The organism is Dactylosporangium sp. NPDC049140, from assembly GCF_040648435.1.
This window is the reverse complement of sequence record NZ_JBEZDS010000034.1, coordinates 75,677-131,570: the sequence shown is the minus strand read 5'-3', so window position 1 is coordinate 131,570 and position 55,894 is coordinate 75,677. Positions and strand designations below refer to the sequence as shown.

Here is a 55,894-nt window from a genome sequence, read left to right as displayed (position 1 = left end):
GGGACGGCCCGGGTCCGGTCGTTCCAACGAGTCGGACAAGAACCAGGCACCGGCCGCTGCGGGCGACCGCGACGCCGGACTCGTCAGCGTCACCGGCCCGCCGGTCGATACGCCGGTGGGCTGGTCCGCGCGGTGGTCGGCCATTCCCGTTGCTCGCTCCCTCAAACCGCTGAGATTACCGGGGGCGACGAACCGGCTGCGACCCGGTTGCGCCGGAACGGCGGATGGCCGGCGATCTCGTTCCGATACGTGAATCCGGGCCGCTCCCCGGCGAAGGTGGCGGCAAGATCGAACTTGGCCAGGAGCGGCGCGCCCAGCGGTCCGGCCGCCTCATGGTGCACACGGTCCCCATCGACCGGGACGACCCCAGCTTGAGCAGAAAGTCCGATTTGTCAGCAAAAGAGGTCGGCTAACGAGGTCGGCTAACGGGAGAGATCCCGGGTCAGCTCCTCGAGCTCGGCGAGCCGCCCCGCCGGCCCGAGCCGGTTGGCCACCGTCACCAGGATGAGCTCGGTGACCGCGACCTCGAGCGTCATCGGGTCGATCGGGCCGGACGCCTCCCGCGGCAGCCGTACGAGCACGTCGGCCAGCGGGGCCAGCGGCGACTCCCAGGCGTCGGTGACGAGGACGAGGCGGGCCCCGCGGCCGGCGGCCGCGCGCACGAAGCGGGCATTGTCCGGGGAGTACCGCCGGAAGTCGTACGCCACCAGCAGATCCGCCGGGCCGAGGTCGAGCAGCACCCGGGCGCGCTCGGGCGCGGGGCCGGGCACGTGGCGCACGCCGGGGCGGAGGCTGGCGAGCTGCCGGACGAGGTACTCCGCGGCCAGCTCGCTGAGCCGCCCGCCGAGCGCCCACACGGCGCCGGCCCCGGCCAGCCGTTCGGCGACGGTCTCCAGCAGCGGCTCCGGTACCGCGGCGAGGCAGCCGTCGAGGCCGGCGCGCAGGGTGCGGGCGGCCGCGTCGAGGTCGGCGGGCTCGGTGACGAACGTGCGCAGCCGGGACCGGTCGGCGCCGCGCACGGCCTCCTGGAAGTCCGCGTACGTCGGGAAGCCGATCCGCCCGACGAGCCGGGAGACGGTCGGCGGGCTGACCCCGGCCCGCTGGGCGAGCGCGCGCAGGGAGCCGAGCGCGGCGTACGGGTAGTCGTCGAGGATGGCGCGCGCGATGGCCCGCTCGCCCGGGGGCAGGTCGGCGTAGACGGCTCCGAGCCGCGCCTCGAGATCCACGGTACAAATGTAACGCCCATAATCTGATTCCAGCAACGGCGTGACGAATGTTATGGTCGCCGCCATGGCTCCCTGGCGCGGACTGATCGACAGCGACTACCGGCCCCGGCTGCCGGTGCACCCCGGCACCCCGGCCGTCTCCCTGCACGAGGGCAACACCCCGCTGCTGTACTCCCGGCACCTCTCCGGCCGCACCGGCTGCGAGGTATGGCTCAAGGTCGAGGGCGCGAACCCCACCGGATCGTTCAAGGACCGCGGCATGACGGTGGCGGTCAGCCGCGCCGTGGAGGCGGGCGCCGAGGTCGTCCTGTGCGCGTCGACGGGCAACACGAGCGCGTCGGCGGCCGCCTACGCGGCGCGGGGCGGGATCGCCTCGGCCGTGCTGGTGCCGGCCTCCGGGGTCGCGCGCGGGAAGCTCGCGCAGGCGGCGCGGTACGGCGCCCGGATCGTCGAGATCGGCGGCACCTTCGACGACTGCCTGCGCATCGCCCGCGCCCTGGCCACGTCGCCCGGCGTGGCGCTGGTCAACTCGGTCGGCAACGAGCTGCGCCTGGCCGGGCAGCGCACCGTCGCCTACGAGATCGTGGACGCTCTCGGCGCCGCCCCCGACATCCACTGCCTGCCGGTCGGCAACGGCGGCAACATCACCGCGACGTGGCAGGGGTACGTCGCCTACGACCGCGGCCGCCCCCGCATCTGGGGCTTCCAGGCCGCGGGCGCCGCGCCGCTCGTGCACGGCGCCCCGGTGCCCGCCCCGCGCACCGACGCCACGGCGATCCGCGTCGGTTCCCCCGCCACCTGGGCGCCCGCGATCGCGGCCCGCGACGAGTCGGGCGGCCTGATCGCGGCGGTCCCCGATGCCGAGATCTTCGCGGCGTACCGCGAGCTGGGCTCCCACGACGGCGTCTTCGCGGAGCCGTCGTCCGCGGCCGCGGTGGCGGGCCTGCTGGCCCAGCACCGCGCGGGCCGCCTGTCCCCCGGCTCCCGCGTCGTGGTCACCCTGACGGGCAACGGCCTCAAGGACCCCGACGCGGCCCTGCGCGCCGACTACTCGACGACGTCCGCGGACCCGACCGTGCCCGACGTGGCACGCTCCCTGGGCCTGGCCGCCTGACCCAGCACCTCAGCGAGCGGCCGGCAGCCGCCCGACGCAGCGCCCCGGCCGGCCGCCGGAAGCCGCCCGACGCAGCACCTCAGCGAGCGGCCGAGAGCCGCCCGACGCAGCGCCCCGGCGAGCGGCCGAGAGGCGCCCGACGCAGCGCCCCGGCCAACCGCCCGGACGCGGCACCGCGCACCGCGCTACCCGACGGCGTCCGCGGACCCGGCCGTGCCCGACGTGGCGCGCTCACCGGGCCTGGCCGCCTGACGCAGCGCCTCGGCCAGCCGCCCGGTCGCGTCCGAGGGCCGGCCGGGGCGGCGGGCCAGGAGCAGCCGGCGCAGCTCGAGGGGGCCGCCGCGCACCTCCAGGAGCCGCACCCCGGCCGGCATCGCGTCGGCCATCGACGGCGGCACGGTCGTGACCCCCAGCCCGGCCGCGACGAGCCGCAGCTTCGCGAGCCAGTCCCGGGCGGTGTGCGCGATCACCGGCCGCCCGCCGAGCCCCGGCCACACCCCCATGAGCCGCTCCCCGGCCGCCGACTGCCCCGCGATCCACCGCAGCCCGCGCAGCTCCTCCACGTCGACGTGGCCGGCCGCGGCGAGCGGATGCCCCGCCGGCACCGCCACCCGCAGCGGCCGCTCCGAGAGGACCTCGAGCACGAGCGGCGGGTCCTCGGCGTCGGGCGCCCGGAACGGCGGCCCGGCCGCGAGCAGCGCGAGGTCGATCGTCCCGGCACGCAGCCCCCGCACGAGCACCGGCGTGCTCCCCTCCCGGCTGACCACGGTGACGCCGGGATCGCTCGCGCGCAGGATTCGCAGGGCCTCCGGCACCAGCACCGCCCCGGCGCTGGCGAACCACCCGAGCCGCACGGTCCCCCCGGTCGCGGCGAGCCCGGCGAGCTCCCGCCCGACGGCGTCGGCCTCGTCGAGCATGACCACGGCCCGGCGCAGGACCACCCGCCCGGCCGCGGTGAGCCGGACGCCGTCGGGCCGCCGCTCGAGCAGCCTGGCCCCGACCGCGCGCTCGAGGGCCGCGATCTGCCGGGAAACGCCGGACTGGGTGTACCCGAGCGCGCCGGCCGCCGCCGAGAGCGACCCGCGCGCGGCGACCTCCCGGAACACGCGGATCCCGGTGAGCGATGCATCCCCGATGCCCATGACGGATACGCATACCAGACGCGCGTATCTCGCGTTGGCCGCATACCCCGGCGCCTTCTAGCGTCGAGGCATGACCATCGCTCTCGTGACCGGCGCGACCCAGGGCCTCGGCCTGGCCCTCGCCGCCGGCCTGGCCCGCCGCCTGACCCCCGCCGACGTCGTCTACCTGACCGGCCGCGACGAGGCCCGGATCGAGGCCGCGGCCGCCGCCTGCGCCGAGGAGGGCGGCGCCCGGGTGGTCGGCCGCCGGCTCGACGTCGCCGACCCGTCCGCCGCCGAGGAGGTGGCCGCGGAGATCGGCGGCATCGACATCGTCTTCGGCAACGCGGTGATGCGGGTCGGCCCGGACGACGACCCGAGGGCGATCGTCGGCACCTACACGCAGGTCAACAACTTCGGCACGACGCGCCTGCTGCGCGCCTTCGCCCCGCGGCTGCGCGACGGCGGCCGCCTGCTGATCGTGGCGAGCTCCCTCGGGACGCTGCACCACCTGGCCCCGTCCCTGCACCGCCGCTTCGACGGCCTGACCACCCTCGACGAGGTGGACGAGGCGACGGCGGCCTGGCGCGACGAGGTGGCGGACGGCCGGGCCCGGGCGATGGCGTGGCCGGGGTTCGTGAACATCCCGTCCAAGATCGCCCAGGTGTCCGCGGTACGCGCCCTGGCCTCCGAGCGCCGCCAGGCCGACGCGGCGCGGGACATCCTGGTCGCCGCGGTCTGCCCCGGCATGATCAACACCCCGACGTCGGGCCTGTGGTGGGACGTGAGCGCCGCCCCGGCCCCGGCCGAGGCCGCGGTCGCCCTGCTGGACCTGGCGCTGGGCCAGGTCCAGCCGGGCCACTACGGCGAGCTGGTCCGCTTCGGCCGGCCGCTGCCCTGGAAGCCGTGAGCTACACCGGCCGGTACGAGCACTGCCGCCCCGTGTGCACCGTCTCCCGCAGGTGGCGGCCCAGGGCCGCGTCCGACTCCTCCACGCGCGCGATCGCCCGCCGGATGGCCTTGCCCACCGCGACCCGCGCCCGCTCCGCGTTGTCGACGAAGCGCCGGCTGCGGCCGCCGATCCCCACGCTGCCCGCGAGCTCGGCCATCAGCGCCTCGCTCTCGCGCCGGGCCGCCTCCGCGCGACGGGCGTCCGATGTGGACTCCATCTCCGCGCGGAGGTCGGCGACGCGCAGGCGGTACCGCCGCATCGCCTCCTGGTCGAGCACCGCCTGCGGTGACGTGCGCGCCCCCGCGGCCTGGGCGAGACCGTTGACGCCCATCGCGAGCTCGACCGCCGGGATCTCGGTGCCCGCGTTGGCCAGCAGGACCGCCAGGTGCAGCAGGCCGACGCTGTTCTCCACGAGCACCGACCGCGAGCCCCAGGCCAGCCGCCAGTGCTGCCGCTCCCGCACGCACGACGCGCGCGACGGCTGGGCCGGCCCGAGGCGCTCCAGGGCGCGCCGGGACTCCTCGGCGGCCGGCCAGTGCCCGAGCGCCCGGTTGTGCGCGACCGCGCGGGTCAGGTGCTCCAGCGCGAGGTCGCGGCGGCCGAAGACGGAGGCGGCGATGCCCAGCGCGTGGTGTACCGAACCGAAGCACGCGACCCCGAGACTCACCATCGCCGGGAGCTCGGCGTGCGGAAGGAGCAGCTCGTAGACCTCCTCGGCCAGGTCGGGGTCGTCGATGAGCCAGGCTGCCTCGGCGATGCCGTGCATGGTGACCAGCCAGCTGCCCGAGCGCGGCAGCTCCTTGAGCGACGGGCCGCGCAGCCGGGCCACGGCGTGCGCGGCGGTGCGCAGGTCGCCGTCCTCGGCCGCGGCGACCGCGTGCACCGCGTAGTACGCGTTGTCCACGGCGGACAACGTCGGCGAGTGCACCATCCGGTCGAGCATCGGGCGCAGCTCCCGCAGCCGGCCCTGGTACCAGCGGATGGCGACGAGGTGCGCGCCGTACCAGCCCGCCGCGTCGGCGTCGCCGGCCCGGTCGCCCCGCTCGTAGCAGGCGTGGGCCGCGCGTTCGGCCTCGGCGAAGCGCCCGGCGCGGATCTCGCGCATGACGTCGATCGCGTCGGCGACGTAGCCCACCGCGAGGTGCGGGCGCTCGTCGAGCAGGGCCCGCAGCTCGCCGAGGCGGCGCTCGGCGTGCCGGTCGCCGTCGAGGAACAGGTCGGCGGTGCACCACAGCAGGCCCATGAGCAGGTCGCCGCGGCGGCCGGTGCGAGGGCTGACCGCCAGCAGCTCGACGGCGATCTCCCGGCGGAGCTGGGCCTGCTCGGGGCCGAGCAGGCAATGGTGCGCGAGGCTCAGCGCCTCGGCGTGCGCGACGGGGTCGCCGCACGCGCGGGCGTCCTCGAGCGCGGCGAGGACGGCGTCGCTGCGGCCCTCGCGGTAGTCGCGCTCGGCGGCCAGGCGGGCCCGGAGGCGTACCGCCAGAACCCCCTCCGGGTCGACCAGCCCGAGCAGCAGGCTCAGCCGCTGCTCCAGCACGGCCGCCCCCGCGCCCACGCGGTGCTCGTGCACCCACACGCCCGCCGATCCGAGCACGGCCTCGGCCATGCCGGGCACGTCCCCGGCCGCCTCGGCGCGCGCGTACGCGATCTCGAAGCAGCGTCGTGCGGTCTGGAGGTCCCCGTCGGCGTGCAGCGCGTGCAGCCCCCCGGCGACCGTTTCGGATGCGATGTCAGCCTCGACGCAGCACTGCGCGCCGGAACCCGACGTCATTGCGGTTCTCCAACCTCTGCCCGCGCCCATCATCGTCCAGCGGAGGGGCCGGACGCCCGCCCGCGACGGGTTCTCGACACAATGCAACCGGTACGCTGCTGGCCGTGGAGACGCCGGAGGTGGTGCTGCGGCCGGTGACGGCGGCCGACCTGTGGCTGCTGGAGCGGCAGGCCGACGACCCCGAGGCGGGCGGGGCGTTCAACTGGTCGGGGTACCGCGACATCGTCGCCACCCGGCGCCGCTTCGAGGAGAACCGGCTCATCGGCCCCGACGGCGGCAGCCTCATCGTGCAGCTCGACGGCTCGGTCGCGGGCAACGTCGTCTGGATGCGCCACGCCTACGGCACGCCGATCTGGAGCTGCTGGACCATCGGCATCTCGCTGCTGCCGGAGTTCCGGGGCCGGGGCGCGGGCACGGTGGCGCAGCGGATGCTGGCGGCGTACCTGTTCGCCACGACGCCGCAGGAACGCGTGGAGGCGTACACGGACGTGGAGAACGTCGCCGAGCAGCGGGCGCTGACGAAGGCCGGGTTCACCCGCGAGGGCGAGATCCGCTCGGCGCAGTTCCGCGAGGGCCGGTGGCGAAGCCTTTACCTGTACTCGCTGCTGCGCGACGACCCCACGAGCACGCCCCCGACGTAGACGGCCCGGATGCCGTGCAGGGCCGCCGGGTCGCGCGTCAACCAGCCGACCACCACCGCCGTGTTCAGGGTCGATCCGGCCGGGACTGGGCGTCGACCAGCCGGCCCATGAGGGTGACCAGCGTGCGCACGTCCCCGTCGGGCCAGCCCGCGGTCAGGTCGCGCAGCACCCCGTCCTGCCAGGCGTGCGCGTCGGCGAGGAGGTCCTCGCCGGCCGGGGTGGCGGTGACGGCGGTCGCGGCGCCGACCTCGCGCGGGGCCCGGCGGCGCAGCAGCCCCAGCCGCTCGGCCCGGGTGACGAGCCGGCTCGCCCCGGACTGGTCGAGGCCGAGCTCGCGGGCCACGTCGTTTACCGAGGGCGGGCCGCCACCGCGCCCGGTCAGCGCGGTGACCGCCTCGAGCACCATGACGTCCCGGCCGCGGTCGGGGTCGGCACCGGTCCAGCGGCGCGACCAGAACCGCACGAACGCGAACAACACCCGCCCGCCGCCCGGCTCCACGGACCCCACCCCCTTGTCGCTCCGCATGCAAAACGCATACGGTAGGCCTCATGGTAGAGGACGCGATAAACGCCTGGCACGACGCCGTCAACCGGCGCGACCCGGACGCGGCCCGGGCCGCGGTCACCGACCCCGTCGACGTGTCCGGGCCGCGCGGGTCGGGGCCGGTCCCGGCGGGCGACTTCGCGGCGTGGATCACCCGGTCGGGCATCGCGCTGCGGCCGGTGTCGTGGCACCCGGCCGGGCCGGACGGCCTGGTGGTCGAGCAGGAGGCGACCTGGGACGGCGGCGCGCCCGCGCGGGTCGCGACGCTGTTCCGGGTGCGCGACGGCCGGGTGGCCCTCGCGCACCGCTTCGACTCGCTGTACGAAGCCCTGGCCGCGGTCTAGCCCAGCCGCGCCGCCAGAGCCGCCGACACCTCGTCGATGCGCGCCTGGGCGATCCTCAGCTCCGGGGCCGGGTGCAGGCCCGCGACAGCCGCACCTGCCACACGCCGGGACCGGCGGTCTCGGCATCGGTCAGCTCGGCGATCGTGAGCACGTGCCGGCGCGGGACGAGGACCAGCCAGCCCTCGACGCCGGTGTCGAAGGCGTGCGCGACCCCGCCAGTGCTCGTCGACGCCGATCCGCTCGCGCAACGGAAGATCGGAGCGGGCGTTCCGGGTACAACTGAAGCAACTCAATCGAAGTCCCACCGCTCGAGCTCGCGCAGCCACGCGTTGGCGTTGCCGTCGGAAGGGGCCCGCCAATCGCCGCGCGGGGACAGGGAGCCGCCGGCCGAGACCTTCGGGCCGTTCGGCAGCGCTGAGCGCTTGAACTGGGCGAAGCCGAAGAACCGCTTGCAGAACACGTCCAGCCAGTGGCGGATCGCCGGCAGGTCGTAGGCGGCGCGGCGGTGCTCCGGGAAGTGCACCGGCCACGCGCCGGCGCCGGCGTCGCGCCACGCGTGCCAGGCCAGGAAGGCGATCTTGGAGGGCCGCATGCCGTACCGCAGCACGTGGAACAGCGTGAAGTCCTGCAGCGCGTACGGGCCGACCTTCGACTCCGAGGACTGCAGCTCCTCCCCCGGCACCAGCTCCGGGCTGATCTCCTGCTCGACGATCACGTCCAGGATCTTGCCGACCTCGGCGTCGAACTGGCCGCTGTTGCTCACCCAGCGGATGAGGTGCTGGATGAGGGTCTTGGGCACGCCGCCGTTGACGTTGTAGTGGCTCATGTGGTCGCCGACGCCGTACGTCGACCAGCCCAGCGCCAGCTCCGAGAGGTCCCCGGTGCCCAGCACGATGCCGCCGCGGTGGTTGGCGATGCGGAACAGGTAGTCGTACCGCAGCCCGGCCTGCACGTTCTCGAACGTCACGTCGTAGACCGGTTCGCCCGCCGCGAACGGGTGGCCGAGCTCCTGCAGCATCAGCCGCGCGGTCGGGGTGATGTCGAGCTCGTGCACGCTCACGCCGAGGGCGCGCATCAAGGCAAAGGCATTGTCCTTGGTACCGCCGGAAGTGGCGAAGCCCGGCATGGTGTACGCGAGGATGTCCGTGCGCGGGCGCCCGGCGCGGTCCATCGCACGGGCGGCCACGATGAGCGCGTGGGTCGAGTCCAGCCCGCCCGACACGCCGATGACGATCTTCGGCTCGCCGATCGCGGCAAGGCGCTGGCGCAGGCCCGCGACCTGGATGTTGTACGCCTCGTAGCAGTCCAGCGCCAGCCGCTCGACGTCGGCGGGCACGAACGGGAAGCGCTCGATCACACGCCGCAGCCCGAGGTCGGTGGCCGGCGGGTCGATCGTGAACGCGATGCGCCGGAACGTGCTCGTCCGGGCGTCGTGGGTACGCCGGTTGTCGTCGAACGTGCCCATCCGCTGCCGCTCCTGGCGCAGCAGGTCGAGGTCGACGTCGGCGACCGAGTGCCGCTCGCCGTCGGGGAAGCGCTCGGTCTCGGCGAGCAGCGCCCCGTTCTCGTAGATCATCGTCTGGCCGTCCCACGACAGGTCGGTCGAGGACTCGCCGAGGCCGGCGGCGGCGTACACGTACGCGGCCAGGCAGCGCGACGACGCCGAGCGGCACAACAGGCGGCGGTCCTCGGCCCGGCCGACGGTGATCGGGCTGCCGGACAGGTTCGCGAGCACCGTCGCCCCGGCCAGCGCGGCCTCGGCGCTGGGCGGCACCGGCACCCACATGTCCTCGCAGACCTCCACGTGCAGCACGAAGCCGGGCACGTCGTCGGCGGCGAAGAGCAGGTCGGGCCCGAACGGCACGTCGGCGCCGCCGATCCGGATCGTCGAGCCGCGCTCGGCGTCGCCCGGGGTGAGCTGGCGGGCCTCGTAGAACTCGCGGTAGTTCGGCAGGTACGACTTGGGCGCCACGCCGAGGATGCGGCCGCGGTGCACGACGACCGCGCAGTTGTAGACGCGCCCGCGGTGGCGCAGCGGCGCCCCGACGACGAGCACCGGCAGCAGCTCGGCGGACCCTTTCCGGACCTCGTCGAGCGCGCCCTCGACCCCGTCGAGCACGGCGTCCTGCAAGAGAAGATCTTCGATGCTGTACCCGCTGAGCCCCAACTCCGGGAAGACCGCGAGGACGACACCGTCGTCGGAGCACTCCCTCGCCTGCCGCAGGATGGCGTCGGCGTTGGCGGGCGGGTCGGCGATGGCGGTCCGCCCCGTGCAGGCGGCCACCCGGGCGAAGCCGTGGGCGTAGAGCGAGCGGAAGTTCACGTTCCCATCATGGTCCAACCGGCCCCGCGGCGGCGCGGGTCCCCGCCCGCGCCGCCCGAGCCCTGGATTCAGTGCTTGACCGCGCCCCGCTCGATGGCGCACGTCAGGTGGCCCCCGTACGCCCGGAACTCGGCGGTCGGCGAGACCACGTTGCCGTCGGCGTCGATCGCCTGCCGCAGGATCGACAGGCCGGAGGTGCCCGCGGGGATCTCCACGCCCCAGCGCTGCCCCGAGCGCAGCAGCAGCTGCCCGTTCTTGGTGCCCGGGAACGGCGCGTAGTCCTCGTTGCCCGGGGTGAACCACACGCGCAGCCCGTAGTCCTGGCCCGTGTCGTTGCAGAAGTTCAGCCAGGCCGGCCGCGGGTCGGCGATACCGCCCTGCACCGGCGGGATGGTCAGCGAGGTAACGCCCTCACGCTCGATGTTGATCGGTCCGAACGAAGCGCCCATGTCGTCGTCATCCTCCTCGGCGGGATTCGCGCCGATCGTCTGCCAGGGTTGGGTACCGTCCGCCCGCGCGTCACCGACGACGGACAGATGGCCGTGCGTGAAGTGCCGATCGCCGTTCTTGGGGTTGTACGGCCGCCACGTCCAGGCCCCGTACCCGCTGACGGCGTAGCTGGAGAACATCTGCCCGTTCGAGATGCCGTACTTGACCCGCGCGTCACGCGACCGCCGGATGTCGTCGAGCACCTGATGAGCATCGAGCCCCAGATCGGGCCGGTTGGGAAAGTCCGCCGCGGTGACGATCTGACTCCCCCACCCGGGAAAGTCGTGCGGCGTGTGATCGGACGTCGGATCATGCGCCGCGTCCCCGATCAGCCCCCACTCATCGGCCCCGGTCCCGGGCGGCTTGGCGCGCGGCGCGCCCGCTTGCAATTGTCGGTGGAGGACCAGCAACGAGTTTGCGGCTCTCCAGGCCATCGCTTCCTCCCGTTGTAGGTATCGACGCCGACGCTAGCCGCAACCCGGGAGATCGACGACAGCAATCACTCATCCGGTCGTCCACACTCACGCACCGCTCGAACGAGGCCGAGCGCCAGCCACGCGACCGCCGTCAGCACCGCGAGCGTGACAACGGCGGGGCCGGCCTTGCTCTGGCTGTCGGGCGCCCAGTGATCCGGTTCCATCCGCTCACTCTGATCCATCCGGGTGACAGCCCCAGTCGGGATGCCGACACACCCATCAGCGGCGCGGATCGGTGGCAGCGGCGATAGACGCCCGCTCCTCGTCACTGAGACGCTCGTACCACGGAGGCGGCCACGAGGTGGTAAGCACCTCGCCGCCGACACCGAGATCATTCCTCGCGGCCCGGTAGAACCCTTCGCGCATCCGCTCGAAGTCATCGAGCGCGTCGGCCCATCCGTCCTGATCCCGCAGCAGCCCCCGCGCGTAGAACTCCAGCCGCCACACCGCCTGATGCCACGCACGCCCGGCCGCGATGGTGTCAGGACGGCCGAGCAGCAGAACCGACTCCCACCGCGCCGTCCGCTCGGCGGTCGCCGCCGCAAGTTCGAGTTGCCCCTGCTCCAGCGGCACCGGCTCCGACGAGTGCGGCAGCCCGCGCGCAGCCGCCAGGCAGGTGGCGACGTGCACGACGCGCTTCACGGCGTTGCCGTAGCCGACATACGCCTCGAGCCGCGCCGTATCCCACCGCACATCCTGACTCCGCCGCCATCGTGCGCGCTCCCCGATACTGGTCAGGGCGAAGGTCGTCACCACGCCGATCACAACGCCGAGCAGCGCTGGAAGCTGTTGCAGGGTTTCGTGCAAGGCGGTCACCTCGCCACATAGGCCGTTTGACCCATTGAAGCGCGGACCGCCAAACGCGCCATGCGCGATCGCGACGCGCTGGCTCAGGCCGGAGGACCAGTGGACCGACGGCTTCGTCTGGGCGCCGCGGGACGCGTGAGCCGCGGTTGGTTCTGGTTGTGTCGCGGCGGATCGATGGCCATTCGGCCCTTCGGCCTACAAACGTTGCGTGCGGTACCGGGGACTGGCCGAGCTCCTGCGCGAGCGGATCGCTGCCGGGGAGTACGGCGAAGGGCGGCCCCTCCCGTCCGAGGCTCAGCTCGCGCAGGAGTTCGCGGTCAGCCTGATGACCGTGCGGCGGGCGCTCGCCGTGCTGCGTGAGGAAGGCCTCGTCGCCACGCAGCGCGGGCGGGTCGCGCGGGTGCGGGCCAGGCCGCGGCGGCGGGCCGTGGGGCTCGGGGCCGGAGACACGCTCGTGTCGCGGATGCCCAGCGCCGAGGAGCGCGCGCGGCTCGGGATCGAGCGTGGTGTGCCGCTCCTGGAGATCCGGCGCGCCGGCGGGGGCGTGGAGCTGGTGAACGCGGAGACCGTTGCGGTGGTCGTCGAAGGGTAGGCGGTACTGTCCGCGGGGTGTTCATCCTGCTACCGCCCTCCGAGGGCAAGGCCGACGCGCCGCGGCGGGGGCGTGCGCTCGATCTGGCGTCGCTGTCCGTGCCCGAGCTCGGTGAGGCCCGGCGGGCCGTGCTCGACGATCTCGTCAAGCTCGCGGCCGACCCGGAGACGGCGCTCGGCACGCTCGGGCTCGGGGCCGGGCAGGCGGGGGAGGTCGAGCGCAACGCGCGGCTGGAGAGTGCGGCCGCCGTCGCCGCCGGGAAGGTGTACACCGGCGTCCTCTACGACGCGCTCGAGTTGGCGAGCCTCGATGCGGCCGCGAAACGGCGGGCCGCGAAGCAGCTGCTGATCTTCTCGGGGCTGTGGGGCGTGGTCGGGGTCGGGGACCGGATCCCGCCGTACCGGTGCTCGATCGGGGTACGGCTGCCCGGCGTCGGCCCGCTCGCCGCGCACTGGAAGCGGGCGCTCAAGGGGCCGCTCGACGCCGTGGCCGGGGACGATCTGGTGCTCGATCTGCGCTCGTCGGCGTACGCCGGGATGTGGACGCCCCCGAACGCCGTCACGGTGCGGGTCCTGCACGGCGGCAAGGTCGTCAGCCACTTCAACAAGGCCACCAAGGGCCGGATCGTGCGCGCGCTGCTGGTCGCCGGGGCCCGGCCGCGCAATGCGGTGAAACTGACGGAAACGCTGCGGGGACTCGGGTACCGCGTCGAAGAGCCCCGATCGGGTCAGCTCGACATCCATGTGGAGCAGCTTTAGCCATTCTCCTGTGCCGCCCGGCGGTGATCCGGGAACGTCAGGGAATGTGGACCACACGCTGACCCGACGTACCGTATCGACCGCCGGCGCCGCGCTCGCCGCCGCCGCGATGCCGCCCTCGGCGCAGCCGACCCGGGACCGGGGTGTGGCGCTGCCGGCCGGCGGGAATGTGCGGCCGGTCAGCATGGCGATGCACATTCACGGTCCGTTCAGCGAGGGCCTCGCGAGCTTCTCCGCGCTGGCCAAGGGCGCCGCGTGGTTCACGGACCTGGCGCGGTACCGGGGCAGCCTGGATCTGCGCATCGCTGCCGAGCGGGGCCAAGGCGGAGGTGGTTGTCGGCGTGGCCGATGAGGCGGCGGCGGTACCGTCGACAAAGGCCGAAAAATCGAAGACCGTCACGGTGCCGCCGGGCCATTACGTCCGGGTTCAGGTGCGTCTCGCCGGCGGCGACGTGGTGGGCGTGTCCAATCCGCTGGGGTGCTGGACAAGGCGCCGAAGCGGCCGATTCCGCCGGTACGACTCCGGGTAAGGAATAAAAAAAAAAAAGAGCGGACGACGGGATTCGAACCCGCGACCCTCACCTTGGCAAGGTGATGCGCTACCAGCTGCGCTACGTCCGCACTCAGAAAGCACTCTAGCGCATTCGCGCACGGGACTGCCGCCGGGGCCCGTCACCCGTTAGCGTGACGCCCGTGAAGGTGCGCGTGCTCGCCCTGACGCTGCTGCTCGCGGGCTGCAGCGATCCCGCCCCGGCGGTGAAGTCCGCGCCGGCCTCGGCCGCGGGCTCCCCGTCGGCGTCCGCTTCCCCCGCTGCCGCCACCACCGACCTGCGCCTCGCCTTCGCCGGCGACGTGCACTTCATGGAGCGCACCGAGAAGCTGCTGTCGAACCCGGCGACGGCGTTCGGCCCGATCGCGTCCACGCTCGCCGACGCCGACCTCACGGTGGTGAACCTCGAGACCGCGATCACGTCACGGGGGACGCCGGAGCCCAAGACGTACCATTTCCGCACCGAACCCAAGGCGATCGACGCCCTGAAGGCCGCCGGGATCGACGCGGTGACCATCGCGAACAACCACATCCTCGACTACGGCCGGGTGGGCCTGCTCGACACCCTCGACGCGCTGCACGCCGCGGACTACCCGTACTTCGGCGCCGGGAAGAACACCGAGGACGCCTACGCCCCGCGGTACACCACCGTGAAGGGCGTGAACGTAGCGCTGCTCGGCTTCAGCCAGGTGCACGAGCTGGCATCGACGTGGGGCCCCGGCCCGGACAAGCCGGGCGTAGCCTTGGCCTTCGACACCGAGCGCGCCGTGGCCGCCGTGACCGCCGCCCGCGCCCGAGCCGACCTCGTGATCGTCTTCAACCACTGGGGCGAAGAGGCGAACAGCTGCGCCAACGCGGAGCAGAAGTCCTTCGCGTCCCGCCTGTCGAAGGCGGGCGCCGACATCATCATCGGCGCGCACGCCCACACGCTGCAGGGCTCGGGCTGGCTGGGCCGCACGTTCGTCGCCTACGGGATGGGAAACTTCCTGTGGTACGGCACCTCGAAGAGCACCGAGACGGGCGTCCTGCGCCTGACCGTACGAGCCCGAGCCGTGACCAAAGCCGAATTTCTCCCCGCCGTGGTCTCCGACACCGGCCAGCCCGTCCTGCTGACCGGCGCAAAGGCGGAAAAGCTCAGCCAGCGGTACGCCGGGCTGCGCACCTGCGCCGCCCTGTCCCCGACCGCGTCGTGAAAAACCCCAGCTCAGCCCCCTTCGACGCGCCGAGGCGGGATACCGGTTTGGCATGGGGGATGACGGTCGGCTAAAGTTTGCATCCGTCGCCAGGGAACGAAGCTGGCGGTGCGGACGTAGCGCAGCTGGTAGCGCATCACCTTGCCAAGGTGAGGGTCGCGGGTTCGAATCCCGTCGTCCGCTCGGGATAGTCACCACGGTGGGGTGGCCGAGAGGCGAGGCAACGGCCTGCAAAGCCGTGTACACGGGTTCAAATCCCGTTCCCACCTCGGAGCCGCCGCATATCGTTGTGGCACCGCTAGGGCGATTGGCGCAGTGGGAGCGCGCTTCCTTGACACGGAAGAGGTCACTGGTTCAAACCCAGTATCGCCCACCACAGCTCAAGGGCCGTTTCCGCCAGCCGGAAACGGCCCTTGATCCGTTCGGGGGGTCTACCAGGGGGTCTAGACCCCTGCGGGGGCGCTGAACAACCGGTTCATGACCTCCGCCCCACTCACCAACACGGGCACGAGCTGCTGGCGGTAGACCGCCTCAGTCACGCGCGTCCCCGCGTGCCCCACGAGGTCGGCGATCTGCTCCAGGGTCAGCCCAAGCGCCGAGGCGATCGACACGAAGCTGTGTCGCAGTTCGCGCGGCGTCCACCGCTTCGGATCGAGCCCGGCCGCCTTCGCCGCCCGCCGCAGCGCGCGCCGGACGTTGGCGGCGTCAAGCTCCGTTCCGACCTCCGACGTGAAGACCAGCCCGAGATCCTTCCACGTCGAGCCCGCGCGCTGCCGCGCCTCGTTCTGCCACTCCTTGTGCAGCTTGAGCGCGTGGACGCAAAGCGCCGGCAGAGCGAGCGTGCGCCGCGACTTCTTCGTCTTGGTGTCGCCGTGCTCGCGGACCGACCGCAGCACAGACACCGACGGCGGTACCGGCGGGTCGGCGTCCGGCCGCCCCTCCAGGTCGACCTCATCCCACCGCAACGCGCGCACTTCCTCCGTGCGTAGTCCGGTGAGCAGTGACAGCACGAGGTAGGCGGAGAACGGCGTGCCCTCAGCCGCCCGCAGCAATGCGGCGGCCTCCTCCATCGTCAGCGACTTCGAGGGCCGCCCCGGCCGCCCGGCCGGGAGGTCGCACAGCTCCACGACGTTGCGCGCGACCATGCCGCGCGCCATCGCCCGGCGCACCGACCGCCGGAGGCAGGAGTACGTCTGCCCGAGGCTCGCCGTGCTCAGGACCTTCGCGCGACCCGCAAGCCAGCGATCGACGTCGGTGGCGGTCAGCTCCTTGAGCTTGCGGGCGCCGAGGTGCGGCAGGATGTGCGTCCGGCACAGATGGCCGCTCTTGGCGATCGTGTTGGCGGCCTTGCCGTTGAGGCCGTAGGTGAGCCAGTCCTCCACCGCCTCGGCCACGGTGATGTGCGCAGCCTCGGCCGGCATTCCGGCCTCGTAGGCGTCGGTCTTCTCCTTCAGGCTGGCCTTGGCCTCGGTCTTGGTCTTGCCGACACCGCGGAGGCGGATGCGCTTGCCGTTGGCGGCGTAGCCCATGACCGCCTCGGCGACCCACCGCTGCCGCGCCTCGTCCCAGTACAGCGCTCCCTCGCCGCGCTCGCGGCGCTTGCCGGCCATCAGGCGGCCTCGTCCATGAGCAGGGCCACGTAGGCGTCGACGGCGGCGGCGGGGACGAGGCGGGAGCGGCCCTCGCGGACGGTGCGCAACCGGCCGGTGCGGATGAGCGCGTAGATCGTGGTGCGGCTCAGGTTGAGCAGTTCCATGGCCTCGGGGACGGTGTACAACACCCTGACGTGCAACGTGGGCGCCTTTCGCGTCTGGGACGGGATCGGATGACGGTCGGCTGATGGCTCCGCCTCGGGGATCCTGGCGGCCCGCTGTACGGGCCGCTGAGCCAAGATCTCGGGCTTCTCGGTGTTCGGCATACCGGCCGATGCCTGTCGGCGATTCAGGGCGGTCACTGGTTCGGTCCCCCGTTCGGCTCCCACAGGGACAGCGGGTCACCGCCGTGTCCCTGGATCTCGGTGACGTTCGCGCTGCTGGCGGGCACTTCGGGGACAGCGGGGACAGGAGGGACGCTCCGGGACGGGCTGTCCCCGGCGGCGCCGGGCAGGCGGTAGGCGCCGCGCGCGTCGGCGGCGACCTGGCCGTCGGCGAGCATGCGCTGCAGCGTCTTCTTGACCAGCTCGTAGTCGGTGCCGGTGACCTCGGCGACGACCTTCGGCCGGCTGCCGGAGTTGTCGCGCAGCCAGCGCAGAATCTTGGCGCGGGTGTCCCCCACGGCGTGGTCGCTGGCCGGGCCGTCGAGCATGTACCAGGCGCCCGAGGCGGGCTGGAACCCCAGCGCGTACTCGGCCTCGTCCACGTCGCGGCCGGTCACGTGCAGCACCCCATCGGCCTGCCCGCGGGGGCGCTTGAGCACGAGCGTGGCGTCGGCGGCGCCGGCGATGCCGTTGGTGCCGGACACCTCGGACAGGAAGTCCTCCGACGCGGCTTTCCGCACGTGGTGGACCATGAGCACGGCCACGCCGTAGTGGTCGGCGACCTTCTTGACCCGGCCCACGGCGGCGTAGTCGGCGTCGTAGGCACTCGCGCCGGGCGCGGAGGCGCCGCGGAGCTTGGCGAACACGTCGATGATCACCATCCGCGCGTCGCGGTTGCGGTCCAGCCAGTTGGCGATTGCCTCGTCGCCTCCTTGTGGCAGGGGCGGGCATGCGGTGGCGAGGGTGAGCGCGACTGGGGCGGGCTGGCCGCCGAGGACGGTCGCGATGCGCGACTGCAGCCGGCGGGGGGTGTCCTCCAGGGCGAGGTACAGCACCGGGCCGCCCTCCACCGGGATGGAGTCGAACGCCCGCCCGCCAGCGGCGACGGCGAGGCCGAGGGCGAGCGACATCCAGCTTTTGCCGACTTTCGGCGGGCCGCACAGCAGGGACACGCCTTCGCAGATGATGCCGGGGACGGCCCAGCGGGGCGGGTCGAATGTCATGGCCATGAGGTCGGCGGCCGACCAGGAGGTTTTGATCCGGCAGGGCTTGCGGCGGGCGCCGAGCACGTCGGCGTCGGTGGCGTCGACGACGCGCAGGTGCGGTGCGGCCGGTGGCCTGTTGTCGTCGGCCTGGTCGGCGTCGTACGTGGTCGCCTCCTCGACGTTGGTCATGGGGTCACCTCCGGTCGTCGGTGATGAGCCGGCCGACGTATTCGGCAACGGCGGGGACGAGGGCGTTGCCGAGGGCTGCAAGTCGGTCCATCCGGGCGGGAATCCCATCAGCCACTCGACCCACGCGGGGTTCGGTCGGCCACCGATGACGTCGGGGAGGTTCAGGCCGTTCTTGCGCTGTTGACGTTTGCGGGCGATGGTTTCGGGGCGCAAGGCACCGCGGCGGGCGTCCGCGTTCTTGGGCGTGGGCCAGGACGAACAGGCGGGGTCGTGGGTGTGGGGCGCCCACCTCGCAAGCTCGGACAATGCCGGCACGGGCGGTGTAGTTGAGTCGTCGTAGGTCGCGGAGGACGGTGCCGAGGCCGCGGGTGCGGTGGCCCAGGACGTTCTCGCCGATGACGTATCGCGGTCGTAGATCGGCGATGACGTCGGCCATCGGCTTCCAGAGCCATCGCGGGTCGTCGTCTCCTCGGCGGTGGCCGAGCAGCGACTCTCCTTGGCAGGGGTAGCCGCCGGCGACGACATCGACCCGGGGCCGCGTCGCGGAGTGCCACCAGTTGACGGCAGTGCGGACGTCGTCATGACTCGGCACCTCCGGCCAGTGCTTGTGCAGAACAGCGCGGCAGAACGGGTCGATCTCGACGTGACCGACGATGCGCATCCCGGCCCGCTGCAGGCCGAGGGACAGTCCGCCAATCCCGGCGAAGAGTTCGAGCACATTCATGATCGGCAACCTTCGGCTCGGGCCGGCTGGACCGTCATGGTGGAGAATTCACCGGACCGTGCGCCCCGTTCCGGCCGAGCATGGTCGATACTTGCATCGACTGCTGGTGGACTAATCGGTCGTCGAAAGCAGGTGGTGCGCATGATTCCGGTGGTGGATTTCGATCCCAATCCAGAGCTTCCGCGGGAAGCGACGTTCTGGATGCCGAGTGAGCAAGACAGGGCTCTCGGGTACTTCCACGACATGTGGGAGATCGGCGACGTGTCGCGTGAGGACGCGATGTCAGCGGTCGACACGGAACGAAGCGCAATCACTGCGCTGGACCTGCTCGCACCCGATGCTGAGACCTTCGAGGTCATGGCCCGGGTGTTGGAGGCGTACGGAACAGAACTCCCACCGGAGGACGATCCCGCGGACCTGGAGATGTTCGATCTGCTCGCTGCCCACACGAGCATTGGAATGGGGGAGTTGGAAGGGCTGGAGATCGGCGTCGCAGGACTCTCGCTGGCCCTGTCGGCGATTGGTTGCGTCCCGGCCGCGAGCTGCAGGTCACACACAGGAGAGCATTCCTGGTCGTACGCGCCCGTTGTCATCTTCGCGACGAGTAGGTCGCGAGCGGAATGGTTACAACCTCTGGCCGCGAGGTGTGACTGCGGATTTGAGGTCGACGCCGCCCGCCCGAAACTGCTTGCGGTTGTAGCGCGGTCCGTTACAGACATGAACCGTCTGGCTGCCACAATGCTGGCGCCCGAGGTAGCCGGGCAATTACCCCTTTTCGCGTGACCGCGGTACCCGTGCCGGCGGCTCACGCGGCCACGCTCCGAGGCCGGCGGGCGCCGGCGCGGAGGCCGCTGGCGATGGTGCGCGGGACCTGCCCGGGCGGCGGGTCGAGATGCAGGCCGCACGCCTCGGCCGCGCGGGTGAGTTCCTGCTCCACGTAGACCGCGGGCAGCTGGCCACCGGCGACCAGCTGGCCCAGCGCGGCGGCGGCGGCGTACAACTCCCGGTTGCGCGCCGTGCCGGCGGCGGCCACACGCTCGCACTCCCGGGCAACGGCCGCAGCAAGGTACCGGCCGCGCCGATCCGGCGCGAGCTCCACCACGACCGGCCGCCGCTCCGGCAACGGCTCGGGCCGCATCCGCCCGGCCAGCCACTCCGGCAACGGCGCCGGGGACACCTCGAGCACCGTCGCGTACGGCCGCCCGGCGACGACCGACCCCGCGCCGAGGACGTACCCACCGTGGGCGCGAGTGTCGATGAGCCAGCCCAGTTTGCCGGCCGAATTGCGGAGCGAAGGGCCGTCGGTGGGTTGAGTGAAGTACAGGTGCTGGCCACCGCGCCCCGTGGCGACCGTGTGGGTGCCGTCCGGGTACGGCTCCCCTGCCTCGGCGGCGAGGCGGCGCAGCACGGCAGCGCCGTGGCCGTAGCGGGCAAACGCGGCCGGGGGGTGCTGGTCGGGCTTGGGCACGTCCAGGTCGACCACCGCGAGGCCGGACGGGCCGCACGCGATGCCGACGTTGTACGGCGCGGCGCCCCAGCACCGGGCAATGCGCTGCAGGTCGCAGGTGGCGCGCCGCTCCCACCCAATGTGGCCATCGGCGCAGGGACCGACGCGCTTGCAGGTGCGCTCGGCGTGCAGCGCGGGATGCTTAGCGTTGACGGCGACCGGGAAGACGTGCCAGCCACGTTCGGCGGCCGCCAATGCGTTGCGCAGCAACGCCTCAAGGTCAGGGCAAAGCTCCATATTGGACACTCCAAGAGGTAGCGAGTTGGTCGGTGCCTCGGGCCGTCCTGCGAGGGCTGCCGGGGTGTGGGCCGGACAGCGGGGGCCGGGTAGGAAGTGGCGTACGCCTTCGGTGGCGCCGCAGTGCCGGTGCTGGACGGCGTGGTAGAAGCCGCAGGTGGGTGTCATCAGGCGATCCGGTGCACGTTGGCGGCACGGCTGATGACGGTCTTGAGGTCGCCCACGATGCCGGCCAGCTGGACGCGGGCGGTCAGGTCGTCGTCGGCCAGGGCGACGGTGAGGCGCACTTCGGCGTGCTCCCGACCGTCGACTTCGACGCGGGTGAGGGTGGCGCTGCCGAGGCCGGGAACGGCGATGGTGAACGGCTCGGCACGGTGTTCGCCGAGGCCGCATCGGTGGCCCTGTGCGCACCACTCGGGGTGCGCGCTCCGGCGGCCCAGGGCGCTCGTGATCCGGCTCAGGGCGGTCATCGGGTGCCGCCGGTGCGGTTGCTGCGGTCGTTGGCCTTGATGGTGCGCAGGTGGTTGATGACGCGGCGGCCGGGGCGCAGCTGGCGGCCGGTGCCATCGCAGCGGCGGCAGATGCCGAACGCGCGGCCGCCGAACAGGGCGCGGCGCTTGCCGTCGCCCTTGCAGCGGCGGCACGGCACGAACGGCCAGAGCCAGCACGCCAACGCGTAACCGAACGTCACGATCAGGGCGGCGAGGACGAGGAAGCCGGCGGCGGCCGGGTGGCCGGTAGCGGTAGCGGCGTACGTGGGCATGGAAGTGCCTCCACGGGCTGTTTTTGGGCGTGGGGGGCCGCTGGCGCTACCCGCTACCTCGTTGGGTAGGGGCTGGCCAGGGCGGTAGCGGAGTGGGTAGCGGCGGCGCTACCGGTAGCAGTGCCGCCGCTACCGTTCAGGCGCTCTTGCGGCGGTTGATCGCGGCGTCGACGTCGGTGAACCGGGCGCCGCGCAGCACCTCACCGCGGACCTTGACGTTCACGCTCGGTACACGGTCGCGGAGCTGTGCCGAGATCGCGTCGGCGGTGATGTCCGCGTAGTGCTCGGGCAGGTTGGCGGCGAGGCGGGCGGCGATGACCGGCCAGTGCAGGCCCTTCTCCCCGCCGAGGAACACCGCGCGGACGTCGGCGAGGGTGTCGCGCATGTCGCGGGTGCTGGTCTCGCCGATCGCCGCGCCGGACAGCGTTCCCGCGGCCTCGCGGTGCTTGCGGGCGGCGGTGAGGATGCGCTCGGCGTCGCCGTGGTCGGCGAGGTACGTGCGCACGGTCGGGGTGTCGTCGGTGGCGCCGTAGAGGTAGCCGACGCCCCGGTACTGCGGGCCGTTGGGCAGCGCCGAGGCGTCGTAGCCCTCCGAGTACGCCTCCCCGCCCAGGATCGCCTCCGACACGAGGCGGTTGCCGCACTTGAGGGCGAACCGCACGGCGTGGTTGTCGCGGTACCGGTTGAACAGCCGGCCGACGTCCCCGGCGCCCACCCCAGACGGCTTCTGGCTGGAGGACAGCAGGATCACGCCAGCGGACGGGCCGACCGCCATGATGAAGCTGAGCAGCGCGGCGATCTCCTTGTTGGTCTCCTGGCTGTCCAGCTCGTAGAAGACCTGGAACTCCTCCATCACCAGCAGCCACACGCGCAGCTGCGGGTACTTCCGCGACAGCTCCCGCGTGATCTTGCCTTCCGGGCATTCGGAGGTCGGCAGCGAGGCGAGGAAGTCGTTGACCTCCTGGATGTGCGCCTTCACCTCGCGCAGCACCTCCAGCAGGTGCTCCACCGGGTCGTTGTCGCGGCTGTTGGGCACGGTCCCGAACACCATCCGGTGCGCGACCAGCCGGAACTTGTCCCAGTCCGGCGACATCTTCCCGTCCACCACGATGATCCGAACGTACGGGTCCAGCGCCGCATAGAGCGCGAGGAGCCGGGCGGCGAACGTCTTGCCCTTGCGGGGCTGCGCACCAACCAGCACCGAAATCCACATCAGCAGCAACTCGACCTTGCGGCCACGCTCGTCCAGGCCGAGCGGCACCGGCGCCCAGATGTCACGGACCTTGCCGTCCAACAGCGGCGTGCGCCCAGCGGGGATGGCGAGGGGATCGCGGTCGGCGACGAACAGCATGTGCCGCCGGTGCGACGACGGGTCGCGGGTGAGGAACACCTGGTTCACCGACACGTCCAGGCCCGAGGCTATGCCGCCCTTCGCCTTGAGCACGTCCTCCCACGTCTTGCCGTACGGCAGATCGATGAGCACCTGCGAGCCGCTGCCGGTCGCGTCGCGGGACATCGTGGACCCGAACGTGACCTGCTGGGTGGGCTTGTCCGGGTGCCCGAGCCCGGCAGCGTAGTAGGCGCGCAGGATGATGTCCGGGTTGACCCGCCGGTACCGCCCGGCCACCACGGCCGGGCGCAGGATCGGCTTGTCTTCCGGCCGGCCGAGACGCGCCAGGCCGCACACCGCGCCAGCGGCGGCCAGGCCGACCACCCACCACGGGGCCATCGCGTAGGCGATCGGCCCACCGATGCCCGCGGCGAGCAGCTCTCCCGCGAGGACGACCCCGCGCCAGGTGCGGGTGGCCTTGACCTCCCGGTGCAGCTTGTACCAGGTGGCCGCGTCGTTGTCGTCGGCGGCGTACTGGCGCAGCCCGTGCTGCTCGGACACCCACCACCAGCGCAGCTGGCGCCCGATCAGCTTGAACGCGCCCACGCTGGCCCAGAACGCCGCCTGTGCGGCGTACCAGGGAGCGCGCACCGCGTGGTAGCCGGTGCGGTGCAACACGTCCTCGGCGATGTCGCGGACGGTCGCCTTGAAGTTCTGCCAGCCCAGCAATCGGGCTGGGATGATCGGGCGGCGGCCCTTGCGGTCGGCCGGCGGCGCGTCGACCAGCACGCCGCCGGGCTCCGGCTCGTCGTCCAGGCCGATGTCGAAGTGCCCCGCCGCGCCGTCGCGGCGGGCGCGCGCCTTGCCGAGGTCGACCACGTCGGCCACGCCGGCAACCTCGTGCTCGTACTGGTCCCAGTCGAACCCGTTCGGCTGCTCCCGGTCCGGCTCGTTCGTCGTCATGCTGAAGGTCTCCTGACTCCTTCTGGAGGAATGGGGACCGGTGCGCGGCCGCGGTTTCCTAGGCCTTGAGGCCGCGCATCGGGCGGAGCTACTCGTGGTCGGCGTGGATCAGGTGCGCCAGCGCGGCGCCCATGCCCAGCACCGCGACCGGCAGGCAGGCGACCACGGTGGTGATCTGCCACGGGGCGTGCGTGATCCCGGCGGCGGTCAGCAGGTGGTAGGCGACCTGACCAAGACCGCCGAAGATGAGCGAGCCGATCGCGGACCAGCGCGCGAACGACCGAGCGGCGGCCGGGGCGGTCCCGTTCAGCCACACCGCGAGGGCGTACGCGGCGTAGGTCTCCACACCGATCGGCAGCGTGATCGCGGTGTTCAGCGTGAAACCGTCCCAGATGCCGGGGAACGGGTGGACCACACCGAACCCGGTCTGCTCGCCGAGGCCGACCCAACCGGACCAGATCGCCACGAACGCGGGCAGCGCCAGCAGCACGACCGGCCACGAGCGCGGCTTGCGCACCTTGCGCGGCGCCGCGACCGGCGGGATGCGCTCCGGCTCGGCGGTGATGTTGGCGCCCGGGTGTCCGTCACCCGTGGCCAGCGGCTCCGGCTCGGGCACCTCAGCGGGCGCGGGCGGCTCGACCGCGGCGGGAGTCTCGATGGGCTCGGCGTCCGGCGCGGTGTCCGGCTCCAGGTCCGGCACGAGGTGCAGCGGGCGCGGCGCGGGCGGCTCCGGCTCGGCCGGCGGAACGGTGGCCTCCTCGGCGGCGAGGGCCTCCAGGACGGCCGTGGCCTTGGGTGCGCCGATTTTGAACGTCTTCATGAGCGTGTTGCGGGAGGGCGTGCGGCCGATCTGCTCGGCGAGCGTGCGGGCCTGCGGCAGCAACTCGGCGATCGGCGGCGGGTACGCGCTCGGGGCGGTCATGGTCAGGCTCCGTTCGGGTAGAGGTGCTGGAAGTGCGCGAGCGTGCGGCGGGTGGCCGTCGGGGCGTCGAGAGGCGGCGTGCACTCGTCCTCGGCGCAGATGCGGCAGAAGGTCAGGCACAGTGGGCCGATGAGCGTGTCGACCTCGTAGACACCGAGATCGGCGGTGGCGCCGCAGGACTCGCATCGCTCGGCGATCGGGCATCGCGACCAGGGCGTGCGCATCGGCTCAGGCCGCGCGGCGCGGCGCGTTGTACTGGCGCATGTACCAGCGCAGCGCCTCGGCGACCACGGCGTCACGGGACCGGCGCAGCCGCTGCGCGGTCACCTCGTCCACCGGACCGTGCGCCGACATGATCCTGATCTGCACATCGAGAAGCTCGATCTCCGCCTCAATCAGGGGCATCTCGCTCTCGATCGCCTCAAGCTGCGCCTGTGTCGGTCCAGGCGAACCATTGGGGTCATTCACCGGAAGCTCCTTCACACTTGCCGCACTTGGTTAGTCAAGTGCGCTGAGATGAAGGTAGATGCGCCTGGCTAGTCAGGTCAATATCTCTGACGCAAGTTTTCTAGTCTGGCTAGTCAGGCCGTACGATGACCTGCGTGTCTGATGAGGAACTGAGCTACCTCGGCGAGCTAGATCCCGACGACTCCACCGGCGCCGCGCAGCAGATCGCGCGGCAACTCCGCGCGGCGATCCTGACCGGGCGCCTCAAGCCGGCCGAGAAACTGCCGTCTCAGCCGGAGCTCGCGGCGCACTACGGCGTGGCCCGGGAGACGGTGAAGCGCGCGCTCGACGCGCTGCGTGCGGAGCGGCTCATCGTGTCGCGGCAGGGCAGCGGCGTCTTCGTACGCGCCCAGACACAGCGGCCGGTCGAGCTGCGGCCGCACCTCGAGGCCGCGTTCGAACGCGAGGAAGTGACCATCGACTTCGCCGGGTTCCTCGGCGAAACCCTCCAGGGCGCCCTGGCCGAGGTGCTCGACCGCGTGCGCGCCGGCCAGCTGGCGCCCAAGCGCATCGCGATCCGGGTCATGGTGTCCGACATGGGCGTGCCCATGGCTCTCCCGGCGCGGGCCGACACCGGCGCCGACGACCCGACCGTGCGCGAACGCATGGAGCGCATCTCGCACCGCTCGCTCGACGCCATCGTCGACCAGGTGCACGAGCTCGGCGACCTCGGCCTAGTCGAGTCGGCCACCGTCGCCGTACGGCTGCACTCCGCATCACCGCTGTTCAAGCTCTACATCATCAACAACAGCGAAGTGTTCTTCGGCTTCTACCCGGTCACGGAACGGACCACGGCCCACAAGGGCGAGCCCTTGGCCATCTTCGACCTACTCGGCAAGGACGTGCCGCTGTTCAACTACCAGGTCAGCGAAGAGGACACCTCGCACGGCACACAGTTTGTGGCGGCGTCGAAGCAGTGGTTCGACTCAGTGTGGGACAGCGTGGCGAGGGAGTACCAGGGATGACCGACGACCTGCGCGCACTCCTCGCCCGCAGCAGGGCGATCCTGCTCGACTTCGACGGACCGGTGTGCTCCATCTTCGGCGGCTATCCGGCGTCGCAGGTCGCCGCCGAGCTGCTCGGCCTGCTCGAAGCACGCGGCGTCGACCTCGGCGACGACATCCGCTCGGAGACCGACCCGATGGAGGTGCTTCGGTGGTCGGCGACGCTCGGCAAGCCCGAGCTGCTCCGCGAGGTCGAAGACGGACTGTGCCGCGCCGAACTGCTCGCCGCGGAGTCCGCCATCCCCGAGCCGCACGGCCAGGCCGTCATCGACGCCGCCCACGAGTCGGGGCGGCAAGTGGCCATTGTGAGCAACAACTCCGCCGGCGCAATTGAGGCGTACCTAGAAGCACACCAGCTCACGGACCACATCGCGTTCATATCCGGCCGCTCCTATGCGCAGCCCGAGCGGATGAAGCCCAACCCAGAGCCGTTGTGGCGAGCAGCGGAAGCGCTCGCGGCAGAGCCAACAGCTTGCGTCTTGATTGGCGACTCACTATTCGACATCGATGCGGCGCACGCCGCCGGAATGCCGGTGATCGCGTTCGCTAACAAGCGGTGGAAGATCTCACGCTTCACTGAAGCCGCCGCTGACATAGTCCTCACGGGCATGAGCATCGTCGCTTCGACAATACATGCCATCAACAATGACGAAGAAAACGACTAAGACCTGACACCGCCCCTATAGTGCACTCGCCGAGGTTTCGGACTATCTCGATCAGGTGATCCAGCATCGGCTCAAGGCGCAGGCCCCCCGACGGCTGCTAGAGCAGACCTCTGGCAGGGTACTAGAATTTCAGGATCTTCGTTACGGGCGGCAGAACTGGTAACCTTTTGCCAGTTGCCCTCGGTTCGTCGACATCACTCAACGCGGGAGAGAGAATGCCAGATCCGACGGCCAACGTTGATCTCATTCCCATCGAGAGCCAAACTAGAACCGTACAGACCTGCTTTCAGCAGTGCCTCTACGAAGTTCCAAATTTTCAGCGACCCTACAGTTGGTCCGTAGACGAGCTGGAAGACTATTGGCGGGATGTCGTCTTGGCGAAAGGGGATTTCTTCTTTGGGTCAACCGTAACATGGGTGAGCGCGAAGAGAGAACTCTTCAATGACACCTATTCGATTATCGACGGACAGCAGCGCCTCACAACAAGCGCGATTATTCTCTCGGTAGTTCGAGATGCACTTTTCGATGTCAGCAGAACAACCGAGGAGATACCAGACATCTCGATCATCGCAAAAAGGCAAGCCGAGGCCACGCAAAAATATCTCATTGCCGTCGACGATGACGGTAACGAATATCCAGTCCTGGTTCGCCCGGAAGAAATGTTCTACGAAAAAATCCAGAATCCGAGCGCGATTCCCTCAGGTGTAAAGTGGAACGGCAGCGCAGAGCGCATTGGTGATGCACGGAAGTTCTTCGAAAGACAGACCCTCGAAGAACTGAAAGATCTTTCGCCCAGCGATCGCATCGAACGGCTCAAGTCAATCAGGTCGAACGTCCTGAAAGCGCGAATTATTCAGGTTGAGTTAACGTCAGAAGAAGACGGATTCCTTATTTTCGAAACTCTCAATACCCGGGGAACTGATCTTCTTCTCGCCGACCTGGTGAAGAACTTGTTGATTAGGGGAGGCGCGCAAAGTCGCCCCGACCGCCAGGCTATCGCTACGCGGTGGGAACGCATCGTTAACAACGTACAAAATGATCGCACCAGTCAGGATCTAGTCGATCGATTCATCTGGCAGTCATGGAACTCTCGCCGCGAGGCGGCTACCGAACCGGAATTGTTCAAGAAAGTTAGCGGCTTAGTAAAATCAGATCCCGCGAAACACCTATCGTATCTGCAGGAACTTGAAGCAGATTCCCTTACGTATAGGTGGCTAGAAGCGGAGAACGTCCAAGTTGAGCGCGCGAAGCAGGGCGAACGCAACGCTCTTGCTGTACCCGAGTTCGTTGATAGCGTACGCGCGCTCGCGATCTTTAAGGTTTCGGTAGTGAACTCGGCTATCCTTGCCACCGCAAGGAAATACCAGGAAACGAAGCTCCTAAGCAGAGGTCAACTTATCGAGGTCATGCGCCTCCTGGAAAGTTTTCATTTCCAATTTACCGCCCTCACGAACAGCGGATCTACCGGTGGCACGCGGCGTCGTTATAACAAATTCGCCATTACGCTTGAGAAGGCTCAAAGTAGACACGAAGTTGCGACTGCAATCCAAGAGTTTAAGGAAAAACTTCGATCAGGACTCCCTCCTCGCGAATCGGCCATTAGTGCATTCCGAGGAATTTTCTATGCGCCCTCCCTGCGTCTAAGTGAGGCGCAAAAGCTACGGGCACGGAAGATGTTTGTAGCGTACGTTCTTATGACGTTCGCGAAGTCACACAAGTTGTTGCCGGCCGGGCAGGACCTTGAGTCATGGTCTATCGAGCACATTAAACCGCAGTCGTTGGGCTCGGCAAAGTGGCACGACCCCGTCTACTCAATCGGAAATCTCACGCTGCTAACCAAACCACTGAACAGTGAGCTAGGAAACGCCAAGTTGCCCGATAAGTTGGCCGCCCTCCAAAGGGGTAGTGCCTATTTCGATTCGGAACTCGAATCGTGGTCAAATAACGTTTCGGAGTTTCCTGACGACGCGCAGATAGCGGCCCGTGGCGACCGCTTGGCCGAGGAAGCGTTGAACAAGGTATGGAGCCTGTAGATCGGCGATCGATAGTCCACGGCCTACCACTCCTACATTCATAGAACTGTTGAGCACAGTGGTCCGCTTCGACGTTGGTCGTGGATGGTCTGCTCTGGTCTTGGGGTGCGGGACCACGGATGGTCTCGGGTGACGGCTGCGGTGAATCCGTTGACAGTGAGCCCCCGCCCGGACTGACCAACCGTCAAGTAATCGCTAAGGAACACTCACGCTATGGATTCCGGTTGTTGTCAACGAGGCATGCGAGCTGTTCAACCGTCAGCCAGTCGCGTGTGCGATGGATCATCCGGTGACAATTCGAGCAGATCAAGGCGAGGTCGGCCAGGCGCGTTCGGGTCCTCCCCGTTACGCCAAGAGGTGTCCGATGGTGGCATTCGATGTAGTCCTTGCCGCGGGGACCGTAAGTCCGATGGAAGTCAAACCCGCATGCCTCGCAGGCCAGTACGATGCCGCGCCGGCGTGCGTCTTCGAGCTTCTTCGCCTTCAGTCCAGGGTCGCGCTCCCTACGTAGATGCTCCCTCAGCAGTACGCCGCCTTCGTCCGCGGCGGTATCGTCAACGTCCAGTTCGGAGATGACCGGTGCGTCCTCGTCCCAATCGCGAAGCGTCGCTCGGATCGACTCGGCCAGAGTCCTCATCTCGACCGGGCTGGTCAGGAAGTCCCGGACCACCTCCGCGTCGAGGCGGTCGCCGTTCGTCGGACGTCCACGGAAGTCCGGGTGGCGCGACACGAGGTCGCCGGACTTACGCTCGACGCTGGCGGGGTTTCGGAAATCAGACCGCCTCCCGTGAGCCGGGTGGATCGCCGCGGCCTGCAGGAGCCCGGATATCCCGATGGCAACAGGGTTCTCCTGGGCGACCGTCCTCCAGCCGTTGGCTTCCACCGCGGCGCATACCAGGATGATCTCGTCGCGGGTCCAGTCGGGGTTTCGGAGAAAGTCGACTGCAAAGCCGAGGACGCGGAGGCGCTCGGCCACCGTCTTGTCGCCACCAGTGAAGTCCTCCGACCGCCACGGTCGATCACCGCTGATCCCGTGCGCAACGCCGAAGATCGCCTTCGAGTCGTACAACCGGTCGTTGTAGTTCAGGAAGTACGCCTTCGCTGGCCCGAACCCGTGCACTCGAAGGAACTCATCACTTCCGCGCTGGCCAAAGTCGGCCACCGCCTCAAGCACGGCTGCCCTCGTGACATCCGCAAAGGTCATGGCGCCGAGCGTAGCGGTCACTCCCACTGTTGCTAAACGTCCACAGACAGGTTGTCTCTGCAGTCCCTGGTGTCCCTCCCTCTAGCCTGAGCAGCAGATATGCCGGGGACGCCTTGATCACAAACGTCCCTGGCGACGCATGCTGGGAGGGCTGGAACAGAGGGGTGGCCTGCCCCTCTGTTCCAGCCATCATTAAGCGCGGAGGGGGCGATCAGGGGGCGGGGGAACCGGTGCGAACAGTCACGTGCGGCAGCGGCCATGATGAGACGGAAGCCCTTATGCCGCAACGCTTTTCCGGACGTCACGCTCCGGGATCATCGGATTGACACGGAAGAGGTCACTGGTTTAAACCCAGTATCGCCTACGAGCAGGTCAGAGGCCGTTCCGGATCCACCGGAAACGGCCTTTGTTTCGTCCAGGCGGTCTACGTCGCTACGCGGCCTCTCCCGGCACCCCGAACATGCCCGTTCATGACCTCCGCTCCGCTCGGCAGGGGCCCGGTGGAGCTGGTGGCGGTAGACCACCGCCTCCATGACCGCGTTCCCCGCGCGCCCGACAAGGTCGGCGATCGGCTTCAGCGTCAGGCCGAGCACCGAGGCGGTCGACACGAAGCTGTGCCGAAGCTCCCGGGGCGTCCACTGCTTCGCGTCGAGCTCGGCCGTCTTCGCCACTCGCCGCATCCATCGCCGGACGTTGGCCGCGTCGAGCGCCGTCCCAACCTAGGAGGTGAACACCAGCCCCGTCCCCTTCCAGCCGGCGCCCGCCCGCCGCTGGCCCCGCGACCTACGCCGACCACGGACGGGCGGCTCGATCACAGAACGACCCTGGTTGATCGACGACGCTGACTTCGGCGCTGTCGCATACCAGTATCGAGTAACGCGCGGTTCCCGGGCTGTTCGCCGACAACGTCGCGGTGCTCGGCCCCGCCCTCCCCGATGCCCCGGCCACCGCAATAACCGGCCACCGCAATAATCTGATAGGGCGCAGCCCGAGGCCGGGCGATCCAGCCGCGGTGGTGACACCTGGCCGACCGGATGCGGTCGTGTGCTGGCTGGGGTGATGTGAGATGCAACCGTACTGGTGCGGCGGTGGATTGGAGCCGGGACGATGGTTGACAAGAAGTTGGAGATTCGGTTCCACGGACGCGTCATCGAGCATCTCGGTATCGACATGTATCAGTCACCGGTTGCGGCGATCGCGGAGCTGGTCTCGAACGCGTGGGACGCCGAGGCAACGAAGGTCGACATCGGTCTGCCCGCCTCGCTCGGTTCGCACGCTGAGGTCGTCATCGCCGACGACGGGGACGGCATGACGTTCGCCGAGTGTCAGGAACGCTTCCTCAACGTCGGCTATAACCGCCGGCGGGTCGATGGCAAGTCGAAGACGCGGACGGGGCGCCCGGTCATGGGGCGAAAGGGGATCGGGAAGTTCGCCGGGTTCGGGATCGCGCGGATGGTCGAGATCTCCACGATCAGCATCAGCACCGGGGAGAAGACGACGTTCGTGCTCGACGTGCAGAAGCTGCTCGGCACGTCGGACTCCAGCGACTATGTCGACGAGACGCCGATGGACGTCGAGATCGTCGAGTACTCCGGCCCGAACGACGCGGAGCGGGCCAATCACGGAACCACGGTTCGTCTGAAGGGCCTCACGTTCAAGAAGACGCCCAACGCCAACGAGTTCGGTAAGAGCATGGCCCGCCGCTTCCTGTTGCTGCAGCGCGCGGAGGGCTTCCTGGTCACGGTCAACCACAATGCCCTGCCGGATCCGGAGGACGTGGAGAAGATCGAATTCGACTATCCAGGACAATATGCCGAGGGTCAGGCACCAGCCGGGCTGGAGCTCGACGGCAAGTGGGGCATTGAGAAGCTGCCCAGCGGAGAGACGATCCGATGGCGCTTCCTGTTCCACAAGGAGCCGATCTCGCAGGAGGATCTGGCGGGTATCTCCGTGTTCAGCCACGGCAAACTTGCCCAGCGCCCCTTCTACTTCCAACTGGGGGGTGGCCTGGGCGGTCAACAGGGCCTGGTCTACCTGTCGGGCAGCGTCGAGGCGGACTTCATCGACGACAAGCCCAAGGACCTCATCTCCACCGAGCGTCAGCGCGTCAACTGGGACGACGACTCGACCCTGCCGCTCCTCGAATGGGGTCAGGCCAGGACGAAGCAGCTGCTGCGCAGGTGGCAGGACGCCCGCGCCCAGAAGAAGGTCGAGGCGATCGAGGGCCGGATGGCGGCGTTCTCCGGCCGTCTGGAGGCGCTCGACCGGCACGAGAAGACGATCGTGAAACGCGCGCTGACGTCCATCGCGAAGATCACGACGCTGAGCGACACCCAGTTCGCGGATCTCGCGCATGCGATCCTCACCGCATGGGAAGGAGGCAAGCTGCGTGACTTGATCGCCGATCTGGCGAATTCGGAGTCCATGGACGCCGAGGAGCTCGTCAAACTGCTCGCCGACAACCGGGTGATGACAGCGTTGCACGCAGCGGAGGGCGTCAAGACGACGCTGAACCTCATCATCGGCCTGGAGGAGCGGATCCGGACGCGAGAGCTCGAGAACGCCGTCCGCGACTACATCGCCGAGAATCCCTGGTTGATCTCCCCGACGTGGGACACCTTCCAGGTCGAACGCGGGGTAAACCATCTGATCGTCGATGCGGCGGGTGAAGCGGGCCTGAACAGCAACGACGACTGGAATGCCCGTGTCGATCTCGTCCTGTCGTCCGGTGACCAGCTGTTGATCGTGGAATTCATGAGGCCCGGCCTGACGATCGACTGGGACCACCTCAATCGCTTCCAGCGGTACGTGTTCGTCCTGCGGGAGAAGATCCAGGCCAACGCTTCGCGGTTTCGTCGGGTGACGGGCCTGCTCGTGGCAGACAAGCTCGAACGCCGCACCGGCACCGCCGGACAGCTGCGCTCCCTGAGGTCGGACGATATGGACGCGATGGACTGGGAGATCCTGCTGCAGACGGCTCGCGCGCAATGGATCGACTACTTCAAGATCCTTATCGATCGAGCACCCGACGACGCTCGAATGCTGGCGCTTGCGCAACTCGACCGTTCGCTGACGGAGGTCGACGACAGCCCGGCGGAGAACGAAGGGGGACAGACGCCGACGCCTGTGGCGGGCCCGCTGCAGTGAACACCCCAGGCGGGTCACATGAGACTCCGGACCCGTATAGCGCCGAACGACGGGTGAAATCGTCCGAACGCCACGGCCGATCTTCGCTGATTCCGTGTGTCACGCCGAAGATGGCCTTGTGATGAGACGCTGATAGGCCACGGTGAAGCACCGTTGATGCAACTGGGTCTAGTCGGTTGCGTCTGAGGAATACTCCAGTGATCGTCGCGAGCGGCCTGCGGACGACCCGCGGCGCGGCGTCCCTATGTTCCGGGATATGCCCCAAGCTGCTGAAGTGCAGCGTCATCTCGGGACGGTCCACGCAGGGTGTCCCCAAGGCGCAGAGGGCTGGAACTGGGGGCCGTCCCGTGCGGGCGGGGTTTCAGAGTTGGCCGGCAACCAATTCCCCTGTTCCAGCCGCGTTTGGTCCGGGGGTCAGGCAGGGGGTCACCGGGATGACGGCCACACACAACGGTGGACGTACGTGAACCTGAAAGGCTTACGTCACAACGGAATCCACCAAATCCGGTCGCGGCGGTACGGGAGTTCACACGGAAGCGGTCACCCAGCGCGCCCCGACTAGCACCGCACTCGACTTCACCACTTACCAAGTGCGATTTACGGTCAAGCTAGCCTCGCGTCCAGCTGTACGTTACCATTGCAATACCGAGCGCAAATGGTATGAACACCAAGAGGCTGTTTGTAAACGTGAAATCTCGGCCAATCACAACGTTCCCAAGATATCCAACCGCAGCTCCCATGAAGAACGTTCCAGCCTCACCGACACGCTTGGTTCGCTTGCTGAAGCTTGTCGTTCCGAGCGACTCGGCTGCCGATTCGACGTGGGAAACGAGAACCATTTCGGCGGACCGGTGACGGGCAACCTGGCGCGCAGCCTTTTCGAGGTCCGTCACGTAAGTCTGTACTCGTGAAGCGTAATGCAACGCCGCATCAGAACTGAATCCAATGGGTTGCCTAAACGTTGGAAGCGGCTGAGCAACCGGCGCGTCCACCGGAGCAACACGAGGAGCTGGCGCCTCCACCGGAAGCGGCTGAACAACCGGCGCCTCCACCGGAGCAACACGAGGAGCCGTGGGCTTCCTTCTCGGCCTCATTTGCGCCGCCGCTTGTATCGCCTGACAGGCTTTCTTCGCATCGACGGATTAGGGGGTCTGCGCTCCAGCGGGCGCGGCGGTTCTATGAAGGTACCGGCGCGCGGCGTCCTACGGAGGGTTTCTTCAATGTCGGACATTTCTTGGCGAGTAGCCCGATCTCGTCGCAACCGGAACCAGAGACCCACGGTTAGGCCGACACTTGATAACAGGACGCCTATTGCAAAGAATCCACCCGTGCTGACATGCGAATAATTGATTACTGCCAACACGATCGGCACAACGACTGCGGCAACACCGGTAAGTACAGAAGAAAGAGCCGTCGCACGGAGGGTACGGATTTCGTTTCGCTTCAAATAACCTGTGATTGAGAATATTAGCGCATGACTTGAATCTGTCTCCAAGTCAAGATCGGCTCTCCGGGTCGGCGTACCGTCCGGCAAGGAAGTGAGGTCGATCGAAGGCCTAGTGCGCCGGGTGTGCCCTTCGCCGTCCATGCCTCAACGATATGCCGGAGCGAGTCATGATCGATAGGAGCCGCAGTACCCTTCGGTAGTCATCCGTGCCCAGGCGGGTTCGAGTCCTCCCGGTGGCGCCGTGGGGTGTCCGATGGTGGCACTCGATGTAGTCCTTGCCCCGGGCACCGTACGTCTTGTGGAAGTCGAAACCGCAGACTTCGCAGGCCAGTGGGATGCCGCGCCGGCGGATGGCCAGGCTGCTGTCCGACCCGGACGACAGGCTCCGATAGGTCGAGCACCCAACGGCGGTGTCCCTCGTGTCCCTACTGTCCCCGAACCAGCTTCTAGCTGGACGTATGCCGGGGAAACCTTGATCACGAGTGTCCCTGAACGCCCCTAACCAAAGGCGACACGGACGGTCTGCCCTCGTCCTTCACGATCTGGCGGACCGTCCGCGCGACTTCGAGCACCGCCGCGCGCGCCTCCCGCAAAGGGGTTGGCCGGCGACCTGCCGCGCTCCTCGCCGCTACCCCCTCTGTTTCAGCCTTGGAAGTCATCGCGTTTCGAGCTGTTGCCCTCAAGCAGATCGGCAATCCGCGCTGGCCCGAATCGACTCCATCGCAGCCCGCGCGGCGGCCGAGGCGGGAATTCTAACGAACCTACTTGCCCCTTCCCAGTAAAGGCAGTCAACGCCGTACGTGTGCAAAAGCTTGATGTCAGCTTCACTCGGCGAAGCTGGGAAAAGGGCTGTCAGTTTACGGACGGGGACGGTGACGTGAACGGCGTAGTCGAGAAGCTGGCCAAGCGCCTCGCGGACGTAGCGATGTTCTGAACCGCGCTTGGCCTCGATGATGTCGCCGCTGTCACTCAAGTAGAGATCGGTAAAACCGACTGCGGTCCGTAACCGATGGTCTCCCAAGCCCGCAACGCTCTGTCGGTAGAGGGCGACAAGTACGGCCTCAGCCCGCCGAACGACGACCGTGCCAGGCGTTCGTTCATAGATTGCCGAGGTAACATGGACATTCTCAGCTTTCGCCAGCTCGGCGGGCAGACCGAGTGCGGCGAGGAGCTTCACCTCAGCCTCTTTGTCTTGCATTGCTTCGTCCGGCTGTGGCGACACGCCAGCCGCCAGATCGGCGGCGAGCCGCTCAGTGTCGCTAATGTCGTAACCGGGAATAGTCAGCCGAAGTCGGAGCCGCTTAGTGCTATTGCCGCCCCGAACACCTGGTCGTTGAGCGATGCTAGTTTGCCCGGTAGTAAGTCTCCGCCGTAGAGCGAGCAGGTCTGCAACATGAGCGAGAGCCATCGGACCACCAAGTACGGTCCGTTCAGCCTCCGAAATGTTGTTTTGCTGAGTGACCAGCGAATCGACGAGTGCTACCTCGATGGTCGCGCCGAGATCTTTAAGCCGGGCCAACAAGAGCAGGAGCGCCTCCCGATAAGCGGGATTTCGGCGCGGCTTACCTCCCTGGCTCTCCAATATAATCGCGAGATGGCGGCCGTCCGCTTCGACGGAGTACTCAGAGTTCAGGGGTAGGCCGCGGCCATCAGTCAAGAGCACGAGGCCAGAGTGGCATATACGCGGCGCACCGCGCGAGATCTATACGAGGGACCGCCGCTGCACTTCACGCCGTGTTGGACATCTGTGGTCAGGGTTCTGGGCGAGACGCGACGCATTCTTGGGGGAGGTGCTACCTCGTCCGGCGCCTCGACCTTCTCTCGGAAGATCGGAACGACGAAGAGGCCGACAACAGCGGCCAGGCTACCGCGCACAACCACACTCAACGCCGAGCCATTCCGGACCAACCCCTGTGCAGCAGCGCCACGACCACTCGGGGCTACGGAGATGCTGGAACAGAGGAGGTCTCGCGGCCTGGTCGGAACCCCCTCTGTTCCAGCCATCAGAGGGGGTCTTGCAAGGGGGCCACGGCAGTGAACAGCTACGTACGGCAGTGAACACCCACGGAGCTACAACCCTTACGCCACAACGGGTTTCGGCACATCCGGCGCAGACGCTATGGCGTTGACACGGAAGAGGTCACTGGTTCAAACCCAGTATCGCCCACGACCGAGGGCTCACCCTGCTCAAAGGGTGGGCCCTTTTTCGCGCGTCGGTCGTGGATCCTTCGCGCTCGCTTCGCTCGCTCCCCAGCGGGGGGCTTCGCCACCCCACACCCCCCGATGCCGACTTCGCTTCGCTCGTCGGCACTGGTCGCTGCGCTCGCCTGGGGGCGCCTCCTTCGGCTGGACACCGTGATCCCTCAGGGGACACTCCACGCCGGATCGAGGCGCGATCAGCGCACGCTGGTCGCGTTCCTCGGCACTGGGCAGCCAAGGGCGGTTCAGGCCTATTCCCGCCGCGGCTGGGAATTCCCCAAGCCGACCTCGCGGGCGTCGACAAGCGGCAAATCCGGCGATACGAGGCCGGCAAACAACAGCCGGTCCTGTCCGTCGCCGTGGCGATCACGAACGCCCTGAAGATCTCGGTCGGCGAACTCGCCGGCATTCCAACCCACAAGGTCAACCTCTCCGGCGACTGGTGGGCGTCCTGGCAGACCTTCAAAGACAACGAGGAAGTCGTCACCGCACAGGAGGTCCAGTTCCGCCAGCAAGGCGACCTCATCAGCGTGCAGACCACCACACGCGGTATCGAGGTCGAGGACGGCGGCTACCACTGGCGCGGCGAGCTGCGCGTGTGCGACAACGAAGTCCTCATGGGCTGGTACGCCGCCGATGACGGATCAGTCCGCTCCAAGGGCACCATGTACTTCGTCCTGCACCCGCACGGTCAACGCATGGACGGCCGAACTGCTTCTCGCCGGGCACTCGGGAGAATTCCGGGAGAAGATCTTGCCCGGTCCATCGACCTCACGATGCCCCCTCCTCCCGCAGCAGCCGATCAAGCAAGGCAACCGGTGAGCCCGGATCCAGCAGCCGCCGCGCCTCCAGCGCCCCCTGCAGATCTCGGTCAGCCTGTCCAGCAGCCGACGCACCATCCCCGCGGTGACGTGCGCATAGAGCGCTTGAACCGAACCGTCCGCATGGCCCATCTGGGCATCCATGAGGGTGGCCGACGTGCCCAGCTCGATCATCAACGTCTTGTAGGAGTGACGCAGCCCATGCGGTGTCAGCTTCTGCGCCAGCGGCAGCCAGCACATCTCAGCCCGACTGGAGCGACCAAGCAAGATTTCGGCCGTGAAGCGAGCAAGGGTGGCGTCATCCGAGCTCCGGCAGCGGACTCCAGCGTCAGCAGGGCCCCTCAATGACGTCCTGGTGCATCGCGGAGCCCGTCGTGGACACCGCCGAGCTGGCCGGAGGAGACAGCATGATCGGCCGCATCGCCGAATGCAGGTGTGAGGTTTGCAGGTTCACCGCCTCGCCAGGTACCTCGCCGATTACTCTCGGCCTGGGTCTGAAAACGCCGGATGTCCCAGCGGTTCCCAGGTTGACCATCCTCACCTGGAGAAGACCTCGTGTGTTCGTTCACGACGATCCGCCCGCCAACTGTCTGAGCAAACCGCCTCGCTCGCAGGCGACCGTTTCCGGCCTGCGTACCGGGACGCCTTACCTCGCACCCGCCTCACCGCGGTGCGGCGAACGTTCCTCAGCGTGCCCTGCCGGTCGACGCCCCGGGAGGCGATTCGCCGCGCCCATCAGCAAGAGCAGCACACCTGCATGATTGGAGAAACGAATGCGTCGCACGACTCGACTCATCGCCAGCGCGCTCGTCCTCGGGGCGGTCGTAGCTGGTGGAGCTGTGGCCAGGAGTGCCACGGCCTCAGCGTCCAACAAGAATTGGTTCCCCGAACAGGTACATCTCAAGCTCACGCCGTCGTCGGATCAACTGGCCGGCTGCATGCCTAACGTCCGAGTCAACGTCGACGTCCAGCTGACCACCGATCGGCTGGGATTCGACATCTTCACGGTCAACGCCTTCAATCTGCCGCCGAACACTACGTTCACGGTCTTCCTGCTGGAAAAGGCAGGCCCGCCGTTCGGGGCCGCCGAATACATCGGCGACTTCACATCCGACCGGCGCGGCCGCTCGTTGAACACCTTCAAGCTGATCGTCCAGGAGGCCTTCTCATCCACGCTCGTAAACGGGGTACGGACGCGCGTCGACCTCAACCAGGTCGGTGCCTGGTTCGCCGACCCGAAGGGCGACGACTTCTGCCTCGGCCGCAACAGCCCGGTGACACCGTTCGACGGCGACAACGAGGCCGGCGTGCAGGCGTTCAACTCGGCCAACACCACGCCGTTGCCGGCACCCTGACCCGCGTCGTGTGATCACTGGCCCACAAGACCGGCCCTGTACGGCGCACCGGGCTCATCGGCGAGCCTGGTGCGCCACCCATCTGACGTTTGTCACACGGATGACGCGATCGCCGCGACTAATGCAGCGTGGCGACAGGACTCCAACAGAGGGAGTGGCCAGCCTTCACCCCCTCCAGCATCCGCCGGGGGCGAACAGGGGGTCACCGGAGCGAACGGCGGCGTACGACCACGGACGCTTGCGGACCTAGAACCCTTACCTAGCAACGGGTTTCGGCACGTCCGGCCCGGATATCACGGCGTTGACACGGAAGAGGTCACTGGTTCAAACCCAGTATCGCCCACGACCGAGGGCTCACCCTGCTCAAAGGGTGGGCCCTTTTTCGCGCGTCGGTCGTGGATCCTTCGCGCTCGCTTCGCTCGCTCCCCAGCGGGGGGCTTCGCCACCCCACACCCCCGATGCCGACTTCGCTTCGCTCGTCGGCACTGGTCGCTACGCTCGCCTGGGGGCGCCTCCTTCGGCTGCGCATTTGCGGACACCGTGATCCCTACCGCTGCCCGTGCGCACGGCGCCGGCCGGGTCCCAGCGACGTGATTGCGCAGCAACTCGGCGCGCCAACCGGGCACGGCAACCGTACGCCGCGACTCGTCCTTGGGCGGGCAGCGCTCGAACACGCCGTTATCCAACTCGTAGAGCTGCCACTCCACGCGGATCGCCTTGTCGCGCACATACACAGCGGCGAGGCCCTCGCCGGTGCCAGGTTCAAGGCGGCCATTCGGGCCGCTGCGCGAACCCCGGCGGAAGCGACGATGCCCCACAGGCCAACGCTGGGCCTGGACACACAGGGAGCGTGGCTAGGCCCCCTCGCTGCCGGCATCGACGTTGCCCACCAGGCTCCCATCCTGGACCTCGTCCGCCGGTTGCGGCTCCCCCTGAACTCGGACTACCGGATGTAGTCCATCCGACGTTCGAGGATCGCCGGATACAGCCCACCCCAGCGGCAGGCTGGCGTCCAATGTCGCCGAGGCGCCGGACAGGTCAACGCCTTGACCGAACTGCGTCTCGCGCAGGTCGGCGTGGCCGTGGAACTGCGCCCCGCCCAGGGAGGCGACGCCGTGGAACTGCACCGTGCTCAGGTTGGCGGTGTCGTGGAACTGTGCCCCACCCAGGTCGGCGGTGCCGTGGAACTGCGCGCCGCCCAGGATGGTGCGGCCGTGGAACTGCGCCTCGCGCAGGTCGGCGTCGCCGTGGAACTGCGCCCCGCCCAGGACCGAGTCGCCATGGAACTGTGCCCCATTCAGAAAGGCGTCGCCGTGGAACTGCGCCTGGCCTAGGAGGGCGAGGCCGTAGAACTGCGCGCCGCCCAGGGAGGCGACGCCGTGGAACTGCGCCCCCAGGTCGGCGGTGCCGTGGAACTGCGCCCCGCCCAGGTGGGCGATGCCGTGGAACTGTGCCCCGCCCAAGTGGGCGTCGCCGTGGAACTGCGCCTCGCCCAGGTCGGCGACGCCGTGGAACTGCGCCCCGGCGAACGTGGCACGCCCGACCTCACATGCCCTGAGAGCGAGGTCGACAAGCACCGCCCCGGCGAGATCGAGTACCAACCGGTTGTCCTTGGCATCGAGCCAGTACACATCCGCAAGCGTTGGATCAAGATGTGCCGCCAATAACCGTTGTGCGGTCAGCCGAACCTGCAACTCCTGACGCTGCTCGGCCTCCGCCACGCCGTCCGGCTCCTCATCGCCGGCATACAGGTGCTGCGGAGACCTGCCGGTGTTGCTGCGTCGCACCTCCGCCGGTGGTGTGTACGGCATCCGCAGGTACGCGCACCACACATCCACCACCGTCTGCCGCAGCTTCACATTGTCCTGACCCAGCCGCTCCAGCGCGTACAAACCAGCCAGCCGGACCGCCGCCTTGTCGCTGCCCAACTGATCCGCCGCCGCCACGTACAGCGCCGTCGTACGCTGCTCTAACGCCTCGCTCTCAGCGAACCGCTGTGCCCGCTCGCTGTACGTCTGCGCCCGCTCACTGAGCATCTGCCGACGCAACGTCATCAGCAACGTTGCCCCGGCCGCGAGGCCGGCCGCGACCGTCAAGGCGGTCTTGATCCGATCCAGACGCAACTGATCCGGGTCCTTCGCCGTCAACGGCATCGGCCCCCACACATCGAGCAGCCACATCGCCGTCGCGCCACCGGCCACGACCACCACGACGATGATGACCGCCCACCACCACGGGAGAACGCGCAATGGCACATCGGGAGCGCCCATACGCTTATTAGCCCACCGATCCACCCACCAGCGCTTCAGGGTACGCACGCCCGTCATTGTGACCAGCCCCGGCAACGGAGCCCACAGCAGATAACAGCTCGCACCCGAAGACGACCGGACGGCACCGGCTCCGCCGGAGGGGGCAAGACCTGCCTCCGGCGGGCAGGGCCTCCGGCCCTGCACCCAGGGATCGGCCTCCGGCGGCCAGGGCAGTCCGCCCGGGACCCGACGCTCCGGGATGCCACTCCAACCCCGACGTGTGTTGCGATGGAACCCGCTGATGACGTCGACCAGGCCCAGGCGCTCGTGGCAAACGCGCCCCGGACGGCCATCTCGCACCATGCCAGACCGACGCCGACCAAGACCCCAAGCAGCGCATATAGACGAACCCGCAGGCCGCGGGGTTGTTTGCACTTACTTCGGCACGAGGAGTCCGCCGGTTCAAATCCGGGTGCGTTTCGGAAATGCTGAGCCGTCGTATCGCCCACGACCGAGGGCTCACCCCCTCACAGGGTGGGCCCTTTTTCGTCTCGTCGGTCGTGGATCCTTCGCGCTCGCTTCGCTCGCTCCAGGCGGGGGGCTGCGCCACCCCGCACCCCCCGATGCCAGACCGTCGCTTCGCTCGTTCTGACACCGCGCCGCTGCGCTCGCCACCCTCCCCGCCGCGCTTCGCATCGGCCGGTTGACCTGACTCCGTGCGGCGAGCCGCTTCGGCGCCGCCGGGGCATTGGCTGGGCAGGCGCGACCAGACCCGTGCCTCGTATGCTCGCGGCGTGGACGTCGCCGGACTCATGGGCCCCGGGCTGCGTACGCCCGACGATGCCTGGCGGTTCATTGCCGAGTTGTTCGCCGGCTTCGGGCGGTCTGTCGCCGACGCCGACGGCTACACCGCCGATGAGCTCGCCTCCTTGGCGGTGCCGCTGCCCGCTGCTGTCGCCGGTTTTTACCGTCGGTTCGGCCGGCGGCCCGAGCTCACGGATGGGCAGGACCGGATCGTCGCGCCGACGCAGCTGCAAGTCGACGACGGCGTCCTGGTGATCCGGGACGAGAACCAGTACACCGCCGAGTGGGGCGTGGCCGACCTCGGCCGGGACGATCCGCCGCTGCTGTACCGGCACGTTGGCGAAGAGTGGCAGCCCTACCTCGACCGGTTCTCGCTCGCCGCCGTTGACTTCGCGCTCTGCGAGACGGTCTTCGCCTACGAGGATCTGTGGAACGCCGCGGAGGTCACACCGGCGCTGGTCGAGCGGCTGCGGAGCAGCTATGACACTGTGCGCTTCCCGGAGTATCGGACATATCCCAGCCCTGGCACCGGCCCGACGATCTGGCTGTCGGCGCCGGGCAAGCTGCTACGGGTCGACCAATTTGACCGCCCGTGGATCTTCGTCCGTGGTCAGTCGGCGAAAGACCTCAGCGAGCTCTTGGCCGCGATCGACGCTGAGTGGACCATCTGAACGGGCGTGGAACTGGCCCGTCTGTTTCGGCCGCTCCTCGCGTCAGGGGGTCGGGTAGGGATCATTGGTGCGAACCGCGGCGGACGACCGCTCACGGCTATCAACCGAAACCGGTGCGCTGCAACAAATCGTGGTTCCTCGGCATGTGCGGCGCCGAGGTCTCGATCGTCGTCTTCCGGGGTCCGCTCACGCTACGAGTGGCGTGAAGTCTCGGAACCGATGGTTGAGTGTCGGACTGAGTGTCGACCGGCGCGTTCAGTGGCGAACGACCACCGATGGTCGCGGATTGCCTGCGCAGCTCACGGCGCACGTTGATCCAGGCCGAGACGCCACGGCAACGCCTTGGCACGGAAGAGGTCACGGGTTCAAACCCAGTATCGCCCACGACCGAGGGCTCACCCTGTTCACAGGGTGGGCCCTTGTTCGTCTCGTCGGTCGTGGATGCTTCGCGCGAGCGCCTGCTCCCCGGCGGAGGCTTCGCCACCCGCACCCCCTTCGCCTCGCTTCGCGTTGGTGGTCGGCCTCGCGTTCCGCCTTGGCCTGCTGAGATGTGGTGCTTGTCGGGCGGTGATCAGCAGTAGGCAGCCTGTGGCGCTGATCAGGGCGCATAGCAGCAGGGCTGCTCGGTAGCCGAAGGTTTGGGCGGTGGCGCCTGCTACTAGGCCGGAGATTAGCGAGGCGGTGATGAAGGCGTTGCTGAACAGGGCGGTTGCTTGGCCGGGGGACTCGGGTAGTAGGTCCTGCATGTAGGTGATGCCCAAGGCGTTGACCGCGGCTATGGCTAGGCCGCGGGCTACCTGGGCGGTTAGTAGCAGTGGCAGGCTGGAGACGGCGGGGACGAGTGTGAAGTAGCCGACGAAGAGGAGCATGCCCAGCAGGATCACGTGCTGTCGGGGCACCCTTGCGGGTAGCAGGATCAGGGCCAAGGCTGCCGGGATCTCCGCCAGAGCGCCTGTGCTGGCCAGCAGGCCTACGTCATGGTCTTGCCGGGCCAGGGTGCGGGTTATGTACAGCGGTAGCGCTACCGAGCCGGCGCACATTGCGGTGTTGAAGAGCATGAAGCTGGCTGCTACCAGCAGGACCTGCCGTGGCGGGCGGGAGGGTGTTTGCGGTTGCTCGGCGGCTCGGGGCGTGGTTGGTGTGTCGCCCAGTAGCAACAGTGGGGCGGTGATCAGTGCGAAGGCCAGGGAGGTCAGCAGTAGCAGGGCGCTGTATCCGCGCCAGGCCAGCGCCGCTGAGCCGAGGATCGGGCCGATGGCCCAGGCCAGGGAGAATGCGGAGCGCAGGGCCAGTGTGCCGCGGCTCGACGCGTTGCCGGATGCTTGGTCCAGGTGGGTGCGGGCCAGGGCGAACATCTGGGAGAAAGCCGCCAGGCCGGCGCCTAGCAGGCCCACGCCGATGATGAGCAGCAGGGCATAGCTGGTGGTCGTACTCAATGCCAGGTAACCGGCGGCCGGCGCCAGGACGGCGACCAGCGCCGGCCACCGGCCGGCACCGCGGTCGTATCGGCGGCCTAGCCAGGACGTGACGAACAGTCCGCTGACGGCGATGACGGACAGGAACGCACCTACCTGTAGCGGAGACAGGCGCGCCCGGTCCGCGCCGAACAGCACCAGATACGGGCCGATCATGGAGTCGGCCAAGCCCAGCAGCAGGACGCCGGCCAGCAGGTGCGGCAGCTTCGCCTCGACCATGCGCCCCGCGCCGAAGACCATCTGCATCCACATCCCTGGATCGCGTCGGCCGGACGCTACCAGCTCGCCAACCTCACGGTCATCCCACCCGCACGCTCCGCAACCGGCACCGCTGTCCAGGACGCGCGCACCGTTGCAAGTTTCAACGGCCGGCGCGCTCAATCATGCAAGCAGTTCGCCGTGAAACTCGGAAGACGCTCGGACCCGGCGGCGACGCCGTCCAGTGCGGTCCCGGCTCCGTCGACGGCGCTGCGGCTGCGCGCCGCCGAAGCAGTACGTCATCGTGGACACCGCGAACGGCAAGGTGACCAGGCTCGACAACGCGCAGGACAGGAAGTACGCGTAAACCAACGGAAGACAGCGGACCTGACGGGAGTACCCCCCAGGTCCGCTGTTTTGGTTTTTCACGCCGGGGTCAGCGCACCCATCCAGCTGGCGATGGCTCGTCCGATCTCGTCCGGCGAGTCCTCCTGGACGAAGTGCCTCCCCGCGACCGCCACCTCCACCTGCGCCGGCCATCCGCGGACGAAGTCCAGCAGCCAGTCGCTGGCGAGGATCGCGCCCGGCTCGGCCCTCAGGAACAGTTTCGGTACGTCACTGGTCGCCAGCCAGTCCGCGTAAGCGCTCGCGATCGCGGTCACGTCGGCCGGCTCGCCATCGATGGGGATCTCCCGGGGCCAGGTCAGGGTCGGCCGCCGCCCCTCGCCGGGCTCGGCGAACGGCCGGCGGTACTGCTCCATCTCCTCGTCGGAGAGGGTGCGCAGGATGGCGCGTGGCAGTACCTGTTCGATGAAGATGTTGTCGCGCAGGACCAGCTCCTCGCCGGCGTCGGAGCGCAGTGCCTGCAGGAGGGCGCGCTCCCCCAGTTTGTCCCAGTGGTCCCAGGCCTGCGGCCGCACGATCGCCTCCATGTAGGCGATGCCCTTCACGGCGTCGCGGTGGCGGTTGGCCCAGTCGAAGCCGAGGGCCGAGCCCCAGTCGTGGACGACGAGGGTGACCCGCTCGTGCACGTTCAGGGCCTCGAGCAGGGCGTCGAGGTAGCGGCGTTGCTCGACGAAGCGGTACGAGCCGGGGCCGGTGCCGGGCAGCTTGTCGGAGTCGCCCATGCCGATCAGGTCGGGGGCGATGCAGCGGCCGCGGGACTGCAGGTGCGGCAGCACGTTGCGCCACAGGTACGACGAGGTCGGATTGCCGTGCAGCAGCACGATGGGGTCGCCCTCGCCGACCTCGACGTACGCCATCTCGCTGCCGAGGACCCGCCGGCGTCGCTTCTGGTAGGGAAATGCGGCAGGGATCATGTCTGCTCGCTGCCCCCGTCGTGGGGGGTTTACGCGCCGCCGGGGCGGTCGAACCGTGCGGCGAAGCGGGCGGTGAACAGGTCGGCGCCCTTGCGCTCGCAGACCGTCTCGGCCGTGGCCGCGGCCACGCCGTCCGGGGTCGGGAGCTGGCCGACGCCCGTGCGGGTGCCGAGGGGAAGCAGGATCCGGCGTTCGGGGGCCGGCGTGTAGACGGCCTCCGGGCGGCCGCCCGCGAGCTGGGCCCTGATGTTGTCCACGACGACCTCGGCGTGCGTCATCGCGTACGACGCCATCTTCGGGTCGGGCAGCGCGACGATATCGCCGATCGCGTAGATGTGTTCGTAGCCCCGGACGTTCAGGTGCTCGTCGACCGGTACCGTCGCGTGCTCGGTCAGGGTCGTCAACCGGCCGTCGGCCAGGTAGTCGGTGTTGATCCGGACGCCGAAGGCGCGGAACCAGATGTCGGCCCCGATCTCGTCGCCCTGGCCGGTGGTGACCTCGACTCGGCCGGCCCGGCCGGGCTCGGTGGCGGGCGGTGCGGTCAAGGTGGTGCCCAGCCGCAGTTCGATGCCGAGCTCGTCCAGCCGGTGTCGCAGGTCGTCGCGCACCTCGGGGAGGAAGCCGGGAAGCAGCCGGTCGGCCCGGTCGACGATGACCACGTGCTTGTCCGGCCAGACCTCCTTGATCTCCCCGGCCAGCTCCAGGCCGACCGGGCCGGCGCCGAGGATCAGGACGCGGGCCGCGCCCCTGAGCTCCTTGTGGGTCGCGCGCAGGTCGTCCAGCTGCTCGGCGATGCTGGTCGACGCGTCGTTCGGCTTGGCCGGGTACGTGTAGCCCGAGCCGGTGGCCAGGACCACGTAGCCGGCGTCGACCCGCGCGCCCGAGGCGAGGGTCACGCCCCGCGGGTCCACCGAGACGGCCCGGTCCCGGATCACCCGGCCCCGTTCGAGCAGCGTCCCGAAGGGGAAGAACGCGTTCGGCGCCCAGTCCGGCCGGGTCAGGGCCCGCAGCGACGCCGCCGCGTTGACGAACGCCTCGCGCGGGTCGATGAGCACGACGTCGTCCAGCGCCTTGGCGACCAGGGACCCGCCGTACCCGCCGCCGACGACCACCACCGTCTGATCCATGGGGCCGACTGTAGGACTGTGGAGTTGACGCGTCAACTCCACAGTCCGATACGATTCCGGCATGGCCGAGCCCCGCACCCTCGAACCCGGGGAATGGGCGCTCTGGAACAGCTGGATGCAGGCGCAGCGCCTGCTCGCGCGCGAGCTGGACCGCGACCTGCAGCGCGAGTACGGCATCTCCAAGGCGGAGTTCAGCGTGCTCGTGACGCTGCACCAGACGGCCGGCGGGCAGATGCGCGTCGGCGAGCTCGCCGAGTCGCTCGACTGGGAGAAGAGCCGCGTCGCGCATCAGCTGACGCGGATGGAGAACCGCGAGCTCGTCGAGCGCACCGACAACGAGTTCAACGGCCGCCGGGTCGGGGTCGGGCTGACCGCCAAGGGCCGCGAGGCGGTGGAGCAGGCGATCCTCGGGCACGCGGGCAACATCCGCCGGTATTTCTTCGAGACGCTCACCCCCGAGCAGGCGGCCGCCATCGAGGCGTGGAGCCGGCAGACGGTCGACCGCATCGAGGCGCGCTACCGGGACTAGTGCTCGACGCCGGGCCCCGGAAGGAGCCCGGCATCAATGGCGGCCGATCAGACCGGGGCGAGGCGGAACTTTTCCCAGGCACCGATCTCGGTGCGGTTGGCGATGAGCGGCGAGTTGCCGGCGTTCTCCGCGGTCACGTACTTGCCGTTGGCGTTCGCGCGCAGGCTCACCGTGCCGTCGGGATTGTTGACGATCTGGAACATCTCCCACGTGCCGACCGTCGGGCGGTTGGCGATCAGCGCCGCGTTGCCGCCGTTCTCCGCGGTCACGTACTTGAAGTCCGAGTGCGACAACAGGGCCACGAAGCCGTTGCCCACGTCGACGACGTCGAAGGTCTCCCAGGGGCCGGCGCCCGCGCGGTTGGCGAGCAGCGGCTTCGTGCCCCCGGCGTCCGCGCACACCACCAGGCTGTTGATGTTCGCCGTGATGCTCATGGCCGTGGGCGCCTTCACCTTGGTGAACTTCTCCCAGGCGCCGACCGCGTCCCGGTTGGCGATCAGCGCCGCGTTGCCGCCGTTCTCCGCGGTCACGTACTTGCCGTTGGCGTTCGCGCGCAGGCTCACGGTGCCGTCGCCGTTGTCGACGAGCTGGAACTTCTCCCAGCCGCCGACCTCCGGGCGGTTCGCGATGAGCGAGGAGGCGCCGCCGTTCTCGGCGGTCACGTACTGCAGGTTGGCCCGGCTGCGCAGCGCCACGAAGCCGCCGCCCACGTCCATGACGTCGAACTGCTCCCACGCGCCGATGACGGACCGGTTCGCGATCAGCGGGGCCTTCCCGCCGTTGTCGGCGGTCACATAGCTGCCGTTCGCGCCGGCGCGCAGTTCGATCGGGGCGAGGCCGTTGTACGTCACCGTGTACGTCGTCGCCGCCGCGGGCGCGGTCAGCACATGGGTCCGGGAACCGCCGTCGGACCAGGCGCCGAACGAGTACGTCATCGCGGGTGTGGTCTGCGGCTCCAGCGCGCTGATCGTGTTCGTGGAGCCCACGATGACCCGGCGCGTGAACGGCGTCGCCTGCTGGGCCGAGCCGACCGTGACCTGCAGGCCGTTGGGCTTGCTGGCGAACGACAGGTCAACGGTCTTGGGCTGCAGGTCGACGGTCGACACGCTGGTCAGCCCGCCCGCGTCGGTGGCGGTGAGCCGCAGCCGCAGGTAGGACGGGTACTCGTGGTCCGGCGCCGGGAACGAGCCGCCGGCGACGCCGGGGAACGTCTGCAGGTAGTGGGTGTGGCAGTTGTCCGGGGCGGTGCAGTGCTCCAGCATCAGGTCCCACTTGAGCGCCGAGGCCGGCAGGGTGCCGTCCTGCGGGTCGCTGGCATGCCCGGAGAACTGCACGTTGGTGCCGACGCCCCAGGTGAACGACGCCGCCGGGGTGTCGATCACGGCGGTCGGGGCCCCGTTGCCGGCCGTGATGGTCGTCGTCGCGGTGTCGCTCGCGCCGAGCGGGTCGGTGACCTTCAGCACCGCGGTCGAGCCACCGTCGGCGGTGTACGTATGGGAGGCCTTGACGCCTGTCGCGTCGAACGTGCCGTTGCCGTCGAAGTCCCACTGGTAGGTCAGCTCGCTGCGGTCGGCGACGTCCTCGTCGGTCGAGGCCGAGGCGTCGAACGTGACCGCCAGCGGGGTCGTGCCCGACGTCGGGGTGGCCGTGAACGAGGCCACGGGCGGGCGGTTCGTCGGGTAGTACCGGATCCGCCGGATGGTGCCGCCGCCCAGGTCGGCGTAGTAGAGGTCGTTGCCGGGGCCCGTCGTGATGTACACCGGGTTCGCCGCCCCGGCCGTAAACGTCTGGATCTGCGTGGGGTCGGGCAGCCCGTTGGCGCCCTTGAACATCGTCCAGATGCAGCCGCGGGAGTAGTCGGCGAAGAACAGCGCGCCGTTGTACGCGGACGGGTACGAGCCGCCGGTCGTCGGGTAGAAGGAGATCCCGGAGACCGAGGAGCCGCCGGCCGGGCAGGCCTCGCCCGGCACGACCTTGTTGGCGTGGTTGTACGTGTAGTACGGCCCGGTCGCCCCGCCGCCGCTGTAGAGACTCTGGCACATCGGCAGGGCGGCGGCCTGGTAGCCGGGCTGCGCGGAGACCCCCTCGAAGCAGGGCCAGCCGAAGTTGGTCGCCGGGCCGGTCGGGTCCGCGATCCGGTTGATCTCCTCCATGTCGTTCCAGCCGACGTCGCCGGCCCAGATCTCGCCGGTACCCGGGCGGGTGGCGAACCGGAACGGGTTGCGCAGGCCGTAGCCGACGATCTTCGCGGCGCCCGGGTTGGCCGGGTCGACGCGCACGATGCTGCCGTTGTACCCCAGCTGGTCGCCGGTCGTGCGCACGTCCTGCGAGCGCAGCGCCCCACCCTCGCCGGCCGGGTCGCCGCAGGGGTTGACCGGGCTGCCGTACTGGCCGTAGTCGACGCTGCCGAAGCTCGCGCCGTCGCCGCCGGAGACATAGAGCGCGCCGTCCGCGCCGAAGTGCAGGTCGCCGACGGAGTGGCTGGGGAACTGCTGGCACCAGTCGTTGATGAGGGGCTGCTCGGCGCCGGTCATCACGTCGCCGTTGGCGGTCAGCTTCGACAGCCGGCCGCTGATGACGCAGTTGCCGCCGGTGCCGCCCCCGTCGACCACGCAGTCGTCGCCGTACTTCGGGGAGCTGCCGCCGACCGAGGCGTCGTAGGAGTACAGGACGTACACGGAGGGGTCGGCCGGGAACGTCGGGCTGAGCGCGAAGCCGAGCAGGCCGCGGTCCCAGTAGTCCTGCACGCGCGCGGACAGGTCGGCGAAGACGGTCGGGGTCGGGTCCGACAGGCTGTCGAACACCTTGACCACGCCGTTCTTCTGGGCGACGAAGACCCGCCCGTCGGAGGCGAACTGGATGCTCGTCGGCTGGGTCAGGCCGCTGAACACGACCTGCTCCTGGAAGCCGGTCGGCAGCGTTGCCGCCACCGCGGCAGACCGGCTGAATCCGAACGCGAATATCGCGCTCGGGATCACCACCGCCATAGCCGCGAAAACCGACAATTGCCGACGCAGCGACATAATGCGCCCCCATGCCACTCGGGATAACCCGCAGAAAAGTGGCGTCAGCGTAGCGCGCTGCGTCGACAAGGATAATTGTGCGATGTGTGGAGATGACGTTGACCGTTCGGTCACCCCCGCCGGGATCGCAGGGGTGACCGGACGATGTGCTAGGCCGGGGTCTGCTGATACACGCGGATGTAGTCGACCTCGAGCTGGCGGGTCAGGGTCGGGTCGGTGAGCCCGACGTTCCACTGCCGCTGCCAGTCGTTGTCCACCATCATGTGCATGAGGATCTGCATCGGGCCCTTCTCGATGTGGGCCGCGTCGGTGAAGCGGTAGCACTCCACGCCGTCGATGTACCAGGAGATGTGGTCCGGCTCCCAGTCCACGCCCATGCGCACGAAGTCCTTGGAATAGTCCTTCGACGCGCACTTGCCGTTGTTGTGCTTGCCGCTGTTGATGTGGACCGAGTCCTTGCGGTCGTTCCAGTGGTACGTCATGTACATCGTCGACGGGTCGTCGCCCATCTCCTCGAGGATGTCCAGCTCCGTCTTGTAGTCGTACGACGGGTCGGCGGGCAGCATCCACAGCGCGGTGAAGAAGCCCTGCGTCGCCGGGAACTTGAAGCGGGACTCGACGTAGCCGAACGTGAACGAGTACAGGTACTTGGAGGCGTCGGCGTTCGGGCGCGCCGTGGACACCAGGCCGGCCTTGTAGGTGCAGGAGCCGTTCTGGCAGGCGCTGCTCTTGTACGGCGGGCTCAGCGGCGCGGCGATGAGCTTCGCGGTGCCGCCGGACACGACGACCTGGCTGGGCTGGTAGTGCTCACGCCCGCCGTTGAACGTCGAGGTGCAGTCGCCGCTGTTCCAGTCGAAGCACGGGCTGAGCTTCGACTTGTCCAGCGCCGTGCCGTTGAACTCCTCGCTGAAGCCGACCGTCCAGCGCTTGCCGGCCGCGGGCGTGATCGCCGGGGCACCGGGGGCGCTGTTGCCGGCGCCGGCCTTGGTGGCGGAGGCGCCCGGCTTGGCCGACGACGCGCCGGCCGACGCGGACCCCGAGGGCCCCGCGCCCAGGCCGGCGGCCGCGGCGGCGGGGTCGCCGTTGCCGACGGCGTCGATCGCCGGGCCCGTCCCGCCGTTGGACGCCGAGTCCCGGCTCATCAGCGTCGCGGCGCCGGCGCCGGCCGCGACGAGCAGCACCGCGGCGGCCGAGGCCAGGATGATCCAGAGCCGGCGCCCGCCGCGGCGGCGCACCGGAACGTCCAAATGGTCGTTTTCGCCGGGTTCCGTGTGGTCGAATTCTGCCGGTTCGAAACGCATTCGCCCGCCAATCGGTGCGCATATCGCAGGTGCCGGACCAATTTGCAGCGGCCACACTATCACCGTCGCGACAGGGTGATTCCGAGGGCGATCTTTAATTGTCGGTCAACGCCACCGCCGGGGACCGCCCCAAGAATGGCAGACCCCCGGCCGGCGGTCGGATCTAGGCGTGGCGGCCGGACTGGCTGAACGGCATGCCGTGGTGGTTGGTCCGGGCCGGCCGGCTGTTGAGGTTGCCGGCGCTGGCGATCTCGTCGTGGTACGCCTCGCGCCGGCGGGCGACGCAGCCCGCCGGCTTGTCGCTGGCCGAGACCAGGTCCGGGTCGAGGTGGGTGTTGAGCCCGTCGCGCAGCAGCATGAGCGCCTCGGCGCAGGGTGCTCACGCCGTCACTTTCGGGTGCATCTCGGTTGCTGACCGGTGAGACTCCTCAAGCCTCGGCGTGTCGCATAGCGCGCCGAACCGTTCGAACACCGGTACAGTCGCGCCCGATGAATCTTGTGCCTCACGCGCCCCGCCTGCGCCGCGCCGCCAGCCGCGAGTTCGGCTGGGAGACCCTCCGCCCCGGACAGCTTCCGCCGATGCGCGCCCTGCTCAAGAAGCGCGACGCCCTCGTCGTACTGCCCACCGGCGGCGGAAAGTCCGCGATCTACCAGGTGCCGGCGACGCTGATCCCCGGGCCCACCGTCGTCATCTCACCGCTGCTCGCCCTTCAGCAGGACCAGATCGCCGGTCTCAACCGCCGCCGCGAGGGCCAGGCCGTGCGGATCAGCTCGGCCGAGACCCCCGCCCAGCAGCGCCGGGCGCTCGAGGCGCTGCAGGCCGGCACCGCCCGGTTCCTGTTCATCACGCCGGAGCAGCTGGGCAACCCCGACCGCCTCGCCGAGGTCCGCGCGCTGCGGCCCGGGCTCGTCGCCGTCGACGAGGCGCACTGCGTGTCGGCGTGGGGGTACGACTTCCGCCCCGACTATCTGCAGCTCGGGCACCTGATCCGGGAACTGGGCCGCCCGCCGGTGGTCGCGCTGACCGCCACCGCCTCGCCGCCCGTGCGCGCCGACATCACCGCCGCGCTCGGGCTGCGCGACCCGTTCACGCTCGTCGCCGGGCTGGACCGGGCCAACCTCGAGCTCGGCGCGGTGCACTGCACCAGCGACGAGCAGCGCTGGCAGCGCCTGCTGGCCCAGGTCGAGCAGGAGCAGCACCCCGGGATCGTGTACGCCCCGACGCGCGCCATCGCCGAGCAGTACGCGCAGCGCCTCGCCGAGCGCGGCATCGAGGCGGTCGCCTTCCACGCCGGGCTGGCCGCGGGCGAGCGCAACCGCCGCTACGAGGACTTCATGGCCGACCGGACCCCGGTCATGGTCGCCACCAGCGCGTTCGGCATGGGCGTGGACAAGCCCAACATCCGCTGGGTACACCATGTCGCCCTGCCCGACTCCCCCGACAGCTACCTGCAGGAGATCGGCCGCGCCGGGCGCGACGGCGCCCCGGCCCGCACCATCCTGTTCTTCCGCCCCGAGGACGTTGCCCTGCAGCGGTTCTTCGCCACCGGCTCGCCCGACGCCAAGGAGCTCACCCAGCTCGCCGCCGCGCTGCGCGAGGAGCCCACGACCCGCGCCGGCCTGGCGACGCGCAGCGGGTTGCCGGCCCGCCGGATCACGTCGCTGCTGAGCCTGCTCGAGCAGGTCGGCGCGGCCGAGGTCGGCGCCGGGAACAAGCTCACCGCGCCCCGCTACGCGCCCGCCCCGGCCGAGGCGGCACGCCTGGCCCTGGCCCAGTTCGAGCGGCACCAGACGCTGCGGCGCTCCCGGATCGACATGATGCGGCAGTACGCCGAGAGCGCGAACTGCCGCGGGCGTTCGCTGCTGGCGTACTTCGGCGAGCAGGCCGACGGTCCGTGCGGGCACTGCGACAACTGCGCCGGCGGTACCGTGGTCGTGGACCCGGTGGTGCCGCGGCTCAAGTGGTACCAGCGCCTGTTCCGCCCGAAGGCCGCGCCGGTCGCCGCGCCCGAGATCAGGACCGTGGCGCAGGACCGTCCCTTTCCGGTCTCCAGCGAGGTACGGCACTCGGCGTGGGGCACCGGCACGGTCATGGCCTACGAGCAGGATCGCGTCGTGGTGCTGTTCGAGCAGGTCGGGTACAAGACGCTGAGCGTTCCGATCGTGCAGAAGTCCAAGCTGCTCGAACCCGTGTAGCCGGTTAGGGTGTCGGTATGGCGGAGATCCCGGCGGACCTGAACGCGGCCAATGCGAAGCTCATCGAGGAGTTCCGGGCGAGCGGGCGGCGGCTCGACGGGCGCCCGCTGCTGCTGCTCACGACCACGGGGCGGCGCAGCGGACGGACGTACACCAACCCGATGATGTACGTCCGCCTCGACGAACGGCTCCTCGTCATCGCCTCCGCGGCCGGGGCCGAGCACGACCCCGACTGGTACCGCAACCTGGTCGCCGACCCGGCCGTGACGGTGGAGGTCGACGGCGAGCAGTACGCGGCCACGGCCCGCCCGGCGGCCGGCGAGGACCGCGACGCGCTCTTCGAGCGGATCGCCGCCCAGTACCCGTTCTTCGCCGACCACCAGCGCGGGGTCGCGCGCCGGATCCCCGTCGTGGAGCTCGTCGGCTCGGCGTGACGACCCGCTCGGGTCGACTCAGCTCGGCGTGACGACCCGCTCGGGCTCGACGTGGTCGCGGTGCTGCGCCGGCGCCGGGTCGGCGTTCCACCACGCGTCGGTGCGGTACTCCTGCGGCAGCTCGTCCTCCCACGGGTCCAGCCCGAGCCCTTCCACCGCGTCGAACCAGGCGTCCCGGCGCGACTGGGGCAGGCGGGCGCCGCACCACGGGCAGTACCCGATCACGACCATCGACGTGCCGCCGTCCCGGACGGGCAGGCCGTACTCGTCGAACTTGGGCGTGTAGACGACCACCACGTCCGGGTCGTCCCACGGGTCCTCGGTCTGGCCGTTCTCGTTCTCGCAGTTCTCGGTCTCGAGTTGGGCGCGCATTCCGTCGCAGCAGTGTCGTTGCACCGCAGGAGTATGCACCGGCCCCGGCTCGCGACGAAAAGTAGCTGATCACCTGTCATGTGGGGGATAGTTCGGCCCGCCCGCACCGGGCTACGCTCCCGGCCATCAGCTGAACAACGCGTCGGGCCGCTGGCACGTTTCCGGGATTCCCGCCTTCAGGGCCCCGCATACCGTGGATCAAGCAAGGCCGGCACCGAATAGACCATCACGAAATAGACTCCTTCGGAGGGACCACATCATGAGCGAGTACGAGACCGGCGACGGCAGCACGGACCTCGGCCACTACGAGGCGGGCCAGGAGAGCGCCGAGCTCGACCAGCTCCACCAGTCGGCGGGCAGCGAGGCCGACGCGCAGTCGCAGTTCGGCGTGTACGAGAACGACCACCACGCCGAGGAGTCGACGGACTTCGCGCAGGGCCACCACGAGGAGTTCGACCGCCCGGGCGTCGTGCACGCCGAGTCGGACGACTACACCAACTACAGCCACAGCGCGTCCGAGGACGACCACGTCTTCGCCGCCGAGGGCTCGCAGTCGACGCACCAGGCCGAGTTCGCGGAGCTGGACGCGCTGGAGCAGAAGTTCGACGCCGCGTTCGCCCAGGGCACCGAAATCCACACGGGCGAGGGCCAGTCCGAGCTCGGCACCGCCCAGAACTGACCGTCAACGAATTCTCACGGACCGTTGGTGCGGTCCCTGGCGAGGGCCGGTCGGCGCTAGGATAAAGCGTCGGCCGGCACTTTTTGCATTACACTCATGACCCAACGAATTCGATCACGTGATCGATTAGGTTGGATGGTGTAGGGTGCTTGCAGAATGCGGAACGGGGCACCGCTCGACCCACGTGAGTGTCTTGTTCATCTGATTCCATTGGCGTCCAGCAGGATCTCGGCGGTGCCGGTCCGGACGTTGATCACGGCCCTTCCTGCGCGGTGAGCGCTCACCAGGCCGGACGCGCGCAGGACGGCTAGATGCTGGGACACGCCGCCTGGGGTCAGGCCGGTTCGCTGGGCCAGGTCGGTGGTCGACGCGGGGGCTGCCAGCTCGGCGAGCAGGCGGGCTCGGGCTCGGCCGACGAGGGCCGCGAGTGCCGCGAGCGGGTCGCCGCCGTCACCGAACCCACCGCCGACCTCACCATCGTCGACGCCCCCACCACCAGCCCGGCCGCCAGCCCCGCCACCGATCATGCTGCCGCCAGCCCGACGGCGGCCGCTGGGCCCGCCGTCGCCGCTGCTGCCGCCAGCCCCACCGGCCCTGTTGCTGCCACCGGCCCCGCCGCTGCCGCCGGTGCCACCGCG

The 55,894-nt window shown here is 69.3% G+C and carries 51 protein-coding genes, 4 tRNA genes and 2 pseudogenes; 25 read left to right on the top strand and 32 right to left on the bottom strand.

What is annotated here, in order from left to right:
* Positions 1 to 422: 422 nt before the first annotated feature.
* Positions 423 to 1,226, bottom strand: coding sequence for a MurR/RpiR family transcriptional regulator (locus tag AB0B76_RS39530; protein ID WP_360385320.1), 804 nt, complete (start codon positions 1,224 to 1,226; stop codon positions 423 to 425).
* Positions 1,227 to 1,290: 64 nt separating this feature from the next.
* Between AB0B76_RS39530 and thrC the strand changes: the two genes are divergently transcribed.
* Positions 1,291 to 2,340: a threonine synthase gene (gene thrC, locus AB0B76_RS39525; RefSeq protein WP_360385318.1), complete on the top strand. Its 1,050-nt coding sequence runs from the start codon at positions 1,291 to 1,293 to the stop codon at positions 2,338 to 2,340.
* A 185-nt stretch (positions 2,341 to 2,525) separates the two neighbouring features.
* Here the strand turns inward: thrC and AB0B76_RS39520 are convergent, their stop codons facing one another.
* Positions 2,526 to 3,482: a LysR family transcriptional regulator gene (locus AB0B76_RS39520; RefSeq protein ID WP_360385316.1), complete on the bottom strand. Its 957-nt coding sequence runs from the start codon at positions 3,480 to 3,482 to the stop codon at positions 2,526 to 2,528.
* A 70-nt stretch (positions 3,483 to 3,552) separates the two neighbouring features.
* Here AB0B76_RS39520 and AB0B76_RS39515 point away from each other — a divergent pair, with 70 nt between their 5' ends.
* On the top strand, positions 3,553 to 4,371 hold the full coding sequence (locus AB0B76_RS39515; protein WP_360385314.1) for an SDR family NAD(P)-dependent oxidoreductase: 819 nt from the start codon (positions 3,553 to 3,555) through the stop codon (positions 4,369 to 4,371).
* 1 nt (position 4,372) lies between these two features.
* On the opposite strand, the gene AB0B76_RS39510 is transcribed toward AB0B76_RS39515, so the two are convergent.
* Entirely contained in the window at positions 4,373 to 6,184 is a 1,812-nt protein-coding gene (locus AB0B76_RS39510; protein WP_360385312.1) for a hypothetical protein, read from the bottom strand.
* A 104-nt stretch (positions 6,185 to 6,288) separates the two neighbouring features.
* On the opposite strand from AB0B76_RS39510, the gene AB0B76_RS39505 reads away from it, so the two are divergent.
* The gene (locus AB0B76_RS39505) at positions 6,289 to 6,825 is read left to right on the top strand and encodes a GNAT family protein (protein WP_360385310.1); all 537 of its coding nucleotides are present in this window, start codon (positions 6,289 to 6,291) and stop codon (positions 6,823 to 6,825) included.
* A gap of 64 nt (positions 6,826 to 6,889) precedes the next feature.
* Here the strand turns inward: AB0B76_RS39505 and AB0B76_RS39500 are convergent, their stop codons facing one another.
* On the bottom strand, positions 6,890 to 7,351 hold the full coding sequence (locus tag AB0B76_RS39500) for a MarR family transcriptional regulator (RefSeq protein ID WP_360385308.1): 462 nt from the start codon (positions 7,349 to 7,351) through the stop codon (positions 6,890 to 6,892).
* Between the two features lie 23 nt (positions 7,352 to 7,374).
* Between AB0B76_RS39500 and AB0B76_RS39495 the strand changes: the two genes are divergently transcribed.
* On the top strand, positions 7,375 to 7,713 hold the full coding sequence (locus tag AB0B76_RS39495; RefSeq protein ID WP_360385306.1) for a nuclear transport factor 2 family protein: 339 nt from the start codon (positions 7,375 to 7,377) through the stop codon (positions 7,711 to 7,713).
* 289 nt (positions 7,714 to 8,002) lie between these two features.
* On the opposite strand, the gene AB0B76_RS39490 is transcribed toward AB0B76_RS39495, so the two are convergent.
* The 4 genes from AB0B76_RS39490 to AB0B76_RS39475 form a co-directional block, all read right to left on the bottom strand.
* Entirely contained in the window at positions 8,003 to 10,036 is a 2,034-nt protein-coding gene (locus tag AB0B76_RS39490; RefSeq protein ID WP_360385304.1) for an NAD(+) synthase, read from the bottom strand.
* A gap of 68 nt (positions 10,037 to 10,104) precedes the next feature.
* On the bottom strand, positions 10,105 to 10,728 hold the full coding sequence (locus tag AB0B76_RS39485) for a hypothetical protein (protein WP_360385303.1): 624 nt from the start codon (positions 10,726 to 10,728) through the stop codon (positions 10,105 to 10,107).
* A 296-nt stretch (positions 10,729 to 11,024) separates the two neighbouring features.
* Entirely contained in the window at positions 11,025 to 11,183 is a 159-nt protein-coding gene (locus AB0B76_RS39480) for a hypothetical protein (RefSeq protein WP_360385301.1), read from the bottom strand.
* 37 nt (positions 11,184 to 11,220) lie between these two features.
* Positions 11,221 to 11,808, bottom strand: coding sequence for a hypothetical protein (locus AB0B76_RS39475; RefSeq protein ID WP_360385299.1), 588 nt, complete (start codon positions 11,806 to 11,808; stop codon positions 11,221 to 11,223).
* Between the two features lie 208 nt (positions 11,809 to 12,016).
* On the opposite strand from AB0B76_RS39475, the gene AB0B76_RS39470 reads away from it, so the two are divergent.
* The 3 genes from AB0B76_RS39470 to AB0B76_RS39460 are packed head-to-tail and all read left to right on the top strand — an operon-like array spanning position 12,017 to position 13,510.
* Positions 12,017 to 12,400 (top strand): GntR family transcriptional regulator, encoded by a 384-nt coding sequence (locus AB0B76_RS39470; protein WP_360385297.1) that lies wholly within the window; start codon positions 12,017 to 12,019, stop codon positions 12,398 to 12,400.
* Positions 12,401 to 12,417: 17 nt separating this feature from the next.
* Positions 12,418 to 13,158: a peroxide stress protein YaaA gene (locus AB0B76_RS39465; protein WP_360385295.1), complete on the top strand. Its 741-nt coding sequence runs from the start codon at positions 12,418 to 12,420 to the stop codon at positions 13,156 to 13,158.
* A gap of 46 nt (positions 13,159 to 13,204) precedes the next feature.
* Positions 13,205 to 13,510 (top strand): hypothetical protein, encoded by a 306-nt coding sequence (locus AB0B76_RS39460; protein WP_360385293.1) that lies wholly within the window; start codon positions 13,205 to 13,207, stop codon positions 13,508 to 13,510.
* A 196-nt stretch (positions 13,511 to 13,706) separates the two neighbouring features.
* Here the strand turns inward: AB0B76_RS39460 and AB0B76_RS39455 are convergent.
* Positions 13,707 to 13,779: transfer RNA gene (locus AB0B76_RS39455), tRNA-Gly, on the bottom strand.
* A 72-nt stretch (positions 13,780 to 13,851) separates the two neighbouring features.
* On the opposite strand from AB0B76_RS39455, the gene AB0B76_RS39450 reads away from it, so the two are divergent.
* The 4 genes from AB0B76_RS39450 to AB0B76_RS39435 all read left to right on the top strand — a co-directional run bounded on the left by AB0B76_RS39450 (position 13,852) and on the right by AB0B76_RS39435 (position 15,277).
* Entirely contained in the window at positions 13,852 to 14,901 is a 1,050-nt protein-coding gene (locus AB0B76_RS39450) for a CapA family protein (protein WP_360385291.1), read from the top strand.
* A 110-nt stretch (positions 14,902 to 15,011) separates the two neighbouring features.
* Positions 15,012 to 15,084: transfer RNA gene (locus AB0B76_RS39445), tRNA-Gly, on the top strand.
* A 15-nt stretch (positions 15,085 to 15,099) separates the two neighbouring features.
* Positions 15,100 to 15,170: transfer RNA gene (locus tag AB0B76_RS39440), tRNA-Cys, on the top strand.
* Positions 15,171 to 15,202: 32 nt separating this feature from the next.
* Positions 15,203 to 15,277 (top strand) — tRNA-Val (locus tag AB0B76_RS39435).
* A 67-nt stretch (positions 15,278 to 15,344) separates the two neighbouring features.
* Here AB0B76_RS39435 and AB0B76_RS39430 read toward each other — a convergent pair.
* The 4 genes from AB0B76_RS39430 to AB0B76_RS39415 all read right to left on the bottom strand — a co-directional run bounded on the left by AB0B76_RS39430 (position 15,345) and on the right by AB0B76_RS39415 (position 18,775).
* Positions 15,345 to 16,511, bottom strand: a complete 1,167-nt coding sequence (locus tag AB0B76_RS39430) for a site-specific integrase (protein ID WP_360385289.1) — start codon at positions 16,509 to 16,511, stop codon at positions 15,345 to 15,347.
* Positions 16,511 to 16,693 (bottom strand): helix-turn-helix domain-containing protein, encoded by a 183-nt coding sequence (locus AB0B76_RS39425; protein ID WP_360385287.1) that lies wholly within the window; start codon positions 16,691 to 16,693, stop codon positions 16,511 to 16,513. Before AB0B76_RS39425 ends, AB0B76_RS39430 begins: the two co-directional genes overlap by 1 nt.
* 158 nt (positions 16,694 to 16,851) lie before the next feature.
* Complete coding sequence (locus AB0B76_RS39420) at positions 16,852 to 18,051, bottom strand: AAA family ATPase (protein ID WP_360385285.1); 1,200 nt, start codon at positions 18,049 to 18,051, stop codon at positions 16,852 to 16,854.
* 4 nt (positions 18,052 to 18,055) lie between these two features.
* On the bottom strand, positions 18,056 to 18,775 hold the full coding sequence (locus AB0B76_RS39415) for a DNA cytosine methyltransferase (RefSeq protein ID WP_360385283.1): 720 nt from the start codon (positions 18,773 to 18,775) through the stop codon (positions 18,056 to 18,058).
* Between the two features lie 141 nt (positions 18,776 to 18,916).
* On the opposite strand from AB0B76_RS39415, the gene AB0B76_RS39410 reads away from it, so the two are divergent.
* On the top strand, positions 18,917 to 19,558 hold the full coding sequence (locus tag AB0B76_RS39410) for a hypothetical protein (protein WP_360385281.1): 642 nt from the start codon (positions 18,917 to 18,919) through the stop codon (positions 19,556 to 19,558).
* A gap of 22 nt (positions 19,559 to 19,580) precedes the next feature.
* Here AB0B76_RS39410 and AB0B76_RS39405 read toward each other — a convergent pair whose 3' ends face one another.
* The 7 genes from AB0B76_RS39405 to AB0B76_RS39375 all read right to left on the bottom strand — a co-directional run bounded on the left by AB0B76_RS39405 (position 19,581) and on the right by AB0B76_RS39375 (position 24,965).
* Positions 19,581 to 20,519 (bottom strand): bifunctional DNA primase/polymerase, encoded by a 939-nt coding sequence (locus tag AB0B76_RS39405; protein ID WP_360385279.1) that lies wholly within the window; start codon positions 20,517 to 20,519, stop codon positions 19,581 to 19,583.
* Between the two features lie 167 nt (positions 20,520 to 20,686).
* Complete coding sequence (locus AB0B76_RS39400; RefSeq protein ID WP_360385277.1) at positions 20,687 to 20,989, bottom strand: hypothetical protein; 303 nt, start codon at positions 20,987 to 20,989, stop codon at positions 20,687 to 20,689.
* Positions 20,986 to 21,282, bottom strand: coding sequence for a hypothetical protein (locus AB0B76_RS39395; protein ID WP_360385275.1), 297 nt, complete (start codon positions 21,280 to 21,282; stop codon positions 20,986 to 20,988). The genes AB0B76_RS39400 and AB0B76_RS39395 overlap by 4 nt, the downstream gene beginning before the upstream one ends.
* Before the next feature lie 136 nt (positions 21,283 to 21,418).
* Positions 21,419 to 23,575 carry a cell division protein FtsK gene (locus tag AB0B76_RS39390; RefSeq protein ID WP_360385273.1) on the bottom strand — a complete coding sequence of 719 codons (2,157 nt, stop codon included), beginning with the start codon at positions 23,573 to 23,575 and terminating at the stop codon, positions 21,419 to 21,421.
* Between the two features lie 88 nt (positions 23,576 to 23,663).
* On the bottom strand, positions 23,664 to 24,497 hold the full coding sequence (locus AB0B76_RS39385; RefSeq protein ID WP_360385271.1) for an ABC transporter permease: 834 nt from the start codon (positions 24,495 to 24,497) through the stop codon (positions 23,664 to 23,666).
* Between the two features lie 2 nt (positions 24,498 to 24,499).
* The gene (locus AB0B76_RS39380; protein ID WP_360385269.1) at positions 24,500 to 24,721 is read right to left on the bottom strand and encodes a hypothetical protein; all 222 of its coding nucleotides are present in this window, start codon (positions 24,719 to 24,721) and stop codon (positions 24,500 to 24,502) included.
* A gap of 4 nt (positions 24,722 to 24,725) precedes the next feature.
* Positions 24,726 to 24,965 carry a DUF6284 family protein gene (locus AB0B76_RS39375; RefSeq protein WP_360385267.1) on the bottom strand — a complete coding sequence of 80 codons (240 nt, stop codon included), beginning with the start codon at positions 24,963 to 24,965 and terminating at the stop codon, positions 24,726 to 24,728.
* 134 nt (positions 24,966 to 25,099) lie between these two features.
* Here AB0B76_RS39375 and AB0B76_RS39370 point away from each other — a divergent pair, with 134 nt between their 5' ends.
* The 3 genes from AB0B76_RS39370 to AB0B76_RS39360 all read left to right on the top strand — a co-directional run bounded on the left by AB0B76_RS39370 (position 25,100) and on the right by AB0B76_RS39360 (position 28,706).
* The gene (locus tag AB0B76_RS39370; protein ID WP_360385265.1) at positions 25,100 to 25,969 is read left to right on the top strand and encodes a winged helix-turn-helix domain-containing protein; all 870 of its coding nucleotides are present in this window, start codon (positions 25,100 to 25,102) and stop codon (positions 25,967 to 25,969) included.
* Positions 25,966 to 26,673 carry an HAD family phosphatase gene (locus tag AB0B76_RS39365; RefSeq protein ID WP_360385263.1) on the top strand — a complete coding sequence of 236 codons (708 nt, stop codon included), beginning with the start codon at positions 25,966 to 25,968 and terminating at the stop codon, positions 26,671 to 26,673. Before AB0B76_RS39370 ends, AB0B76_RS39365 begins: the two co-directional genes overlap by 4 nt.
* 215 nt (positions 26,674 to 26,888) lie before the next feature.
* Complete coding sequence (locus AB0B76_RS39360; protein ID WP_360385261.1) at positions 26,889 to 28,706, top strand: DUF262 domain-containing protein; 1,818 nt, start codon at positions 26,889 to 26,891, stop codon at positions 28,704 to 28,706.
* 211 nt (positions 28,707 to 28,917) lie between these two features.
* Here AB0B76_RS39360 and AB0B76_RS39355 read toward each other — a convergent pair whose 3' ends face one another.
* Positions 28,918 to 29,910, bottom strand: a complete 993-nt coding sequence (locus tag AB0B76_RS39355) for an HNH endonuclease (protein WP_360385259.1) — start codon at positions 29,908 to 29,910, stop codon at positions 28,918 to 28,920.
* A gap of 1,107 nt (positions 29,911 to 31,017) precedes the next feature.
* Between AB0B76_RS39355 and AB0B76_RS39350 the strand changes: the two genes are divergently transcribed.
* Both AB0B76_RS39350 and AB0B76_RS39345 read left to right on the top strand, forming a co-directional pair.
* Entirely contained in the window at positions 31,018 to 33,057 is a 2,040-nt protein-coding gene (locus AB0B76_RS39350; RefSeq protein WP_360385257.1) for an ATP-binding protein, read from the top strand.
* 590 nt (positions 33,058 to 33,647) lie between these two features.
* Entirely contained in the window at positions 33,648 to 33,968 is a 321-nt protein-coding gene (locus AB0B76_RS39345; RefSeq protein ID WP_360385255.1) for a hypothetical protein, read from the top strand.
* Positions 33,969 to 35,183: 1,215 nt separating this feature from the next.
* Here AB0B76_RS39345 and AB0B76_RS39340 read toward each other — a convergent pair.
* The gene (locus AB0B76_RS39340) at positions 35,184 to 36,167 is read right to left on the bottom strand and encodes a hypothetical protein (protein WP_360385253.1); all 984 of its coding nucleotides are present in this window, start codon (positions 36,165 to 36,167) and stop codon (positions 35,184 to 35,186) included.
* Between the two features lie 556 nt (positions 36,168 to 36,723).
* Here AB0B76_RS39340 and AB0B76_RS39335 point away from each other — a divergent pair.
* A pseudogene (locus AB0B76_RS39335) lies at positions 36,724 to 37,092 on the top strand (helix-turn-helix transcriptional regulator); the annotation flags it as partial.
* 255 nt (positions 37,093 to 37,347) lie between these two features.
* Here the strand turns inward: AB0B76_RS39335 and AB0B76_RS39330 are convergent.
* Positions 37,348 to 37,698 carry a hypothetical protein gene (locus tag AB0B76_RS39330; RefSeq protein WP_360385334.1) on the bottom strand — a complete coding sequence of 117 codons (351 nt, stop codon included), beginning with the start codon at positions 37,696 to 37,698 and terminating at the stop codon, positions 37,348 to 37,350.
* A gap of 665 nt (positions 37,699 to 38,363) precedes the next feature.
* Between AB0B76_RS39330 and AB0B76_RS39325 the strand changes: the two genes are divergently transcribed.
* A complete protein-coding gene (locus tag AB0B76_RS39325; RefSeq protein WP_360385251.1) occupies positions 38,364 to 38,879 on the top strand; it encodes a hypothetical protein in 516 nt (171 codons plus the stop codon).
* Between the two features lie 854 nt (positions 38,880 to 39,733).
* Here AB0B76_RS39325 and AB0B76_RS39320 read toward each other — a convergent pair.
* Positions 39,734 to 41,197, bottom strand: coding sequence for a pentapeptide repeat-containing protein (locus tag AB0B76_RS39320; protein ID WP_360385249.1), 1,464 nt, complete (start codon positions 41,195 to 41,197; stop codon positions 39,734 to 39,736).
* Positions 41,198 to 41,922: 725 nt separating this feature from the next.
* On the opposite strand from AB0B76_RS39320, the gene AB0B76_RS39315 reads away from it, so the two are divergent.
* Complete coding sequence (locus AB0B76_RS39315) at positions 41,923 to 42,603, top strand: hypothetical protein (RefSeq protein WP_360385247.1); 681 nt, start codon at positions 41,923 to 41,925, stop codon at positions 42,601 to 42,603.
* 404 nt (positions 42,604 to 43,007) lie between these two features.
* On the opposite strand, the gene AB0B76_RS39310 is transcribed toward AB0B76_RS39315, so the two are convergent.
* From AB0B76_RS39310 to AB0B76_RS39300, 3 genes are all read right to left on the bottom strand, one after another.
* Complete coding sequence (locus tag AB0B76_RS39310; protein ID WP_360385245.1) at positions 43,008 to 44,324, bottom strand: MFS transporter; 1,317 nt, start codon at positions 44,322 to 44,324, stop codon at positions 43,008 to 43,010.
* Positions 44,325 to 44,701: 377 nt separating this feature from the next.
* Positions 44,702 to 45,595 carry a haloalkane dehalogenase gene (locus AB0B76_RS39305; protein ID WP_360385243.1) on the bottom strand — a complete coding sequence of 298 codons (894 nt, stop codon included), beginning with the start codon at positions 45,593 to 45,595 and terminating at the stop codon, positions 44,702 to 44,704.
* A 29-nt stretch (positions 45,596 to 45,624) separates the two neighbouring features.
* Positions 45,625 to 46,722 carry an FAD-dependent oxidoreductase gene (locus tag AB0B76_RS39300; RefSeq protein ID WP_360385241.1) on the bottom strand — a complete coding sequence of 366 codons (1,098 nt, stop codon included), beginning with the start codon at positions 46,720 to 46,722 and terminating at the stop codon, positions 45,625 to 45,627.
* Between the two features lie 61 nt (positions 46,723 to 46,783).
* On the opposite strand from AB0B76_RS39300, the gene AB0B76_RS39295 reads away from it, so the two are divergent.
* Positions 46,784 to 47,251 carry a MarR family transcriptional regulator gene (locus tag AB0B76_RS39295; RefSeq protein ID WP_360385239.1) on the top strand — a complete coding sequence of 156 codons (468 nt, stop codon included), beginning with the start codon at positions 46,784 to 46,786 and terminating at the stop codon, positions 47,249 to 47,251.
* 47 nt (positions 47,252 to 47,298) lie between these two features.
* Here the strand turns inward: AB0B76_RS39295 and AB0B76_RS39290 are convergent, their stop codons facing one another.
* The 3 genes from AB0B76_RS39290 to AB0B76_RS39280 all read right to left on the bottom strand — a co-directional run bounded on the left by AB0B76_RS39290 (position 47,299) and on the right by AB0B76_RS39280 (position 51,933).
* Positions 47,299 to 50,181: a PQQ-dependent sugar dehydrogenase gene (locus AB0B76_RS39290; protein ID WP_360385237.1), complete on the bottom strand. Its 2,883-nt coding sequence runs from the start codon at positions 50,179 to 50,181 to the stop codon at positions 47,299 to 47,301.
* A gap of 242 nt (positions 50,182 to 50,423) precedes the next feature.
* Positions 50,424 to 51,521, bottom strand: a complete 1,098-nt coding sequence (locus AB0B76_RS39285) for a glycoside hydrolase family 16 protein (RefSeq protein WP_360385235.1) — start codon at positions 51,519 to 51,521, stop codon at positions 50,424 to 50,426.
* 217 nt (positions 51,522 to 51,738) lie between these two features.
* Entirely contained in the window at positions 51,739 to 51,933 is a 195-nt protein-coding gene (locus AB0B76_RS39280; protein WP_360385233.1) for a hypothetical protein, read from the bottom strand.
* Positions 51,934 to 52,064: 131 nt separating this feature from the next.
* On the opposite strand from AB0B76_RS39280, the gene AB0B76_RS39275 reads away from it, so the two are divergent.
* Positions 52,065 to 53,771: a RecQ family ATP-dependent DNA helicase gene (locus AB0B76_RS39275; RefSeq protein ID WP_360385231.1), complete on the top strand. Its 1,707-nt coding sequence runs from the start codon at positions 52,065 to 52,067 to the stop codon at positions 53,769 to 53,771.
* Positions 53,772 to 53,788: 17 nt separating this feature from the next.
* On the top strand, positions 53,789 to 54,205 hold the full coding sequence (locus tag AB0B76_RS39270; protein WP_360385229.1) for a nitroreductase family deazaflavin-dependent oxidoreductase: 417 nt from the start codon (positions 53,789 to 53,791) through the stop codon (positions 54,203 to 54,205).
* A gap of 18 nt (positions 54,206 to 54,223) precedes the next feature.
* Here AB0B76_RS39270 and AB0B76_RS39265 read toward each other — a convergent pair whose 3' ends face one another.
* Complete coding sequence (locus tag AB0B76_RS39265) at positions 54,224 to 54,577, bottom strand: hypothetical protein (protein ID WP_360385227.1); 354 nt, start codon at positions 54,575 to 54,577, stop codon at positions 54,224 to 54,226.
* A gap of 259 nt (positions 54,578 to 54,836) precedes the next feature.
* On the opposite strand from AB0B76_RS39265, the gene AB0B76_RS39260 reads away from it, so the two are divergent.
* A complete protein-coding gene (locus tag AB0B76_RS39260; protein WP_360385225.1) occupies positions 54,837 to 55,256 on the top strand; it encodes a hypothetical protein in 420 nt (139 codons plus the stop codon).
* A gap of 197 nt (positions 55,257 to 55,453) precedes the next feature.
* On the opposite strand, the gene AB0B76_RS39255 is transcribed toward AB0B76_RS39260, so the two are convergent.
* On the bottom strand, positions 55,454 to 55,612 hold the full coding sequence (locus AB0B76_RS39255; protein ID WP_360385332.1) for an ArsR family transcriptional regulator: 159 nt from the start codon (positions 55,610 to 55,612) through the stop codon (positions 55,454 to 55,456).
* Here AB0B76_RS39255 and AB0B76_RS39250 point away from each other — a divergent pair.
* Positions 55,568 to 55,894, top strand: a pseudogene (locus tag AB0B76_RS39250) (hypothetical protein); the annotation flags it as partial. The gene AB0B76_RS39255 and the pseudogene AB0B76_RS39250 sit on opposite strands and share 45 nt — an antisense overlap.

Bases quoted from the DNA above. Each gene is read 5' to 3' on its own strand.
- AB0B76_RS39395 (WP_360385275.1), bottom strand. From the start codon at position 21,282: ATGCCCACGTACGCCGCTACCGCTACCGGCCACCCGGCCGCCGCCGGC.
- AB0B76_RS39390 (WP_360385273.1), bottom strand. From the start codon at position 23,575: ATGACGACGAACGAGCCGGACCGGGAGCAGCCGAACGGGTTCGACTGG.
- AB0B76_RS39350 (WP_360385257.1), top strand. From the start codon at position 31,018: ATGGTTGACAAGAAGTTGGAGATTCGGTTCCACGGACGCGTCATCGAG.
- AB0B76_RS39265 (WP_360385227.1), bottom strand. From the start codon at position 54,577: ATGCGCGCCCAACTCGAGACCGAGAACTGCGAGAACGAGAACGGCCAG.
- AB0B76_RS39300 (WP_360385241.1), bottom strand. From the start codon at position 46,722: ATGGATCAGACGGTGGTGGTCGTCGGCGGCGGGTACGGCGGGTCCCTG.
- AB0B76_RS39400 (WP_360385277.1), bottom strand. From the start codon at position 20,989: ATGACCGCCCTGAGCCGGATCACGAGCGCCCTGGGCCGCCGGAGCGCG.
- AB0B76_RS39520 (WP_360385316.1), bottom strand. From the start codon at position 3,482: ATGGGCATCGGGGATGCATCGCTCACCGGGATCCGCGTGTTCCGGGAG.
- AB0B76_RS39415 (WP_360385283.1), bottom strand. From the start codon at position 18,775: ATGAATGTGCTCGAACTCTTCGCCGGGATTGGCGGACTGTCCCTCGGC.
- AB0B76_RS39380 (WP_360385269.1), bottom strand. From the start codon at position 24,721: ATGCGCACGCCCTGGTCGCGATGCCCGATCGCCGAGCGATGCGAGTCC.
- AB0B76_RS39355 (WP_360385259.1), bottom strand. From the start codon at position 29,910: ATGACCTTTGCGGATGTCACGAGGGCAGCCGTGCTTGAGGCGGTGGCC.
- AB0B76_RS39365 (WP_360385263.1), top strand. From the start codon at position 25,966: ATGACCGACGACCTGCGCGCACTCCTCGCCCGCAGCAGGGCGATCCTG.
- AB0B76_RS39260 (WP_360385225.1), top strand. From the start codon at position 54,837: ATGAGCGAGTACGAGACCGGCGACGGCAGCACGGACCTCGGCCACTAC.
- AB0B76_RS39305 (WP_360385243.1), bottom strand. From the start codon at position 45,595: ATGATCCCTGCCGCATTTCCCTACCAGAAGCGACGCCGGCGGGTCCTC.
- AB0B76_RS39385 (WP_360385271.1), bottom strand. From the start codon at position 24,497: ATGACCGCCCCGAGCGCGTACCCGCCGCCGATCGCCGAGTTGCTGCCG.
- AB0B76_RS39295 (WP_360385239.1), top strand. From the start codon at position 46,784: ATGGCCGAGCCCCGCACCCTCGAACCCGGGGAATGGGCGCTCTGGAAC.
- AB0B76_RS39515 (WP_360385314.1), top strand. From the start codon at position 3,553: ATGACCATCGCTCTCGTGACCGGCGCGACCCAGGGCCTCGGCCTGGCC.
- AB0B76_RS39330 (WP_360385334.1), bottom strand. From the start codon at position 37,698: ATGATCGAGCTGGGCACGTCGGCCACCCTCATGGATGCCCAGATGGGC.
- AB0B76_RS39480 (WP_360385301.1), bottom strand. From the start codon at position 11,183: ATGGATCAGAGTGAGCGGATGGAACCGGATCACTGGGCGCCCGACAGC.
- AB0B76_RS39495 (WP_360385306.1), top strand. From the start codon at position 7,375: ATGGTAGAGGACGCGATAAACGCCTGGCACGACGCCGTCAACCGGCGC.
- AB0B76_RS39280 (WP_360385233.1), bottom strand. From the start codon at position 51,933: ATGCTGCTGCGCGACGGGCTCAACACCCACCTCGACCCGGACCTGGTC.
- AB0B76_RS39405 (WP_360385279.1), bottom strand. From the start codon at position 20,519: ATGGAGCTTTGCCCTGACCTTGAGGCGTTGCTGCGCAACGCATTGGCG.
- AB0B76_RS39270 (WP_360385229.1), top strand. From the start codon at position 53,789: ATGGCGGAGATCCCGGCGGACCTGAACGCGGCCAATGCGAAGCTCATC.
- thrC (WP_360385318.1), top strand. From the start codon at position 1,291: ATGGCTCCCTGGCGCGGACTGATCGACAGCGACTACCGGCCCCGGCTG.
- AB0B76_RS39275 (WP_360385231.1), top strand. From the start codon at position 52,065: ATGAATCTTGTGCCTCACGCGCCCCGCCTGCGCCGCGCCGCCAGCCGC.
- AB0B76_RS39510 (WP_360385312.1), bottom strand. From the start codon at position 6,184: ATGACGTCGGGTTCCGGCGCGCAGTGCTGCGTCGAGGCTGACATCGCA.
- AB0B76_RS39420 (WP_360385285.1), bottom strand. From the start codon at position 18,051: ATGACCAACGTCGAGGAGGCGACCACGTACGACGCCGACCAGGCCGAC.
- AB0B76_RS39430 (WP_360385289.1), bottom strand. From the start codon at position 16,511: ATGGCCGGCAAGCGCCGCGAGCGCGGCGAGGGAGCGCTGTACTGGGAC.
- AB0B76_RS39410 (WP_360385281.1), top strand. From the start codon at position 18,917: ATGATTCCGGTGGTGGATTTCGATCCCAATCCAGAGCTTCCGCGGGAA.
- AB0B76_RS39360 (WP_360385261.1), top strand. From the start codon at position 26,889: ATGCCAGATCCGACGGCCAACGTTGATCTCATTCCCATCGAGAGCCAA.
- AB0B76_RS39310 (WP_360385245.1), bottom strand. From the start codon at position 44,324: ATGCAGATGGTCTTCGGCGCGGGGCGCATGGTCGAGGCGAAGCTGCCG.
- AB0B76_RS39500 (WP_360385308.1), bottom strand. From the start codon at position 7,351: ATGCGGAGCGACAAGGGGGTGGGGTCCGTGGAGCCGGGCGGCGGGCGG.